The sequence below is a fragment of the Bradyrhizobium sp. AUGA SZCCT0431 genome, assembly GCF_018131065.1.
Taxonomy (GTDB): Bacteria; Pseudomonadota; Alphaproteobacteria; order Rhizobiales; family Xanthobacteraceae; genus Bradyrhizobium.
In genome coordinates, this window is record NZ_JAFCLR010000013.1 from 1 (window position 1) to 57,166 (window position 57,166).

Here is a 57,166-nt window from a genome sequence, read left to right on the forward strand (position 1 = left end):
CCAGCCAGCATGTTGAATCAGAGACGCTCTGATTTGGGAATCCCTAATCGAATCAACCTAACCTCATCCCGCTCTAGTCTAGTTGCTTCGCAACGATTCCTAGGGCCAAGCGTAGAGGGGAAGTGATTTCAAAGGGGCGGTGGATAGGGCATCGATGAGTGACTGACGGATGGCCGGACGGAGGGGGAGCTGCCCTAAATTGATAAGGCGCGGGGCGCCGGCGGGTCGGAGGTGGCGCCGATCGGCTCATCAAGCAGTTCGAGAAGATTTCGCATGGCGTTTCACCAGATCATTCGAGACCGTGTCGATGATCTCATCGGATAGTGCGGGATCTGGCACCACGCGGGAGAGGACAACCGATCCGATCATCTCGGCGAGCGCCGTTATCGCCGCGCTCCGCTTCGCTTTTGCACTGCTTCCTGGCACGAGCTTGGTGAGAAGCCCGATATAGTTACTGACGATGCTGCCGAAGCATTCCCGCAGCGCCGGATCGTCGTGACGTGCCGCGTCGGCAGCCATTGCTGCAAGGCCGCACCCTTGCCCCGGATCATCGCGGTGGTAGTCCGACACGTAATGACGCACGAGGGTCTCCAGCGGATCATCGCTCGCTGCGATACGGCCCGCGATATCCTCGCTCATATCCTCGTAGGCCCGCTTGACCGCCTGAACGATGAGGTCGTCCTTTGACTTGAACTGCCGGTAGAAGCCTCCGGGAGTGAGCCCGGCAGCCTTCATCAAGTCGACCAGCCCGATACCGTCGATCCCACGTTCCCGGAACAGCCTTGCGGCGGTCGCGATCACCCGCTCGCGATTCTGCTCGACCATTTCCTTGCTGACTTTCACGAGCCCTTCCCTTCCGATGGCGACGGCCGAGGCATAACGCCGGCATGACCTCTTTCAGCGGGGCTCGGACCCGGCGTCCAGAAGGCCCTTGACAATGATTATGTACATAATCATAAATAGACTATGATTACGAACATAATCATTAGCGGCGCTAACAAGGGAATTCGAGATGGCACATGCACAATCGCGCGCAGCGGGAGAAAAGGTCGCCCTGATCACGGGCGCTTCGGGGGGAATCGGGCTTGCGGCCGGACTTGCCCTGATCCGCGCGGGATATCGGGTGTTCGGCACCAGCCGTCAGGCCGCGCCCGACGAGGTGCGACAGGGCATTCATATGCTTCGCTGCGATGTCACTGATGATGAGTCCGTCAAGCAACTGATCAAGGACGTCGTTGGGCTTGCAGGCCGGATCGACGTGCTCGTGAACAATGCCGGCCGCAGCTTGATCGGCGCCGCCGAGGAATCGTCTCTCAATCAAGCCCAGAGCCTGTTCGACATCAACGTCTTCGGCATCCTTCGCACCACCGCTGAAGTGCTGCCCATCATGCGCAAGCAGGGCCAGGGCCGGATCATCAACATCAGTTCGGTGGCCGGCTTCCTGCCCGGACCATATACAGCGCTCTACAACGCCACCAAGCACGCCGTCGAAGGCTATTCCGAATCGCTCGATCACGAACTGCGAACATTCGGCATTCGTGTCTCGCTGGTCGAGCCAGTCTTCACCCGCACCGCGCTGGAAGAGAACGGCGACAAGCCCGATCGGATCCTAAACGTCTACGACAAAGGACGCACGGCCATGAACGCGACCTGGCGCAACGGCATCGCGGCCGGCGATCCCGTGGAAGCCGTGGCGGACAAGGTAGTGCAGGCTGCCACCGAAAAAGAGCCGAGCATTCGGTACACGCCCGGAAAGGTGGCGGGCCGTCTCCGCCTGATGCGGCGCTTTGTTCCCGAAAAGACTTTCGAGAAGAGTTTTCGCAAGCAGATGGGCGTGGCTGATTGATCCCTGAAATCGAGAGATCTCCAAGCAAGCAGACATGTCTCTTTCACCGAGGAGCGACCCATGAAGTACTATTTGTGCAAGTACATTCCGCCGCGCGCTGATTTTCTCGCGACCATGACCGCCGATGAGAAAGCATGGATGAAGCAGCACGGCGCGTTCCTGGATGACCTGCTCGAAAAGGGGCAGGTCGTCGCGCATGGCCCCGTCATGGACCCGAGTGGTGGTTATGGCGTGTCGCTCTATCAGATCGCCGATGACCAAGAGATAAAGGCGATCACCTCGGAAGACCCCATCGTGAAGAACGGCGCCGGTCATTATGAGCATCACCCGATGCTTCATCTGAAGGCGCGCGGCTGACCGTGCCGCTCCGACGATTTGTCACCATCGATCCCCGGCAGAGCATCCCGATACTCGAAACTCAATTAGGACAACATCCATGACGACCGCACTCGTTACCGGCGCCTCGAGCGGCATCGGCGCAGTTTACGCACGCCGCTTGGCCGCACGCGGCCACGATCTCGTGCTCGTCGCTCGCGCGACCGACAGGCTCAATACCCTCGCCACCGAACTGCGCAATGCGCATGGCATCGCAGTCGAAGTCATCACGGCCGATCTGACCGACGTCTCCCAGCTCGAACCGGTTCTCCGGCGTCTCCGCTCCGACCCGCCTATCGACATCCTCGTCAATAATGCAGGCGCGGCGTTGATCGGAGATTTCGCGACCGCCGATCCAGTCAAGATGGACGAACTGCTACGGCTGAACGTGGTCGCGCCGACGTTGCTCGCGTCCGCTGTCGTCGTCCGCATGGTTGAACGCGGCAATGGCGCGATCATCAATATCGCGTCGGTGCTGGCTCTACTCCCCGAACATTCCCGGGGCATCTACTCCGCCACCAAGTCTTACCTGATGACGCTGTCGCAAGGCCTTGCTGCCGAAGTCGTGTCGAAGGGCGTCTATGTGCAAGCCGTGCTGCCTGCGGCCACGCGCACCGAGATTTACGAACGAGCTGGTGGCGACGCCAGCAAGGTGCCCAATGTCATGGAGGTTGAAGATCTCGTGGATGCGGCCCTGGTCGGCTTCGATCGTAAGGAATTGGTGACAATTCCGCCGGTGCCCGACGTGGCGGCGTGGGACGCCTTTGAGAAGGCGCGCGGCGTTTTGGCGGCAGGCTTCGGCAACTCCAAGCCCGCCCCGCGTTATCGGGCCTGACGGCGAGGTTGGTCGTCGTCGCTCGCTGATTGGCGCGAGCAAATCGGACATATGCGCGATAAGAGTGGCCATTTCGGAGCGCGCCGCTGGAACACGAGTACTTCCCCCGCTATCCCGGGCCGATTTTGCACGACAACCAGCCTGGACGTGTTATGCGGCGTCGGGTTCGGAGCTATCGGTTCTCTTTCATTGCCAACGTCGAAAGATGACGCTGGCGTTGACGCCTCCGAAGCCGAATCCATTCGAAATCGCATGCTCTATCGTCATGCGCCTGGCCTCACGAGAGACGAGGTCGACGCCTTCCGCGGCCGCGTCACCATTTTCGAGATTGAGAGTGGGCGGCGCGACCTGGTCGCGTAACGCGAGGATCGTGAAGATCGCTTCCGCTCCCCCGGCTGCGCCGAGCAGATGACCAGTCGCCGATTTGGTGGCGCTCACGGCAATTTTACCGTCGCGGCCGAACACGGATTTGATCGCTTCCAGTTCGGAAACGTCGCCAACCGGCGTCGAAGTGGAATGGGCGTTGAGATGCTGGATATCGCCGGGGTTGAGCCCGGCCTGCCTCAAGGCGCCTTCCATCGCGCGGCGCGCGCCATCCCCGTCCTCGGGTCCCGACGTGATGTGGTAGGCATCGGCAGTCGTGCCATAGCCGGCGATTTCGGCGATCGGTTGGGCTCCGCGGCGGAGTGCGTGTTCCAGCTCTTCGATGACGAGGATACCGGCACCTTCACCCATGACGAAGCCGTCGCGGTCGCGGTCGAAGGGGCGGGACGCACGCGCCGGCGTTTCGTTGAAGCCCGTTGAAAGGGCCCGGGCAGCGGCGAAGCCGCCGAGGCTCACGAGATCGATGCAGGCTTCAGAGCCACCGCAAATCGCAACATCCGCTTCGCCGGTTCGAATGAGGCGTGCGGCATCGCCGATCGCCTGCACGCTCGCGGCGCAAGCCGTGACGGGCGTGCCGATGGGACCCTTGAAACCGTAGCGGATGGAGATATGACCGGCCGCGAGATTTGCGAGAAAGGAGGGCACGGTGAAGGGCGAGAGGCGCCTGACCCCGCGCTGATCGGTGGTGCGAACCGCCTCGACGATTGCCGGAAAGCCTCCGATGCCGGATGCGATCACGGTCGCCGTGCGCTCGAGTGAGTGTGCGTCGGAAGGAGTCCATGCCGCTTGTGCGACGGCCTCGGCTGTGGCGACCAGTGCGAACAGGATGAAGCGATCCATCCTCCGCTGGTCCTTGGGAGGCACGACCAGATCGGGATCGAAGCCGCCATCCGGATCGTCGGCCTTTGTCGGCACGATTCCAGCGACCCGCGCGGGCAGGACAGCCGCCCATTCGGGAAGGGCAGCCAGCCCTGAACGGGCCGCGAGCAGGCGGGACCATGCCAGCTCACTGCCGCAACCCAGCGGTGATACCAGTCCCAACCCTGTAACGACGACACGACGCATAATGAGATTACCTTCCAATTCTTGGTCCATCGTCGCTGATGGCAGCTAAGCTGCCATTCGCAGCAGATCGATGATCTCGGCTTCGGTTTTGAAGGGCCGCGGATTGGCCTGTACGAAGCGATGATTGATCGCAATCTTGCTGATCTGATCGAATTTGTCTTCACCGATCCCGACATCAGCGAGGCGGCCAGGTAGTCCAAGTGCTCTTGTGAATGCTGCAAAGGCGTCTGCGGCGTCGCCACCCGGGGCGCCAAGTGCCGTCGCCAAACGCTTCTGCGCCTCCTCGGTGAAGGGTTTGTTGTAGCGCAGAAGGCTCGGCATGATGACAGGTGTGCAGTAGTAGTGGGGAACCTCGAAGGTGCCGCCAAGCACATGGCCAATGCCGTGGCTTGCTCCCATCGGAACGCGTGCCTGGAGGCCATAAGACGCCAGCCATGAGCCGTATTGAGATTGTCGACGCGCCTCCAGATCATCAGGTTGCTGCAAGGTCCGGAGCATTCCCTCGCGCAGAATGCGGATACCTGCCAAGACGACTTCGTCAGCTAACGGGGTGCCGGCGGGTGAGCACAGCGCTTCGATACCGTGATCCATCGAGCGTGTTCCCGATCCCATCCAAAGGTTCGATGGCGTTTGAAGGGTGAGGGCAGGGTCGAGGATAATCGCCAGTGGCATCATTTGGGGATGGAAGAATATCTGCTTCAACTTATGGCGCTCGTCCGTGACGAGTGCTGCTGCATTGTATTCGCCGCCATTCAGCGTGGACGGTATTGCGATCTGTCGGACTGTGGGCGAAAGGAACGGAGAGATGTTTACGCCCGGGCCCATGGGAAATGGATCGAAACCCGCTTCATCGCGGATATCATGTTCCATCGCCATGATGACTATCTTGGCGAGATCGATAGCAGAACCTCCCCCGACAGCCACGATTAGATCAGCTTCTGCGTCATTAGCTTGACGGGCCACCTCGGCAGCTTGCTTGCGCGTCGTATGCTGCGCAATTCCATCAAAGGTCGCCACATGTTTGTCGCCAAGAGCACGACGAATCTTCTCGATCTCATCGGTCTTGGTGTTCAAGGTTCGACTGACGATGAGGAAGATGCGCTTGGCATCCAGTCGCACCGCCTCATCGTTCAAAGCGTCCGCCGCAGCTTTGCCATAAACGACACGATCGATTGCTGGAAAGGTGTGGATCCCGGATTTGCGCATTTCGTGTCCTCCATGAATTTATAGGATTAACTAGCTCTCAAGCGGCCGCGGTTTCGCGAACCTGTTTGGCCGCCGCCTTCAGAAGGGCCTGAGCCAGATCGGGGTCGTTGACGACGCGCGATAGCATCAGCGCACCGACCATCGTCGAGAGAATGGCCATCGCTTTGCCCTTGGGCTTCTCGCCGCTGGTTTCGGCAATCATTCGGCTGAGGATTTCGAGATGGTCTTTGATCCCGGTTTCGAATGACGCTTTCACGTCGCTGCCCTGTCTGGCGGCATCTGAGCCGAGCGCCACGATCGGGCAGCCGTCCATCTTTTCATCGCGATGGTCGGCGCTGAGGTAGAACGCAACCACTGCGCCGAGTGGATCCTTGGGTTTCGCCGCGGTCGCGGCCGACCATCGGAGGGTGGCGCTCTCCAACGCCCGCTTGGACGCCTGAGCCGCCAAGTCCTCCTTTGACGCGAACTGCTTGTAAAAGGCGCCTTGGGTCAGCCCGGCACCCTTCATCAGATCCTTGAGGCCGATGCCGTCAAAGCCGCACTCCCGAAAAAGGCGACTTGCGACATTGATTACAGTTTCGCGGTTTTCCGCTGCCTGGATGCGACTCACGCGCATTGCAAACCTCCAATTTTTTAGATTGCGTTCGAAATCTATATCAGATATAGAGTTCGAGTGCAATCTATTTTGGTGAGGCTGTGCCATGAAAAAAAGACCCATTATCGTGCTGGGAAGCATCCTGATCGCGGTGTTCGGGGTGGCCGGATTCGTTACGCTTTCCATCCGTACGCACGCAGCCTCTGCCGTGAGCGACCCGAGGCAGGAACCACCGATCGTCAGATTGGTGACGGCAGCGCGGGTGGTCGGATCCGAACGCGGCTTCACGGGGATCATCGGGGCGAGGGTGCAGAGCAACCTCGGTTTTCGCGTTGCCGGCAAGATCGTGGAACGGCTCGTGAATGCCGGTGAGCAAGTTAAGGCCGGTCAACCGCTGATGCGGATCGACGAAACCGACCTTCGCCTTGCGGTCACGGCGAAGCGCAACGCCGTTGCCGCAGCGCGCGCATCTTTCGTTCAGACCGAAGCGGATGAACAGCGATACGCCAGGTTGGTGAGCAGCGGATGGGCTTCCCGACAGCGCTACGAGCAAGCGAAGGCCGCGTTGGATACCGCCGCGGCCCAACTGGCCACCGCTGAAGCTGATGCGCGCGTCTCCGAGAATGAGGCGACCTACTCGATCCTGGTAGCGGACGCGGACGGAACGGTGGTCGATACGCTTGGCGAGCCCGGGCAGGTCGTCTCCGCCGGCCAGACAGTCGTTCGGATCGCGAAGGCCGGCCCCCGCGAAGCGGTGGTTGCGCTTCCCGAAACAATCCGGCCAGCGATCGGCTCCGTGGCGGAGGCCAGCGTGTATGGGGCCGACGGGCGGCGCGATATGGCGCATCTGCGGCAGTTGTCGGATGCCGCCGATGCTCAGACCCGCACCTATGAGGCCCGGTATGTGCTCGACGGTGAGGCTGCGGCAGCCCCTCTTGGCGCGACGGTGACCATTCGACTGGCAAGCCAGGCCAGCCAGCCGGAAGTTCAGGTGCCGCTGGGAGCCGTGCTCGACGACGGCCGGAAGACGGGTGTTTGGGTCCTGGACAGCGCAACATCAACCGTCCGCTTTCAGACCATCAAACTTGTTCGGCTGAGCGGCGAAAGCGCGGTGGTCTCTGGATTGAGTTCTGGTGATCCGATTGTTTCTCTCGGCGCTCACCTCCTGCAGGAGGGCGCTCGCGTTAGGACTGCGTCTGAAAGCAGGGGCAACTGATGAGCTTCAATCTTTCCGATCACCGTTGGAGACGTCAAATGGTATACGGTTACATTGTAAAGAAAGAAATCCGAAAGACGTTCGACCACGTCAACAACCATCGCTGGGATGAAGCGGTGAAGGCAGTCGCGCCGTATGTCCATCACCGCGTTTCCGGCGCCCACGCGCTTGGTGGTGAGCGCCACCACAAAGAAGCCCTGCGCCGCTGGTTTGAGCGCCTCGGCCGCGTCCAGCCCACTCTCCATCTCACGGTCAACAATATCTGGGTGAAGGGCTGGCCGTGGAATACCACCGTGTTTGTCCAGTGGGACGGCACCGCAACGCTGCCACACGGCGACGCGTCGTACGTCAACCGTGGTCTCCACGTGTTCACCCTGCGGTGGGGTAGGGTCCATGCACTCGAGGAATTTCAGGATTCACAGGAAGCGGCCCGTGGGCTTGCCGCTCAAGCGGCAGCTGGCCTCAAAGAAGCTGCCGCCGAACCCATCGTAAGTTAGCAGAAGCGCAGTCAGAGGCCCGCGTTCTTTAGGTCAGCGCAGTTCACTCGGCGATCACCTGTCGCAAGACGGCGAACGTCAGGACGAACGTCGTGGAATAGGAGCCGCTAAATGCTGAATTTCAATCTTTCCGCGATCGCCGTTCGCGAACGGGCCGTAACCCTGTTCTTCATTCTCCTGATGGCGGCCGCTGGCGCCTACGCCTTCCTCATGCTCGGGCGGGCGGAGGACCCATCCTTCACCATCAAGACCCTGACGGTCACGACGGTATGGCCAGGCGCGACGGCGCGCGAGATGCAGGACCAGGTCGCCGAACCGTTGGAGAAACGGCTCCAGGAGCTGACCTGGTACGACCGGGTGGAGACGACCACACGGCCAGGCTACGCGTACATGACGGTTACGCTGAAGGACAGCACACCGCCATCCAGCGTGCAGGAGGAGTTCTACCAGGCCCGCAAGAAGCTTGGGGATGAAGCGCGCAAGCTGCCGCCTGGTGTGCTCGGCCCCTTCGTCAACGACGAATATTCGGACGTGAGCTTCGCCCTTTATGCCCTCAAGGCGAAGGGCATGCCGATGCGCGAACTCGCCAGGCAAGCCGAAACCATTCGCCAGGACCTCCTGCACGTGTCCGGCGTCAAGAAGATCAACATCCTCGGCGAACGTCCCCAACAGATATTCATCGAGTTTTCCTACGCTAAATTGGCAACCCTCGGCGTATCGGCACAGGATATCGTTGCCGCCGTGCAGCGGCAGAACACCGTCACACCGGCAGGCTCGATCGACACCAAGGGGCCGCAGGTCTTCATCCGGGTCGACGGCGCTTATGACAGCGTCCAGGCGATCGCCGACACGCCCATCGTCGCTGCGGGGCGGACGCTGAAGCTCGCCGACATCGCCGATGTCCGCCGAGGCTACGAGGACCCTCCCACCTACCTTATCCGGCACCAGGGTGAGCCCTCCATCATGCTCGCGGCGGTCATGCAGGAAGGCTGGGATGGCCTTGCGCTTGGCAAGGCGCTGGAGGAGAGGTCCGCAGCTATCGCCCGGACGCTGCCACTCGGGATGACTCTGGCCAAGGTCAGCGACCAGGCCGTCAACATCACCTCGGCGGTTGACGAATTCATGATGAAATTCGCGATGGCACTCGGCGTGGTGCTGCTGGTTTGCCTGCTCAGCCTCGGCTGGCGCGTCGGCATCGTCGTGGCGGCTGCCGTCCCTCTGACGCTTGCCGTCGTATTCCTCATCATGCTGGAAACCGGCCGGTTCTTCGACCGCATCACGCTCGGCGCCCTGATCCTGGCGCTTGGTCTTCTCGTGGACGACGCCATCATCGCCATCGAGGTGATGGTGGTGAAAATGGAAGAGGGCATGGACCGCATCAAGGCGGCGGCCTATGCGTGGAGCCATACTGCGGCGCCGATGCTGTCCGGTACACTCGTGACGGTCGCCGGATTCCTGCCGGTCGGCTTCGCGCGCTCGACAGCCGGCGAATACGCCGGCAACATCTTTTGGGTCGTGGGATTCGCCCTCATTGTCTCCTGGATCGTCGCGGTGGTCTTCACGCCCTATCTTGGCGTCAAGATGCTTCCGGCGATCAAACCGATCGAAGGCGGTCACCACGCGATCTACGGCACACCGAACTATCGACGCCTGCGAGGGATCATCACCTTCGCCGTGCGCCACAAGTTCGTTACCTGCAGCATCGTCGCTATCGCTTTCGCGCTTTCCGGCGTCGGCATGGGCGCCCTCAAACAGCAGTTCTTCCCGACGTCCGACCGCCCCGAGGTGCTGGTGGAGGTTCGCTTACCGGAAGGCACCAGCATTGAGACGACCACCGCCGCAGTCGAAAAGCTCGAGCACTGGCTGGACCACCAGTCGGAGGCCAAGATCGTCACGAGCTATGTCGGTCAGGGCGCTCCCCGATTCTTCTTCGCGATGGCGCCTGAGCTGCCCGATCCGGCCTTCGCAAAGATCGTCGTGCTTACGCCGGATGAGGGGGCGCGCGAGGCTTTGAAGCATCGACTCCGACAGGCGGTGTCAGATGGGCTTGCGCCTGAGGCTCGCGTGCGCGTCACTCAGCTTGTGTTCGGACCCTACACGCCGTTCCCGGTCGAGTTTCGCGTCATGGGGCCTGACCCCGCGCAATTGTACGCCATCTCTGACAAAGCTCTCGATGTCATGCGTGGCGCTCCCGATGTGCGGCAAGCGAACCGCGATTGGGGTAATCGCACACCCGTGCTCCGCTTCATCCCGGATCAGGATCGACTGAACCTCATCGGCCTCTCGTCGGCGGAGGTGGGCCGGCAGCTGCAGTTCCTCCTCACTGGCATCGCTGTTACGCAGGTCCGTGAGGACATCCGCAATGTCCCCATCGTGGCACGCAGCGCAGGCGGCGAGCGGATGGATCCAACGCGTCTGGCGGATTTCTCACTGACGAGCAGGGACGGCCGCCCGATTCCGCTCGACCAGATCGGCGATGCTCAGGTCCGTCTCGAAGAGCCGATTATGAAGCGCCGCGATCGCACACCCGTCGTCACGATTCGCTCGGACATCAACGAGGCGACCCAGCCTCCAGAGGTCTCCAAGGAGATCAAGGCGGCCCTTGAGCCGCTGATCGCATCCCTTCCGGCCGGCTATCGCATCGAATTGGGCGGCTCGATCGAGGAGGCAACCAAGGCCAATGACGCGTTGGCGACGGTCTTTCCCGCCATGATCGCCGCCATGCTGATCGTCACCATGCTTCAGGTGCGATCCTTCTCGACGATGGCGATGGTCATGCTGACGGCACCGCTTGGCCTCGTCGGCGTCGTACCGATATTGCTCGCCTTTAACCAGCCCTTCGGATTCAACGCCATTCTGGGCCTGATAGGACTGGCGGGCATCCTGATGCGCAATACCCTCATCCTGACCGAACAAATCAAGGAGAACCGCGCTGCCGGCCTTGACGACTATCACGCGGTCATCGAGGCCACCGTGCAACGCACGAGACCGGTGATCCTGACCGCACTTGCCGCCGTGCTGGCCTTCATCCCTCTCACGCACTCCGTCTTCTGGGGATCGATGGCCTATACGCTGATCGGCGGCACGGCGGTCGGCACGGTGCTGATCCTGTTGTTTCTTCCTGCGCTTTATGCCGCGTGGTTTCGGATCAAACCGACTGCAGACGAGATCTATGAAGGTTCTACGAAGGAACCGGAATTGCGAACAGCAATGGCTGCCGAGTAGGGCTCCTGGGGAGGCGCTTTCAAGGTCTCGCCCGATGGGACCAAAGGCGGCTTGCCCACGGTTGCATATTTCTCCAAGGGCGGCGGCATTAGTTTTAAAATGGAATGGTAGGGAAGCTCTTGGGAGAGCAACGGCTCGTCAGCCTTCTGCCTGGCATTCGGCGGGTGAGCGCGCGTGGCTCTCCGCGAGCTAACGGCTTCTAGGGTAGAGAGCCTGTGTAATGCTAGAACTCACACGTTTCTGCGCACGCCAGCGAGGCTTGTCGATGGCTGGCCGACGGATGATGATCTAAGTGCTTGACTAGTTCTAAAAAAGAACTGTACTCTCTCTCCGAGACGACGTGCCGCGGAAAGGTGCGCGTTTGGGAGGATGAGCAATGTTGGTGAACTGGAAGGCCGTTGCGGTTGTGGCTCTGCTTTTGAGCGGCCCGGCATTCGCGGCGGACGAGCCGGGAATCTCTGCTACCGAGATCAAGATCGGTGGCGTCTTTCCCTTCAGCGGACCGGCGTCATCGATCGGCCTCGTGGGCAAGGGAGTTATCGCCTACATCCAGTCGGTCAACGACCGCGGCGGCATCAACGGACGCAAGATCAACTACATTGCGTATGACGATGCCTACAGCCCTCCCAAAGCCGTGGAGCATGTCCGCAAACTTGTTGAGAGCGACGAAGTGTCGTTCATGTTCGGCCAGCTTGGCACTCCCGGCATCTCGGCTACGGCAAAATACCTGCGGTCGAAAGGGGTGCCCAGCATCGCAATTATCAGCGGGTCATCCAAGTTTACGGACGTCGCCAATTACCCGATGACCACGACCGGCCTTGTGAGCTACGACACCGAAGGAAAAATTTACGCCAAATATCTGACGAAGGCGCTGCCGAACGCCAAGTTTGCCATCCTCTATCAGAACGACGACCTGGGCAAAGACTATGTGAACGCTTTCAAGGCGTTTCTCGGAAAGGATTTCGACCGAAAGGTCGTGACCGCTTCCTATGAGGTCACCGAACCGACGGTCGATTCACAGGTGGTTAATCTGAAGAGCTCCGGTGCGGATGCCCTCGTGATCGCCGGCACACCGAAGTTCGCCGCTCAGGCAATACGGCAAGCCTCGGTAATCGGCTGGAAGGCAACCGTCATCATCAATTTCCCATCCGGCTCTGTCGGAGGCACGCTCGCACCCGCCGGTCTCGACAAATCAGTCGGCGTGATCGTCGGCACGACCAACAAGGATATTCTGGATCCGACATGGAAAGATGACCCGGGCATGCAAACCTACCGGGCATTTCTGGACAAGTATTTGCCGGGCGTCGATATCACCAATGGCAGCTATCTGACCGGCTATCAGCAAGGCTTCCTGCTCGAGCAGATTCTAAAGCAATGCGGCAATGATCTGTCCCGCAAGAATATTCTCGCGCAGGCCAAGAACCTCAGGGATTTCGTGGTGCCGACTGTGCTGCCTGGCATCAAGGTCAACACCACCGACACGGTGAACATGATCTGGACACAGATGCGACTGCAGCGATGGACCGGTGCAAGTTGGGAAGGCTTCGGGGAAGTGCTGGATGCCAAGTCCGAGTGAATTCACTGGGCGAGGCGACGGGGGGCGGCAGTTGGCGGGCTGGTGCCAACTGCCGGCTGGTCTGGCCCGAAAGCTCGATTGATCGTTCGCGCGATCCAGGCAGGTAGGTTCCAGCGGACATGGCGTCAGAAGCGACGAATCGTGCCCCCGCGCGCTTGTCGACCATCACAGCGGTTCAGGAGATTGTTTCGATGTCGACGAAGCCACTGACGTTCGCGCCGAGGGAGCTTTCCATAGAGCGTCGAACCGACGGCACGCTCATATTGAGCTCGCCGCTCGAGTTAGGAAAGTGCGACTGGCGTATCACGGATTTTCTTCCGAGCTGGGCTAATTCTGTTCCCGATAGGATTTTTCTTGCGCAACGCAATGCCGAAGGGGGATGGGACGAGATCACCTATCGCGAGGCATGGTCGCAGGTCCAGGCGGTCGGCCAAAGCCTGATCGATATGGGCGCAAAGCCGGCCGACAAGCTGGCGATACTTTCAGGAAACTCGATCGAGAACGCAGTGATCTCGTTTGCCGCGATGTCGATAGGGGTAATCCTAGCGCCGATATCCCCAAACTACACGTTGATGCCCGGAGGCCTGGCTCGTCTCAAAGATATAGCGGAATCGCTGCGCCCGAATTTTGTTTTTGTTCAGAGCGCGCGCGACTTTTCCGCGGGACGTTCTATTCGCGAACTGGCAGCATCGACCTGGATCAGTGTCGATGGGGCGCCGGATACCGTGCCTTTCGGTGCACTGAAATCCCGAACGGGGAGCGAGGGATTTGCGGACGCTTCACTGGCGGTTTCTTGCGACGCTGTCGCAAAGATTCTCTTTACATCCGGTTCGACGGGTTTTCCCAAAGGCGTGCTCAACACCCACCGCATGATGGCAAGCTCCTTGCAAATGGGGAGTCAGCTAGTATCTCCTCCGGACGCGCCGGTGCAGGTCGAGTGGCTGCCCTGGCACCATACGATGGGCAGCAACGTAATCCTTCACGGCATTCTCAAGAATGGCGGTACGCTCTACATCGATGATGGCCGGCCGCTGCCTCAGCTCTTCTACAAGACGGTCGCGAATCTCAAGGAGATTTCGCCTACCGCCATGTTCAACGTACCTGCCGGCTATAATCTCCTATGTGACGCAATCGAGAACGACCTCGATCTTGGCGCCAGCGTGTTCAGGCGGATGGACAGACTGAGCTATGCCGGGGCGGCAATCTCGCAGGGCACGCTTGAAAAGCTCTATCGGCTGACGTCGTCGATCACCGGCCGACGAATTCCGGTCATGTCGGGCTACGGCACCACCGAAACGGCACCAACGATCAGTACGACCCATTGGGCGACGGACCAGCCGGGAGAAATCGGTCTTCCCGCGCCGGGTCTTCAGCTAAAGCTCATTCCTGTTTCCGATACTTACGAGGCAAGGGTCAAGGGACCCAATGTTACACCCGGCTATCTCGGAAGGCCGGATTTGACGGAAAAGGCCTTCGATGAGGAAGGGTTCTATCGCATCGGCGATACCGTCTCGTTTCTGGATCCTCAGAAGCCGGAGCTTGGGTTGCGCTTTACAGGCAGAATTTCGGAGAACTTCAAACTCGCGAATGGCACCTGGGTCTCGATCGGGAATATGCGCGCGGCAATTCTGGCTGCAACTCGGGGCGTATTGCTGGACCTCGTCGTCGCGGGAGAAAATCGTGAAGCGTGCGCGCTGCTCTGCTGGTTGAATCCGGCCGAGGCAGCGCGGATCTCGAAGGCGTCCGATTTGACCTGCGACCCTCTCGTAGTTCAATTCCTGAAAGACCGTTTTCGGGAATACAATGAAACCGTCGGAAGCAGCGAAAGAATTTGTTCGTTCTCCCTACTCAAGGATCCGCCGTCGATGGCGGCAGGCGAGATTACCGACAAGGCCTACGTCAATCAGCGGGCCGTGTTGAGCCACCGATCGTGGTGCGTCGAAAGGCTGTATGCAGAGCCGCCGAGCGAAGACGTGATGGTGATTTGAGCGTGAGCGGCCTGACGGACAATCACGCCGCTTGCTTGCGGGTCTTTGGCTTTGCGGGCTTGTCGCGAGAAATCCGTTCCGAAGGGGCGCGGGCCCCGGGGCCGGGGTGGGTGTGTACCTCCTTGGCCAAAAGCGGCTCGCCGCATTCGGAGCACACCATGACCGGATCGAAGTTCTTGCCGCATTTGCGGTGCTGATGCAGCAACGGCCGCCCGCGTTCGTCGACCATGTGGGTGTCGCCCCAATGGACGAGCGCCATCATGATCGGATAGAGGTCGAGACCCTTCTGCGTCAGGATATACTCGTGGCGTTTGGGCGACTCCTGATATGGAATGCGGCGCAGCACGCCCTGCCGAACCAGCTTTTTCAGCCGCTCGGCGAGCAAATGGCGCGTGATCCCAAGCGCTGACTGAAAGCCCTCGAAGCGGCGCGTACGCAGAAAGCATTCGCGGAGGATCAGAAGCGTCCAACGGTCACCGATCACACCGATGGTTCGAGCCATCGAACACGGCTCTTCCTCAAGTTCATCCCATTTCATTCCAGTTCTCCGGTCGTCCGGCGCCTGTTCCACTCGAATCATCCAGGGAACCGCAAGCCGCCTATACCATTCTAGATAGGTACTCGATTTCAAACAATACCCCGGCGATCAGCCCAAACTAGCAGAATTCCGCATAGATTTGACAGTTCAATTTTAGAACTGTATGAACGAATTGCAGCCGGAGTTCGGCTGGAAGATCACAAAACCTGACCATCACTGCGCTCTACGGGAGGAGCTGACATGCCCCTGAAAGTGGAATTCCTGTTCGATTTCGGCAGCCCGAACGCTTACCTGGCGGAACTGGTCCTTCCGGGAATCGAATGGCGCACCGGCGTGAAATTCGAATATGTCCCGGTTCTGCTCGGCGGCATCTTCAAGGGGACCGGCAACATGTCCCCGTTCGACTCGCTTCGCGGGATCAAGAACAAGCCGGAATACCAGGCGCTCGAGACCCAGCGTTTCATCCGCCGCCATAACATTACGAAATTTCGCCAGAATCCTTTCTTTCCAGTCAACACGCTGATGCTGATGCGTGGCGCCGTCGCGGCTCAGTTCGAAGGCATGTTTGAACCCTATTTCCGCGCCGCCTATCATCATATGTGGGAAGAGCCCAAGAAGATGGATGACCTCGAAACCTTCCGGAACGCATTCATCTCCTCAGGCATCGATATCGACCGGTTGATTGCGCGTGCGCAGCAAGATGACGTCAAGAAGGGGTTGATCGATCGGACCACCGACGCGGTTAACCGCGGAGCATTCGGCTCACCGACTTTCTTCGTTGGAAAGGAAATGTTCTTCGGCAAGGACCAGCTCCGTGACGTCGAGGAGTCGATCGTCGAACAGACCAGTCAACTGGTTTCGAAAACAGCCTAATGTTGGGAATTTAGACCTGCAGAGCCAGGCCGATTGTCCCGGGCCTGCATGAGGAAAACTCAGTCGGCCCCTCAGCGAAATAAACTCAGGGAGAATGCCCATGCCTGGCCCACTTAGCGGTGTTCGAGTCCTGGATTTAACAGGCGTGGTGTCGGGTCCCTACGCGACCATGTTTCTGGCGGATCAGGGCGCCGACGTTCTGAAGATCGAGCCGATTGCCGGCGATATTACGCGGCGCAGCCGCGCCACCATTGACAAGGATGGAGAGTTTTCCGCGCTTTTTATCTCTTCGAACCGCGGCAAGCGCTCACTGTCGATCGACGTCAAGAGCGCGGCCGGCCGAGAGGTTCTCGCCAAGTTGGTCGCGCAGGCGGACGTCCTGGTGCAAAATTTCCGGCCCGGCACCATGGAGCGCCTCGGTCTCGGCGTCGATGAGTTGCGCCAACGTCATCCGCGCTTGATCTATGTCTCGATCAGCGGCGTCGGCGAGACCGGCCCGTATGTGAAGAAGCGCGTCTATGATCCGATCATTCAAGCGTTGTCGGGCTTTGCCGATATCCAGTCGCAGCCGGTAACGAACCGTCCGCAGATGATACGAACTATCGTATGTGACAAGACTACCGCCGTGTTCACCGCGCAGGCGGTGGCAGCGGCGCTCTATGCCCGCGAGAAGACCGGGCAGGGCGATCACATTCAGGTCGCAATGCTGGATGCGATGATTTCGTACCTGTGGCCGGAAGGCATGATGCAGTACACGGTAGTGGGAGCCGAGACCACCGCCGCAGATCCTAACGATCGACCGGATCTCGTGTTCAAGACCAGCGATGGCTACATCACGGCTGGTACCATCTCGGATTCCGAATGGCAGGGGTTTTGCCGGGCTTCCGGCGATCCCGAGCTTGCCAAGGATCCCCGGTTTGCGACGCCATCGGCGCGTTCGGTCAACGCCACGGCGCGCATCAACAAGATGGCGGAGTATATCGGCCAGCACACCACGGCCGAATGGCTGGAGCGCCTGGACGCTGCCGACGTCCCTTGCGCGCCGATCCTGCGGCGAGGCGAAATCATCCACAATGAACAGGTGATTGCGCGCGGTATCATCGCGGAGTTCGATCAGCCGAAGGTCGGGCGGGTACGGCAGCCGAAGCCAGCGGCCCGCTTTGAGATCAATGAGGCCGCGATCGGCGGGCCGGCCCCTCGCGTCGGCGAGCACTCGCGCGACGTGTTGCGGGAATTGGGTTACGACGATAGCGCCATCGACAAGATGGTTGCCGAGCGCAGCGTGCGCGTGGCGGTCTGACGCCAAGCCGTCTTGCGCGCGTGGAGGGCGGTTTCTAAGCTTTCACCGGCGCCGGGGTGATCGGTACCAACGGGGCATTTGCCGCGACGGCGCGCTGAAAGGCCTCCCGTTTCTTGATGCGTTCGAGATAGGGCTGCGCGTTGTCGCAAATGCCAACGCCATAGGCGATAGCCCACTCAAGGCAGGTGGTGAGCAGGATGTCGGCGCTGGTGAACCGCTCGCCCATCAGGAATGGCCGGTCGTCTGCGAGCGCGACTTCGACATGGCGCAGCTGCTGGCGAAAATACTCGCCGGCCTGGGCAACGACCTCGGGCGCAATACCGTAGATCGGACCGAGTGCGTCGGCCCGATGGCGGCGCATCACGTAAAGGCTGGTTGAATCCAGCTCCGCGACGATAAAGAAGCACCACTCCAGCCACGCGGCATACTCACGGGTGGTTTCCGGAATCAGCGAGCGCTCCGTCGTGGAGTACATTCGCGACAGGTAGGCAACGATCGCGGCGCTCTCGCCGATGCAGAAGTCGCCGTCCTGAAGCAGCGGAATCTTCTGGCGCGGATTGAGCTTGGTGTATTCCGCGGTCTTGGTCTCGCCCGTCCGCGGCCCGATCGGTCTTGTCTCGTAGACCAGGCCCAGTTCGTGCATGGCCCAATGCGGGCGAATGGTGCGGCTTGTCCCAACGCCCCACAGGGTCAGGTTTGGTGTCGCGTTCATATTACCACTTCTCCACGGACGGACGGAGATCGAGCTCGTGGGTCCAGCCATCCCTGCTTTGCTGGTGGGTGAACCAATAGGCGTCAGCGATGGAAGACGTCTTGGTCAGGCTATCCGCGGGAATGTCGCTTGCCTCGATCCCTTTTGCTGCTTTCATGCGCTGGTGAATTGCCTCGCTGTCGACGCCGGCGTCGATCAGGAGATGCACGACATGAATGTTCTTCGGTCCGAGCTCGCGCGCCATCGCCTGGGCCACTGCTCGAAGTCCGAACTTCGCTGATGAGAATGCCGCAAACCCCTGGCCGCCACGCACACTGGCGGTCGCCCCCGTAAAGAAAATGGTGCCATGTCCGCGCGGGAGCATCACGCGCGCGGCCTCACGTCCGACCAAGAAGCCGCCGTAGCAGGCCAGTTCCCAGGCCTTGAAGAACAGTTTCTCGGTCGTCTCCAGCAATGGCTTGTTGACGTTCGATCCCGCGTTGAAGAGGCAAACCTCGATGGGCCCGAACTCCTTCTCGATCCGCGCGAATATGCCCTGGACCTCTGCTTCCTGACGGGCATCGACACTGAACGCGTGAACGTTATGTCCCGCAGCCCTGAGCTCGCTCACGAGCCCCTGCGACTTGGACGCATCACGCCTGCAGATGCAAACCGTATAGCCGCCGCTTGCAAAACGCCGGGCGACGGCCGCTCCGATCGCGTCGCCTGCGCCCACAAGTATCGCTACCCCGCGGCTCTCCGCCATTTCGTTTCTCCCATTAAGTTCTTATTTGATACTTTAATCGTAGCTGCGGGCCGGTACATTGTAAACGACGCGTTTCAGAAACGAGCGCGTCAAATTAGGGCAGGTTAGTTGCCCCTTCGGACCGCGTAAAGTGAGAACGATGAATTAGTGATTGACGAGTTCTAAAAAAGAACGTTAGGTTAACCGCGAATATGCCGCGTTGCAAAAGCAGGCATGCTTTGGTCGGGAGGTCGGTCGTGGTGCAGCTTTCAGATGCGATCAATCTCGATGAGGTTGCTGTCGGCTTGCCGCGTCGAATCCATGAAGTCACGGCAAGGCAGGTTGCCAAGGCCGCCGACCGGATCGCGCTGGTCGAAGACGGAGCATGCTGGAGCTACCGCGAACTGGAGCAGCGCGTCAGCGAGATCGCCGCCGTCCTTTCGACGCTGGGAATCAGAGCCGGCGACCGGATGGTCATTGTCAGCGAAAACTGTATCGCACTGGCCGCGTTGCTGCTGGCGACGAGCCGGCTCGACGCCTGGGCGATCGTCGCCAACCCGCGATCGTCCGCACGCGAACTGGATCAGATCCGCGACCATAGCGGCGCCCGCCGGATGTTTTTCACATCAGGTATTTCGAAGGAGGCCGCTGCTCACGCTTCGCGCTATGGAGCCGGGAATCAGCGAATAGGCCCACTGCTGGAGGTTGGTGTTGGTCCGCTCAACGAAAGCGCAATCGTCGAGCCGGTAGAGGCCGATCCCGGAAAACAAGTCGCGGTGCTGATCTACACCTCGGGAACGACGGGGGCGCCGAAGGGCGTGATGCTCTCGCATGACAACCTCCTGATCAGCGCCAAGACCACCGCGTCGATTCGCAAAATGAATGAAGACGACAAGATCTATCTCGTCTTGCCGATCTCCCATATCGTCGGCATCTCGCTCCTGATCATGACATTGATGACCGGCGGCACGGTGCGGATGGTCAGCAAATACGATCCTGCCGCAACGGCCAGGGCGATCGCGGAGGAGGGCGTTACCATCCTCAACGGCGTGCCCGCCACCTATCAGCGCCTGCTGGAGTACAAGAGCGTGTCGGGTGTGGAGCAACTCGCCCGAGGATCGTTACGCCTGATCGGCGTCGCCGGCGCGCCCCTCGATTTGAATCTGAAGTTGCGTGTGGAAAAAGAGTTCGGCCTTCCGCTGCTCAATGGCTACGGGATCACCGAATGTTCGCCGGGGATATCGGGCGTGCGCTTCGATGCACCACGTGCCGACCAGGCAGTAGGCACACTGCTGCCGGGAGTAGAGGCGCGGGTCAGAACGCTCGACGGAATTCCGACGGCAAGAGGTGAGGTCGGAGAGCTGCATGTCCGCGGGCGCAACGTGATGCTCGGCTACTATCGTGCCCCCGACCTTACCGCCAAGGCAATCGACAGCGAGGGTTGGTTCAACACCGGCGATCTGGCGCGCTATGACGGCGATTGCCTGTACATTGTCGGCCGCACCAAGGAAATGATCATCCGTTCGGGTTTCAACGTCTATCCCGCCGAGGTCGAAGCGGTCCTCAGTTCACATAAGGACGTCGTGCAATGCGCCGTGGTCGGCCGTACCGCCGACGGCAATGAAGAAATTGTCGGGTTTGTGCAACTGCTGCCGGGGTCACGTGTGACGCCGGACGATCTGATGAGTTTCATCCGATTTCAACTCACCTCATACAAGCGGCCGTCCAAAATCATCATCCTCGATGCGTTGCCGGCCACCTCAACTGGCAAGATACTCAAGCACAAGCTCGCGGAGTCCTTGCGTGGCGAGGGCGATGAAAGCCCTCCGGAGCGGGCGGCCGAATTTCGCAGACAACATGTCTAACCTGACCGGGAGAACACCCTTGCAAAAGAGAAACGCGACCGTGGCCGTGATCGGTGCTGGCGACTTTATCGGCAGTGAAATTGCAAAGAAGTTCGCCTCGGAGGGCTTTACGGTGTTCGCCGGGCGGCGCAACGGTGCCAAGCTCGAACCGTTAGTCAAGGAGATCGAGAAGGCCGGCGGCGAAATTCACGCGCGCTCGCTGGACGCACGCAAGGAGGAAGAAATCATTTCCTTCCTCGGCGACGCGGACAAGCACGCACCGCTTGAGGTTTGCATCTTCAATATTGGCGCCAACGTCAACTATCCGATTCTGGACACGACCGAACGTGTATTCCGCAAGGTCTGGGAAATGGCCTGCTATTCCGGCTTTCTCGCCGGCCGCGAGGCCGCGCGGCTGATGCTACCCCGCGGCAAAGGCAATATCTTCTTTACCGGTGCGACAGCGAGCCTTCGCGGCGGGACGGGATATGCCGCCTTCGCCAGCGCGAAGTTCGGCCTGCGGGCCGTTGCACAGGCGACCGCGCGTGAGTTGGGCCCAAAGAACATCCACGTGGCGCATCTCATTATCGACTCCGGTGTCGACACCGAATGGGTGCGGCAGCGGAGGATCGAGGCGCTTGGCCCGAACGCGCTGGATGATCCTGATCTGCTAATGCCACCATCGTCGGTAGCGGAGTCCTACTGGCTGCTCTATCAGCAGCCAAAAAGCGCCTGGACGTTTGAACTGGAGATTCGTCCGTTCGGCGAGAAGTGGTAGCGGGAGCCTCTCACAATGGAACTCAATCTTTCCAGTGAGGAGGCTGCGTTTCGTAACGAGGTGCGCGCTTTCATCGCGGAGAATTATCCCGCGGAAATGCGCGTTCCCAATCCCGAAACCGACCTTTCCAAGGAACAGATGCTGCTCTGGCACCGTATCCTCCACCGGAAGGGATGGATCGCGCCGCTCTGGCCCAAGGAGCATGGCGGGCCGGGCTGGTCGATCACGCAGCGCTTTATCTTCGAGCAGGAGACGTCACGTGCCGGGACGCTGCCGCCACTCGCGTTCAGCGTAACCATGGTCGGCCCGGTCATCTACACGTTCGGCAACGACGCGCAGAAACAGAAGTTTCTGCCGCGAATCCTCTCTGGTGAGGATTGGTGGTGCCAGGGCTATTCAGAGCCGGGATCGGGCTCCGACCTCGCGTCGGTCCGCACCAAGGCTGTGCGGGACGGCGATCACTACATTGTCAACGGACACAAGACCTGGACGACACTGGCCCAGCATGCCGACTGGATATTCTGCCTGGTGCGGACTGATCCTTCGGCAAAGCCTCAGGCCGGCATCTCCTTCCTGCTGATCGACATGAAATCGCCCGGCGTCACCGTGCGGCCCATCATCACCATCGACGGATCGCACGAGGTGAACGACGTTTTCCTCGAGGACGTGCGCGTCCCCGTCGAGAATTTGATCGGCGAGGAAAACAAGGGCTGGACCTACGCGAAGTTTCTGCTTGGCAACGAGCGTACCAGCATGGCCGGGATCGGCCGCTCGACGCGTTATCTTGCGCGCCTCAAGCATATTGTGAAGACCGAGATCGGCGAAGACGATCCGACTTTCGGGGAGTTCGTCAAGGACATCGCGCGCGTCGAGCTCGATGTGCTCGCGTTGGAGGCAACCGAACTGCGAATCGTCGCGCAGATGTCGCGTGGCATCGATCCGGGGCCGGCCGCCTCACTGTTCAAGATCAGAGGCACCGAAATATTCCAGCGCATCACGGATCTAACGCATCAGGCCATCGGTAACTATGGCCTGGCAATTCGCGAGCACCCGGCGAACTCCAACCACTTCATGCCAGGGCCGGATTACGGGCACACCGCGACTGAGAAATATCTGAACTCCCGAAAACTCAGTATCTACGGGGGATCGAATGAAATCCAGCGCAACATCATCGCGAAAGCAGTTCTCGGTCTCTGACCACATCGCACGAGGCATCGGATGGATATCCAGTTGACGGAAGAACAGGAATTGCTCCGTTCCAGCATTCAACGCTTCCTGCGCGAGCAGTATGACTTCGACGAGCGTCGAAAAATTGTTGCGACGGATGAAGGCTGGAGCCGCAAGCACTGGAGCGCCTTTGCCGAGCTTGGGTTGTGCGCGGCACCGTTTCAGGAAAGTTCCGGTGGTCTTGGTGGCGGATCGCTTGCGACAATGATCGTGATGCAGGAGTTCGGCCGCAACCTGGTCGTCGAACCGTACCTTGAGACCGTTGTTCTCGCTGGCGGCCTGATCGAAGACGCCGGTTCACCGGAGCAGCGCGAGGCGTTCTTGCCGAAGATTATGGATGGCAGCGCCATATGGACGCTGGCCTGGGCGGAAGGGCGATCACGCTACGATTTTGACAACGTCACGACGACGGCGCGACGCCAGGGGGACAACTTTGTCCTGAGCGGAACAAAGGCCGCGGTGATTGGTGCACCGTGGGCCGACAAACTGATCGTCTCGGCGCGGACGTCCGGTGGACCGCGCGATCGCGCCGGCGTAAGCCTGTTCGTCGTTGATCGCCATTCGGCCAATCTCCACTTGCAAAGCTTCAAAACGGTCGATGGCCGGCGCGCTGCCGAGCTCACGCTGATGGACGTCAACGTTCCGGCCGACCAATTGCTTGGTACCGAAGGCGAAGGCGTCGTGGCGCTCGAAGCGTGCCGCGACCGCGCTATCGCGGCGCTCTGCGCGGAAGCCGTCGGCGCGATGTCGGTGCTGAATTCGGCGACGCTTGAATACAGCAAAGCGCGCAAGCAGTTCGGGGTTGCCCTTGGGACGTTTCAGGTGTTGCAGCACCGCATGGTCGACATGTTCATCGCGCTCGAAGAGTCGATTTCGCTCACGCAACATTTGAATCTCAGCCTTGCAGCCCGGGAGCCAAATGGATCGAAGCTGGCGTCGGGCGCGAAGTCGAAGGTTGGCAACGCCGCCCGCTTCGTCGCAGAGCAGGCCGTGCAGCTACATGGCGGCATGGGGATGAGCGACGAATTGAACGTCGGCCACTATTTCAAGCGAATAAACTCCATCAACATCCAGTTTGGCGATCCTGCCTATCATCTGATGCGGTACGCGCAGCAGAGCTAGTCCTTCCAACGCAGCAAATCGACTACCGCACCCGACCAGAGGTAAACAATGACCGAAGCCGTAATCGTCTCGACTGCTCGCACCCCCATTGGCAAGGCCTACAAGGGTGCGCTCAACAATACCGAAGGCGCGACCTTGCTGGGTCATGCTATTTCCGCTGCATTGTCACGCGCCAAGATCGAGGGCGCCGAAGTTGAGGATGTCGTGATGGGTTGCGCCATGCAGCAGGGCACTACCGGCACCAATATCGCTCGAAAGGCGCTGCTACGCGCCGGACTTCCGGTGAGCGTGGCCGGGACCACCATCGATCGCCAATGCGCGTCCGGCCTTCAGGCGATTGCCCTGGCTGCGCGGTCCGTGATTTTCGACGGTCTGGAAGTCGCTATCGGCGGCGGTGGCGAGTCGATAAGCCTGGTGCAAAACAACCAGATGAATACGTTTCATGCTGTCGACCCGGAACTGCTCGCCATGAAGGGAGACGCTTACATGGCGATGCTGGATACGGCCGAGATCGTGGCCAAGCGCTACGACATCTCGCGCGAACGCCAGGACGAGTACAGCCTTGAAAGCCAGCGCCGGACGGCCGCGGCGCAACAGGGCGGCCGCTTCAACGACGAACTCGCACCAATCAAGACAACAATGGCAGTCACCGACAAGATGACCAGTGCCGTGTCATATCGGGAAGTGACGCTGTCGGCTGACGAGGGGCCGCGTCCCGATACCACCGCGGAGGCTCTCGCAGGCGTCAAGCCGGCCAAGGGGCCGGGCTTCACCATCACGGGTGGTAACGCGAGCCAGCTTTCCGACGGCGCAAGTGCTGCTGTCATCATGAGCGACAAGCTGGCGGCGCAGAAGGGACTAAAGCCGCTCGGGATCTTCCGCGGGTTTGTCGCGGCAGGCTGCGAGCCGGACGAGATGGGAGTGGGGCCGGTTTACGCCGTGCCCCGACTCCTCAAGCGTCACGGACTCAAGATCAACGATATCGACCTCTGGGAATTGAACGAGGCCTTCGCGGTGCAGGTGATCTATTGCCGCGACAAGCTCGGGATCGATCCGGAAAAGCTCAACGTCAATGGCGGCTCGATCGCGGTTGGCCATCCCTACGGCATGACCGGAGCCCGGCTGACCGGCCACGCCTTGATCGAAGGCCGCCGGCGCAAGGCCAAATACGCCGTCGTCACCATGTGCGTGGGCGGCGGCATGGGCGCTGCGGGACTTCTCGAGATCGTTCATTGAGCAAAAAGCGCGATAGATAAGCAGGAGCTCCTTGTGAAGACAGCAATTACTGAATTGTTCGGCATCGAACACCCCATCATCCAGGGCGGGATGCATTTTGTGGGCTTTGCTGAAATGGCAGCGGCCGTGTCCAATGCTGGCGGCCTCGGTCTCATCACTGGATTGACGCAAAGAACGCCTGAACTTCTCGCAAAGGAGATCGCTCGCTGTCACGAAATGACCGATAAGCCATTCGGGGTGAATCTGACCTTTCTGCCAACGTTCAGCGCACCTCCCTATCCGGAATACATTGCAGCCATCAGGGAAGGCGGCATCAGGATCGTCGAAACCGCAGGGCGTAGCCCCGAGCAGTACATGCCTGCCTTGAAGGCGGCAGGCATCAAGGTCATCCACAAATGCACTTCGGTTCGCCACTCGCTGAAAGCCGAGCAGATCGGCTGCGACGCCGTTAGCGTCGACGGGTTCGAATGTGGCGGCCATCCCGGCGAAGACGACATGCCCAACATGATTCTGCTGCCGCGTGCAGCCGACGAACTGAAGATACCGTTCGTTGCCTCCGGCGGTATGGCGGACGCGCGCAGCCTGGTCGCGGCGCTGGCGATGGGCGCCGCCGGCATGAACATGGGAACGCGTTTTATCGCTACCAAGGAAGCGCCGGTCCACCAGAACGTCAAGGATGCGCTGGTGAAGGCAACGGAACTCGACACCCGTCTGGTGATGCGCGGGCTCCGGAATACCGAGCGCGTTTTGAACAACAAGGGCGTTGAGCAGTTGCTCGAAATCGAACGAGCCAAGGGCAAGCAACTCAAGATCGAGGATATCCACGATCAGGTGGCGGGTGTTTATCCCAAGGTGATGATCGACGGCGACATGGACGCTGGCGCCTGGAGTTGCGGCATGGTCGCGGGCCTCATTCACGACATTCCCACGGTCAAAGAACTGATCGACCGCATCATGGTGGATGCCGAACGTATTATCCGTCAGCGTCTGACTGGCTTCCTTGATGATGCCAGGAAGAGGCCGGCTGCCGCTCTGGCGATCGCCTGAGCTTTCCGAGCGAAATATAGCTGTCGGGGGAATTCATGGATCTGACCGACTTCCACTATTACGAGCCGTCGAAGGGTCACGGGCTCAGACATAATCCATTCAACGCGATTGTCGCGCCGCGTCCGATTGGCTGGATTTCGTCGAGCAATGCGGCTGGTCAACTGAACCTCGCTCCATACAGCTTCTTCAACGCGTTCCTCTACGACCCTCCGATAATCGGGTTCTCGTCAATTTCGTGGAAGGACACTGTCAAGAACGTCAGCGAGACCCGCGAATTCGTCTGGAATCTGGTTACGATGGATCTTGGCGAGCGCATGAACGTGACGGCGACGCCGCTCGATCACGGCGTGAGCGAGTTCGAAGCCGCAGGGCTGACGGCAATACCCGGGCGCCACGTCGCTGTACCGCGGGTAGGCGAGAGCAGGGCTGCTATGGAATGCAAGGTCGTCGACGTCTCTCAGCTGTCGAATGCGCGCGGTGAGAAGGTCGAAGGATGGTTCGTGCTCGGCGAGGTCGTGGCAGTATACATCGACAAGTCCTTGATTGAGGACGGTGTATACAACACGGCCCTTGCGCGTCCCATACTGCGCGCCGGCCGTGGTGGAGATTACCTCGAGGTCAGGACGGAGAACATGTTCGAGATGAAGCGGCCGCCTGGCAGCAGCAAACCGGAGTTCCATGGCACCTAATGGGGAGCAGGTGACCTCAGGCCCCACGCGTACAAACCGAGAGCCAGCAGTGAAAACGCGCTCAACACGACGCCGAGCGCGAACATTGCTTCATGCGACACCGTTGCAGCGAGCCATACACCGATTGCTGCGTTCATCATCTGCCAGAAACCCAGTAGCGCCGAGGCGGCGCCGGCCTTCTCCCCGAATGGAGAGAGCGCCCGCGCGGTGACCAGTGGACTGACAACGCCCATGCCGAGGAGAAAAACGCACATCGCGCCCAGGAACGGCAAGAACGTCGGGCTGATCATCGAGATGAGCAGGATTGCAATGCTGCTGGCGGCCGTTGCCCATAGTCCTGCCCGGATCGGGCGATCGAGCCCGTAGCGTGGTGCCAATTTCGTCGCCAGCATGCCCGCGGCGAATACGATAAAGACGGTGCCGGCGAAGAAGAGGCCGAGCTGGATCGGCGTGAAGTGCATCGCTTCAATGAATAGGCGCGGTGCGGCCGAAAACATGGAGAACAAGGCGCCTATGATCAGGCTCGCGGTTGCAGCCGGGATAGCGAAGCGACGATCACCAATCAGGCCGACATATGTCCTGGCGATGGCGACCAGATTGAGCGGAGTGCGGATTGAATTGTGGGTTTCGCCGAGGATGATGGCGTAGGCAATGGCGCCAGCTGCGGCAAAGGCCGCGACAAGAGCGAATTCGGAACGCCAGCCAAAACTGTGATCGAGTGCGCCGCCAAGCAGCGGCGAGAATCCTGGGGCTGCGGACATCACGATCATGATTAGGGCCATCGCGCGCGCCAGTGCCGGCCCATTGAACATGTCGCGGGCGATGGCGCGAGACAACACTGACGTCGCACAAGCGCCTGCAGCCTGCACGGCGCGGCCGGCCAAAAGATTAGGTAGATCTGTTGCCAAACCGCACCAGACGCTGCCGCCGAAGAACACGGCAAATCCGATCAGGACTGGCCAGCGTCTGCCGTAGCGATCCGAGAGCGGTCCGACCAAAAGCTGGCCTATCCCAAACACCGCAAGAAAGACGGTAATGGCGGATGTGACCGCCGCGCTGGTGACATTCAATGAGATCGCAATTTGTGGCAGCGACGGTAGCAAGATGTTGGTCGCGAGCGTTCCCATGGCGGCCAGGACGGAAAGGACCGCGATCGCCAGGCCGCTGGAGACGGGAACATCCCGCGGCACGCTCTTGGTCGTTTCGCACTGGTCAGTCATGGGAACTTTCGCGCTGGTTACAAGGCGGCGAGTGACGCGGTTCGCACCCCTGCTAAGCCCTTCTTTGTCGAATCGGCCGTGCTATCTGCGGACGACGCGCTCGATCGCGATGGCGGTGGCTTCACCGCCACCGATGCAAAGGGCTGCAACGCCGCGTTTGAGGTTCTGCGCCTCCAGCGCATGCAGCAGCGTCACGATCAGGCGCGCGCCGGTGGCGCCAATGGGATGACCGAGCGCGCAAGCGCCGCCGTTGACATTCAGCTTCTCGCGGGGGATGCCGAGATCTTTCTGCGCCGCCATCGCCACCACGGCAAAGGCCTCGTTGATCTCGAACAGATCGACATCGCCGACGCTCCAGCCGACCTTGTCCAGCAGCTTGCGAATGGCCGGGATCGGCGCGGTGGTGAACCATTGCGGTTCCTGGCTGTGGGTGGCGTGGCCCTTGATCTCGGCCAGTACGGGGAGGCCGTCGCGATCCGCGAGCGAGCGCTTTGCAAGAATGAGCGCCGCAGCGCCGTCGGCATTGGCGGAGGAGGCAGCCGGCGTGATGGTGCCATTGGCGCGGAACGCGGCTTTCAGCCCGGGGATCTTGGCGGGGTCCACTTTCAGCGGATGTTCGTCGTTGGCGACGATCCGCGGCCCGGTCTTTTCGGTTAGCGTGATCGGCACGATCTCGGCCTTGAACGCGCCGCCTTCGACCGCCTTGCGCGCGCGGGTAAGCGTCTCGATCGCGTAAGCGTCCTGATCCTTGCGGGTGAACTGATAGGCTTCCGCGGTGGCCTCACCGAAATCGCCCATCGAGCGGCCGGTCTCATAGGCGTCCTCCAGCCCGTCCATCATCATGTGATCGATGATCCGGTCATGGCCGGCGCGGTAACCGCCGCGTGCCTTGGCCAGCAGATAGGGCGCATTGCTCATGCTCTCCATGCCGCCCGACAGTACGATCGAGGCCGAGCCCGCATTGATGATGTCGTGGGCCAGCATGGTCGCCTTCATGCCGGAGCCGCAGACCTTGTTGACGGTGGTGGCGCCGGTGGCATCCGGCAGTTTGGCGCCGCGGGCGGCCTGGCGTGCCGGCGCCTGGCCTTGTCCGGCCGGCAAGACGTTGCCCATGAAAACCTCATCGATCCGCTCGGGCGCCAGCTTGGCCCGTTCCAGCGCCGCGCCGATCACGTGGGAGCCGAGCTTGTGGGCGCTGAGAGGCGACAACTCGCCCATGAAGCGGCCGAGCGGCGTGCGGGCGGCAGAAAGGATGACGACGGGGTCGGAAGCGGTGGCCATGGCGAACTCTCCTGTTGATAGGTGTTGTTATATGACGATAGTCATATAAGATAGCCAGCATTGCAATGAAATGTTGCCGTGAACTTCAAGGAAGCGCGGTTCCAGAATTGCTTCGAGGGGATGGGGACGGGTTGTGCAGCCGATCACCTTAGGACCTTGCACGGAGTGGCGATGCGATACGTAGAAGACCACAGGCGTCAAACCCACGATCGGATCGTTGAAAATGCCTCCTATGGTTTGCGCCAAAAGGGCGCGGAAGGGCTCAGTGTTGTCGACTTAATGAAACTCGCGGGTCTCACGCACGGCGGTTTCTATAACCATTTCGATTCGCGTGCCGCGCTTGTCAGCGAGGCGATCGCCTTTGCAATGGACCAAACGACTGAGCGATGGAAAAAACTGGCGAACGGGAAAACCAGCAGGGAACGCTTCGAGGCGTTGATCGCCGATTATCTTAGTCTCAGGCATCGCGACAACCCTAAACAGGGTTGCGCGCTTCCAACCCTGGCCGTCGATGTCGCGCGATCGAGCCCGAGCGAGCAGCAGGCCCTGGCTTCCAAACTGGAGAGGATGATCGATGCCCTTGTCGAGGTGCTTCCCGGTGAGCCACTTGGACAGGCCCGCCAAATCGCGACAGGCGCTATCGCAACCATGGTGGGATCGATCGTGCTGTCGCGTGCCGTCGGCGCGGGGAAACTTTCCGACCGCATCCTCGATGCCGGACGCAAGACCGCAGGCGGTCGGATTCGGAAGCCCCAGCGAAGAACCATAAAGGCGATGCGCTGCAAAAAATCATAACGTAAGGGAGATCACCATGACGGCCGGCAAATGGCTCAAGACAGCCTGCAACCTGTGCTACATCAATTGCGGGATTGAAGTCTTGGTGAATGACGGGCGCCTCGAGAAAGTGCGGGGCGACCGTTCGAGCCCGAAATCACAGGGCTATCTGTGCAACAAGGCGACCCGGATTCCATATTATGCGCATCACCGGGATCGGCTCACGACCCCGCTGCGTCGTCGCGCCGACGGCGGCTTTGATGCAATCGAGTGGGACGTGGCGATCGCAGAAATCGCGGAGCGGCTGCGAGACATCGTCGACAGGTATGGTGGCAAGAGTATCGCCCTTTACGGCGGTGGCGGGCAGGGCAACCACGCCGGCGGCGCCTACGCCAGCGGATTGTTACGCGCGCTGGGTTCGCGCAGCGTCTTCAATGCCCTTTCGCAGGAAAAAACCGGCGACTTCTGGGTCAATGGCCACATGTTCGGCAGCCAGACCTGCCACACCGCCGAAGACGTCCATCATTGCGATCTCCTGCTTGTCATCGGTGCAAATCCCTGGATCGCGCATGGCTTCCCCAATGCGCGCGATCATCTCAATCAAATCCGCAAGGATCCCGCACGCAAGCTGATCGTCATTGATCCCAGGCGAACGGAAACCGCCGAGATGGCGGATCTGCATCTCGCGGTTCGTCCCGGTGCCGACACGTTTCTCCTAGGCGCACTGCTGGCCACGCTTGTCCGGTCCGACCGGATCGATCATGCCTTCATTGAGGAGCACACGATTGGCTCCGCGGAAGTGAGGCAGGCGCTATTAGATATCCCCGTTGAAGGATGGGCTGCCGCTGCCGATATTTCGATCGTGGACCTGGAGCGTTGCGCCGCGATGATCGCAGCGGCGAAGGCCATGGTGGTTCGGGTCGAGCTTGGCATCCAGCAAGGCATCAACTCGACGCTCAACTCCTACCTCGAAAAGCTTCTAATCATGCTTTCCGGGAATTTCGGCCGTAAAGGTACCAACCAATTGCATAGCTGGCTTCAACCGCTATGGGGTAATTCTCCGAACCAGACATTCGCGCCGACCGGCGACGCGATTATTGGGGGCCTGTTGCCGCCCAACATTTTCCCCGAAGCGGTGCTCAACGACCATCCCGACCGGTTGCGATGCGCCTGGATCGACAGTTCCAATCCCGCCAACACGGCCGCAAACACCGGGGCCGTGGAACGCGCGCTGCGCTCGCTCGACCTATGCGTGGTGGTCGACGTTGCGATGACCGAAACCGCACAGCTCGCGCATTACGTTCTCCCGGCGTCCTCACAGTTCGAGAAAACTGAATTCACCCTGTTCAACTTCGAATTTCCGACGAACTATTTTCATGTTCGTGCCGGGGTATTGCCGCCGCTTGCAGGCACCTTGCCGGAGCCTGAGATCTACACGCGGCTTGCCATCGCCCTTGGGCTTCTACCAGGTGACAATGTGCTCGCGCCCCTGCGGGAGGCGGCGCGGCGTTCGCGAGCCGAGTTCGCCGTCGCCTTTCGTGCTTTCATCGCGGAGAACCCTTCGATCGGCGCAGTTCCCGCCCTGGTACTCTACCATACGCTGGGACAGACGCTTCCGGATGGCACGGCGGCTGCAGCTCCCTTGTGGAGCGCGGCGCTGGCTTGCGCGAAGCGATCGCCGCAAGCGGTGCGGCGGGCGATCGGCGCATCGGACGAGGTGGCGGATCAGCAGCTCGGCGATCTCCTGTTCGACACTATCGTAGCCACCCGGCAAGGCACTGCCGTTACCCGGCACGACTATGATGAGGTCTGGTCATTGATCAGCCATTCGGACCGCAAGGTTCGGCTGGTGGTCCCGCAGATGCTGGAATGGCTGGCACGGCTCGATCCGCAAGCAGCGGGCGCGCCAAAGGAGTTTCCGTTCATGCTGGCGGCGGGTGGCCGCCGCATGTTCAACGCCAACCAGATCTTTCGCGATCCCGCGTGGCGGCGCGAGGATCCGGACGGCGCCATGTTGATCAATTCGAGCGATTTGAGCGAGTTGGGCGCAGAGGATGGTGACTGGATCGCCGTCGAGTCGGTGGTCGGACGGCTCGTCGTCCGTTGCAAGGTCGATGACGCCATGCGGAATGGCCAGTTGGCGCTGCCGCACGGCTACGGTCAGGCATACCCGACGTTGGACGGTGAGCGCCTGATCAACGGGCCGCGCATCAATCTGCTCACCGAGAGCGGCAACCGCGATCCCATTGCGGGCACGCCCTACCACAAGAACGTAGCGGTTCGCCTGGCCCTGGTGCCCGCGCACGAGGCTGCCACCTATCAGTCGCAGTCCGAGCGAATTCATGTGAGAGCGGCCGGACAATAGCTCGAAGGGAGCGTTAAATGACCGAGAAACCAATCGCGATCGTGACCGGGGTAGGGCCGGGCACTGGAGCTGCCATCGTCAAGCGGTTCTCTGCAGGCGGATTCCGTATCATAGCGCTTGCCCGCTCAGCGGAGCTCACCAATCGCCTTGCGCAAGAGCTTCCCGACGTACACGCGGTGACCTGCGACGTGTCCGACGAGAGCCAGGTGCGTACCGTCGTCAATGACGTAAAGCGCCGTTTTGGAGCGGCCGAGGTTCTCATCCACAACGCGGTCGGAGGAGGCTGGGGAAGCTTTCGCGAGATCGATCCGAAGATGCTGAAGGGAAATTTCGAGGTCAACGTGATGGGCTTGTTGTACCTGGCCCGCGAAGTGGCTCCTGACATGATCGATCGAGGCAAGGGCGCGATCCTGGTGACCGGAAACACGTCTTCGATCCGCGGCAAGGCCAATTTCGCCGGCTTCGCTCCGACAAAGGCGGCGCAGCGTATATTGGCCGAGTCGATCGCGCGTGACATGGGGCCTCTCGGCGTCCACGTCGCCTATGTTCTCATCGACGCTGTGATCGACACGCCCCGGATGCGCGCGCGGATGAGCGACAAACCGGATGAATTCTTCATCAAGCCTGCTGCCATCGCCGACGAACTGTACCATCTCTACGGTCAGGACCGATCGGCATGGTCATTCCTCGCGGAACTGCGGCCATTCCGCGAAAATTGGTGACAGAAACGCGGTTACAGCTGGGTAACGCGCTTACTCATTCAAGAGCGCCGTAGACGCTGGACCTGAAAGGTCAGAACCATGACTAATGAGTCAATCTCGATTGATACAGGGACGGACGAACTGCTGTGCGCGATCCGGGATCGCGTTGCCGTGATCACCTTAAATCGACCCGAGGCGCGAAATTCGCTGTCCGACCATCTGACGCCGGCGTTGCGCCGGATGATCAAACGCAACGGTGACGATCCGGACGTCGGCGCATTGCTGATTACCGGTGCAGGCAGCGCTTTCTGTTCGGGCGGCGACGTTAAGGGGATGGGCGGCAGTTCGGCCGCACCCGCCATGTCATTCAGCGACAAGGTTGCGCGATTGCGGGAACGTCAGCGAACGCTGACCGGCGTGCTTGTTTCGGTGCGTAAACCCACCATCGCGGCCCTGCCGGGACCGGCGGCTGGCGCTGGGCTTGCGATCGCGCTCGCCTGCGACATTCGTATCGCGGCCGAATCCACCATCATGACGACTGGTTATGCCAGGATTGCGCTCACCGGCGATTACGGCATTTCGTGGTTGTTGACCCGGCTGGCCGGGACGGCGCGTGCCCGTGAACTGATTTTCCTGTCCGAACGGATCGATGCACGTCGCTGCGAAGCACTGGGGTTGGTAAATCGCGTGGTGCCTGATGTTGACCTGCAGAGCGAAGCATTTGGGATCGCGAGAACGTTGGCGAACGGTCCGGGGAGTGCGTTTGCCTCCATCAAGGATAATCTCGACCTTGCTTTGTCGGCCGACTTCCTGACGTCATTGGATCACGAAGCCGAGAGGATGGTCGCTGCTGCGAGTCCCCGCAGCACGCCGAAGCCGTACGGGCCTTCATCGAGAAACGCGTTCCCAATTACAGGTGAGACTAAGCGGTTGAAGTCACTCCTCGGCCGATTTGTTTTCCGGGGATGGTCCCGCAATATCGGCCACCACGGCAGCAATCAGCGATTCCGCCAGCGGCGTATCCGCAATCACGCGAGACAATATGACAGCGCCGATCATTTCCGAGAGGATAGCAGCGGAATGTCTGCTGCCCGCGGCTCTCGGGGTCGCGGATGACAGTCTTGTTATCAGGTCGAGATAGCCTTGAATCGCCGTGACGAAGACAGCGCGGAGAGCGGGATCGTCGCTCCGCGCGGCGTCCACGGCCAATGCCGGCAGAATGCACCCGGAACCTGGATCGTCGCGATGGGCCGATGACACATAGCGTTCGATAAGTTCGCGAAACGGATCTTTGGGCTGTTGGGCCAGTCCATCCTTCAGCAACGCTGTCGTGTCCGCGATTGCACGTTCGCTGGCCTTGACCGCCAGATCATCCTTTGAAGCGAAGTTGCGATAGAAGCCGCCATGGGTCAGCCCGGCAGCTTTCATGATGTCGGCAACGCCGATCCCGTCGAAACCATGCTCGCGCAGCAGGCGCGCCGCAGTCTCGATGATCTGCTCGCGGTTCTCCAGCGCCTTTTCGCGCGACACCCTCATCGTTTTCTCACTCCGTTGGTCGCAGGACCTGCGTCTGCTGGTCTTGGCCACGGCCGAGCGATCTCAGATTCGCAAAAACTCCGCTTGACATTTTTCATGACGATCATCATCTAACAATTAAGATGACGATCGTCATCAAAAAAGTGAAACGAACGACCGCTGCCAGATCCTGAAAGCGGACTGTTTCACAGCTGAGAGGTAAAATAATGCCGGGTTTGAGAGCGCTGGAGCGCAAGAAGGCAGCGTTCCTCACCGGCGCGTCGAGTTGCATCGGCAAGGCCGCGCGGCAGGTCGCATTCGCCCGGCGTCCTCGCGCGCTGTTCGGCAAGATTCTGCGATCGCAATTCGGGCTGGCGTAATCAGCGCATGTATTGGCGCGCACATAGAGAGCCGGGCCGTCCGGCCGATTATCCGTCCCATCTTGGAGTTTTCGGTCCGAGCCGGACAATGGAGAAGACCATGTCAAGTTCTGTTACTTACCTCGGACGGGGAGCGCGCTACATAGATGCACCCACGCTCTCGATAAATGTCGGGGGGACACCTTTCGTCTACCGTGACATCGGTCCCCGGAGCGGCGTGCCGCTCATTCTTCTCAATCATTGGGGCGCGGTTCTGGACAATTTCGATCCACGAATTGTCGACGGCCTCGCCAGCAAGCATCGCGTGATCGCGACCAATTACCGAGGTATCGGCGCGTCGGGCGGAACAGCGCCTGTGACCATCGATGAAATGGCGCGGGATGCGATTGCCCTAATCCGCGCGCTGGGCTTCGAGAAAGTCGATCTGCTCGGCTTTTCCCTCGGCGGATTTGTGGCGCAGGATATCACGTTGAAGGCACCAGACCTGGTGCGAAAGCTCATTTTGACCGGCACGGGGCCGGCGGGCGGCGAAGGTATCGACAAGGTGTGGCCGGTATCCTGGCCTTTGATGATCAAAGGCTTCCTGACGCTGCGAGACCCGAAATTCTATCTGTTCTTCACGTCCACGGCCAATGGCCGCCAAGCGGCGGCCGCTTTCCTGAAACGACTGAAAGAGCGCAAGGCAGGCCGGGACAAGGGACCTACGCCCGGCGCATTCTTGCGGCAGGTCAAAGCGATCACTGCTTGGGGCCGACAGGCGCCTCAAGATCTCGGGAGCATTCGGATCCCGGTCCTGATCGCGAATGGTGACCACGATATCATGGTGCCGACCGCAAACAGCATCGATATGGCGCGCCGTATCCCGGGCGCACAACTGGTTATCTACGAAGATGCCGGTCACGGCGGGATTTTTCAGAACCACGCCGATTTCGTGCCGAAGGCGCTGTCCTTCCTCGGCGCCTGACGCCGCGACAATATTTCAAACTGGAGAAGACCCTATGAAGGCGTTCGTTGTCGACAAATACAAAAAGAACGGCGCTCTGCGCTTGACCAAAGTACCGGAGCCGGAGGTGCGGGACGATGATGTCATGGTTCGAGTTCACGCAACCGGTGTGAACCTTCTGGACTCCAAGGTGAGAAACGGAGAGTTCAAACTCTTCCTGCCGTATCGTCCGCCTTTCGTTCTGGGCCACGACGTTGCCGGGATCGTCACCCGCGTTGGCCCCAACGTCAGGCGGTTCAAGGCGGGCGACGAGGTCTATGCACGGCCGCGCGATCATCGGGTCGGAACATTCGCGGAATTCATTGCCATGAATGAGGCCGACGTGGCGCTAAAGCCCAAAAACCTCAGCATGGAAGAAGCCGCCTCCATTCCGCTGGTGGGACTGACCGCCTGGCAGGTGCTGGTGGAGGTGGCCAAGCTGAAGCCCGGGCAGAAGGTCTTCATTCAGGCCGGCTCCGGTGGTGTGGGGACTTTTGCCATCCAACTCGCCAAGCATCTCGACGCGACAGTTGCGACGACGACGAGCACGAAAAATGTCGAGCTGGTCAAGAGTCTCGGCGCGGACGTTGTCATCGACTACAAGACGCAGGATTTCGAGAAGGTTTTGTCGGGTTACGATCTGGTCCTGCACAGCCAGGACGCCAAGGCGCTTGAAAAATCCCTGCGCGTGCTCAAGCCGGGTGGCCTCCTCGTTTCGATTTCGGGGCCGCCGGATCCCGAATTCGCCAAGGAACTGGGGTTGAACCTGTTCCTGAAGCTCGTGATACGCCTCCTGAGCCGTGGTGCGCGGAAACAAGCCAAAAGTCTGGGTGTGCGCTTCTCATTCCTGTTCATGCGTGCGCAGGGACAGCAGTTGGGCGAGATCACTTCCCTGATTGAATCCGGCGTGATCCGTCCGGTCGTGGATAAGGTGTTCCCATTCGAGAAGACCGGAGATGCGCTGGCCTACGTCGAGACCGGGCGCGCAAAGGGCAAGGTCGTCATTGCAGTGAAACAATAGGTCCCGTATTGACGCGGCCACGCATCGGAGGAAGTAACATGACTCAATTCAATGGTGACACTCAAACTTCCGTACAGGACATTGCACTCATTGTCGGCGGCGGTCCGGGCATCAGCTCAAGTTGCGCCAGGCTGTTCGCGGAGAACGGCATGCGTGTCTGCGTCGCAGCCAGGAATCCCGAAAAGGCGGTCCTTGAGACCCTCGAGAAGACGCATGGCGTGCGTCGATGCGCCTGCGATGCCAGCGACCCGGCGGCTGTGGCACAGCTGTTCGGGAGCGTCGTCCAAGACGTCGGAACGCCGAGGCTTGTCGTGCATAACATCGATGGCCGGGTTCCCGGCATCTTTCGCAAGAGCGTTATCGAAGCCGACCCGGTCATGGCGCTTGAGACGCTTCGAAACTCGGCGTTCTCTGCGTTTCTGGTCGGTCAACAGGCAGCTCGGCTCATGCTCGGAAACGAACCCGACGCCAACGGCGCGAGAGGAACGATCATCTTCACGAACGCCAGCGCGGCGCTCAAGGGCTTCCCGTCAAGCGGTGCCTTTGCAATGGCGTGTCACGCCAAGTCCGGACTCGCGCAAAGCATGGCAAGAGAACTGATGCCGCAGGGTATCCACGTCGCGAATGTGCCGATCGACGCCGCGATCGGCTGGACCCAGGAAGACGGGACCCGCGCGCATCGGCTGGCGGGAACAACTGTCGACGACAACATGGCCGACCCCGTCCATATCGCGAAAACCTATCTTCAGCTTCATCAACAGCATCGGTCGACCTGGGCGTTCGAAGTCGTGCTCCGGCCGTGGGCCGAGAAATGGTGAACCGCATTGGCTTCGGTGCGGACCTACGTAGCGACTGACCATTGCCTTTCGAGTTGACGTGGCTCTCGCCGATATCGAGCGAGGGTCCGTCAACAAGAAGGTGGAGGTCGCCGCTTGACGAGGTTTCCGCGGCCCCGGAAGCTATCATTCGCGTCCGGGGCCGGTCTCAATCGATGCCGAGTTTGGCTTTTTATTCCTGACGCTCCCAAACCTGCGAACGACCCAGCATTGACACGCCAATGTAGCCGCGCACGTTGAGCTTCTTGCCGCCGTCGGTCAGTTGGATCTTGCTGCTGTAGACCTTGCCATTGTCCGGATCCAGGATTTTGCCACCGGTATATTCAGCGCCGTCCTTCTTCAGGCCACTCAGGATTACCAAGCCGATTACCGGTACATTCTTGAGCGCGCCCTCGCATTTTTCGCATTTCGGGTTCCGGTCTTCGGACGGAGCGGGAAATACCTTTTCAATCTTGCCCTGCAGGGTGCCATTCGATTCCGTGACGCGGATGAGCGCTCTCGGTTTGCCGCTGACGTCATCGACATTTTTCCACAAGCCGACAGGTGAGGTATTATCCGCCCAGGTCCCGGAGGACATGAGTCCAGCAGCCAAGGTGAGCGCGAGGGCGCCCGATCGTTTCAAAAAACGCATAATGGTCTCCGCGAGGGTTTTGCTGTCGTGTTGCCGTGCGGTCCGATGTTCATCGAGGCGTCGCCAAGCAAGTCCGGTCGCACGATAGCTAGGCATTGACGTCGACGACCGTGCGGCCCTGCACCTTCCCGGCGAACATTTGGCGCACCACATCGGGGACCTCTGCGAGGCCGACCACCTGCATCGTTCGGGCGAGCTTGTTCACGTCCAGATCGCGGGCCAAACGCGACCATGCCTCGAGTCGCGCCTCCTGAGGGGTATTCACCGAGTCGATGCCCGCCAGGGTGACGTTGCGCAGGATGAACGGCAGAACCGTGCCGGGAAGATCGACGCCCTGAGCCAGTCCGCAGGCCGTCACCACGCCGCGGTACTGCGTCTGCGCCAGCACGTTCACCAGGGTATGACTGCCGACGGAGTCGACAGCGCCAGCCCAACGCTCGCGCGCGATTGGCGCTCCAGGCTCCGAAAGCGTTCGTCGATCGATGACGTCAGCCGCGCCGAGACTCCGCAGATAATCGGCTTCCTCAAGACGTCCCGTCGATGCGACGACGCGATAGCCGAGATCGGCGAGGAGGGCGATCGCGATCGAGCCGACGCCGCCGTTGGCACCGGTTACGAGGATGTCGCCACGCTGCGGTGTGATGCCGCCATGTTCGAGGGCGAGCACCGACAGCATCGCGGTGTAACCGGCCGTACCGATCGCCATGGCGTCTTTTGTCGAAAATGGCGCCGGAATCTTGATCAGCCATTCGCCTTTCAGCCGCGCCTTCTGGGCATATCCACCATGATGGGTCTGACTTAACCCCCAGCTGTTGGCGACGACGCGGTCTCCGACTGCGATGCCGGGATAAGAGGATGCCTCCACTGTTCCAGCAAGATCGATGCCGGGAATGAGGGGGAACTGGCGAATGACCTCCGTGCGCCCGCTAATGGCCAGCGCATCCTTGTAGTTCACGGTCGAATAATCGACGGCGACCGTAACGTCGCCAGGCATGAGATCTTGCTCGTTCATTTCGACCACGCTGGTCGTAATCTTTCCATCAGTCTTTGCTGCCAGCAGTGCCTTGAACGTCATCGCCATATCCTGGGTCGGTGTTGCGTTGTCCACGGACCTAGGGTCGCGCCTCTTTTCCGCAAGAAGGCACAATTAAAGCGGGTACTATCATTTATGGACGTACCGACGGTCAAAGCGGGGAGCCGGGCCCTGGCGGATATGACAGCGGGCCTGACATGGCGACGTAGCGCCCGGAAGCGCGGGCAGGAAACCGGCTATGCCGAGGCATAACCGTGCGGTCGCTCTGGCGCGCTGTCAGCGAGTTCCTTGCCGTGATCACGCCGTCGTCCTAGAGGAGGCTACGAGCATCTATTGTATTAGGGTCGTCATGTGATATAAATCCTGACGTCGGTTCAATGGCATCGACGGCAACATCCAAAGACGTCAACCGAGCGAGTGTGACCGGAGCTAGGCCCCGCCGAATCCGAATTCGTGTCCTGCATGCCGCAGAACGCTTGATATTGGCAGATACGACCATTTATGGAGGTGTCTATGCGTCCAAGACGGTTTGACGCGAAGAGCGGATGTGCGGTCGGAGTGACACTGTCCGTCATCGGCGGCATGTGGAAGCCACTGATCCTGTTTCATCTCTTCGCCGGCAAGAAGCGGTTCATGGAACTGTCCCGAGCCATCCCTAACGCCACGCAGAGGATACTGACCCTTCAATTGCGCGAGTTGGAGGCCGATGGCGTGATCGTGCGCCATGCCTATCCGCAAATTCCTCCGAAGGTGGAATATGAAATCTCCGCCTTCGGCCAGAGCCTCGGGCCTGTACTGCTTTCGCTTCGGGGTTGGGGCAAGCAATATGGAGGTTCAATCGAAGGCGTCCCTCAGTGGCACCAGGCGCTTGAAGATCGCCAGCAAAACGCATGCTCCCTGTAACGTAGGTTGAGTGATGCGTGCGGACTTTGTGCTGCGGATACCTGAGCAGTCGAGACGTTTCACCGTACGGCACCCAATGAGCTGGCGTCGTACAGCGAGTTGCCAACTTCAGCCAGCGTTCACTTAGCGATTGATGCCGCAGTGGCATAGCAATGACGCGATTATTCTAACGAGCGATGCCTGTGCCAAACTTCTCCAACCTGCGCACGCGAAGCGAGCATTCGCGTGGGATCAGTTGACTCTAACGATCTATGAATATCGCGACTGCGCATGCCAACGAGCAACGCTCTTCCCTAAGTTAGTCTTATCCCACTGATTTCTCCGAATAATCTGCGTCTCAACTATTCAATTCCAAATGGGAATTGATCGTGCGAGATCGAAGTCATTCCCCTTCCAAAACGGTATATAGCCATCCATCTTGACAGTTCTATTTTAGAACTATTTACTCGGGCGGCCGATGGAAGTGAAGGAGCGGACTTGCCCGTTTGAAGGGGAGGTCACGCAGCACCCCCGAAAACAAGGCGCGAGGAGGATGGCATGAGGAGCGTGGACGATATCACTGCGGCCGAATTGCTCGATGGGCTGCCTTCAAGAGTGCACGAGGTGTACGCGCCGTTCGTGCGGGACATCCCGGATCATCCGGCGTTCGTGGAAGGGGCGCGTTCGTGGAGCTACCGGCAGTTCTCGGAAGCTGTCGACGCTGCGGCGAAGGATCTCACCGATTTGGGGATCAGGCCCGGCGATCGGGTGATGATAGCGAGCGAGAACAGCGTGGCCCTAGGGGCGATGCTCTTCGCGGCGAGCAAGCTAGATGCATGGGGCATTGCGGTTAATCCTCGCCTGTCGGCCAGGGAAATCGACCTGATCGGGACGCACAGCGGCGCCAGGCGCGTGCTGTTCAACGCGGCGCTTTCGAAGGAAGCCGCCGATCACGCCAGCCGTGTCGGCACCAAAATAGACGCTGTGGGACCGTTCGGCGGAATCGGTATTGGTCCTCTCAATGCGGATGCGCAAGCGGAACCCGTCGAGAAGGATGGCGCGCGCCAGGTCGCAGGCCTTCTCTACACGTCGGGCACGACCGGTGCTCCGAAGGGAGTCATGCTGAGCCACCGCAACCTGCTCTTTACCGCAAGGACTTCGGGAATTCTTCGCCGAAGCGGTCCGGCGGATCGCATCTACGGCGTGCTGCCGATGTCCCACATCGTCGGGTATTCGATCCTGCTGATCGCCACGCTGATGCACGGCGCTACCTTGTACGTTGTGGCCAAGGCCGATCCCGCTGCGCTGGCCCATGCCATAGCCGAGGAGGGGATTACGAGCCTGTTCGGTGTTCCCGCTACATATCAGCGTCTGCTGGAACACAAGGCGGTCAAGGGCATCCAACGGTTAGAGCGAGGCAAGCTGCGGACCATAGCCGTCGCCGGCGCTCCGCTCGACCTCGATCTGAAGAAGCGGATCGAGGACGAATTCGGAATCCCGCTATTGAACAATTACGGCATAACCGAATGTTCGCCGGGCCTGTCGGGTGTCCGTTCAGAACACCCTGTCTCGGATGAGTCAGTCGGCCCCTTTCTTCCCGGTATCGAGCACCGGATCGTGGACAGGCAGGGCAAGAAGGTGGCGACCGGCGACGTGGGCGAATTGCACGTCCGGGGCCCGAACGTGATGCTCGGCTACTATCGCGCACCCGAGCAGACGGCCGCGGCGATCGACGACCAGGGATGGTTCAACACAGGGGATCTGGCCCGGGTGAACGGCAAGGGGCATCTCTACATCGCCGGCCGAACCAAAGAACTCATTATCCGCTCCGGCTTCAACGTTTATCCCGCCGAGGTGGAGGCGGTGCTGAACGCGCACGATCAGGTCGTCCAATCAGCGGTGGTGGGACGGCCGGTTGATGGCAACGAGGAGGTCGTCGCGTTCGTCCAGCTTCTCCCCGGCGCCAGTGTCAGCGCCGAAGACCTGAAGGCGTACACAGCCCAACAGCTCACTTCGTACAAGCGTCCGACTGAATTGATCGTGCTCGACGCTCTGCCTTCAGCCTCCACCGGCAAGATACTCAAACACAAGCTGCGAGAGATGGCGATCGAGCGGGCGGTCGGGATGGCGTCCGAAGCCGCAGCCGCGGGCTGAGTGATGCACTGCAAGGAATGGGACGAAGCCGCACCAGGGGTCGGTCGCCGAGGCCGCACGGAAATTCAACGATTGATGAGCGACGTAACCCGTCGCCGCGCAAGGGAGAAGTCGATGTTCAGGAAGTCTATACTGGCAGCCGCGATCGGCGCGACGATTGTTGGCGCGCCCGCGCGTGCAGAAACACCCGGCGTTACGAGCGCCGAAGTGAAAGTGGGGGCTACGTTCCCGTTTAGCGGTCCCGCGTCGCCGCTCAGCAATACCGGGAAGGGTCTGATCGCTTACATCAATTCGATCAACGAGCGCGGTGGCATCAACGGCCGCAAGATCAATCTCATCACCTACGACGATGCTTACAGTCCTCCCAAGACGGTGGAGCAGACCAGGAAGCTCGTCGAAAGCGATGAAGTGGCCTTCCTGTTCGGCCCGCTCGGTACACCCGGCATCGGCGCCACCATCAAGTACGTCAACGCGAAAAAAGTGCCGCATCTGTTCGTGGTGAGCGGAGTCACCAAATTCACGAACTTCGCTGAATTTCCGATGACCACCACGGGGTTGCCCAGCTATGACACGGAAGGGCGAATCTACGCGAAATACGTCACCCAGGCCCGGCCGGACGCAAAGATAGCGATCCTGTATCAGAACGACGATTTGGGTAAGGACTTCCTCAATGCATTCAAAGGCTATCTGAAAGACGACTTCGACAAGAAAGTTGTGTCGTCTTCCTATGAAGTGACCGAGCCGACGATCGATTCCCACGTGGTGAAGTTGAAATCGTCTGGCGCAGAGGTGTTCCTGGTCGCCGGCACGCCGAAGTTCGCCGCGCAGGCTATCAAGAAGGCCGATGAGGTCAATTGGAAGCCTCTGTTCCTGATCAACTTCGTTTCAAGCTCGGTTTCTTCAACCATCGTTCCCGCGGGACCGGAAAAGGCTGTGGGCATCGTGGCGGCAACGATCACCAAGGATCCGAACGACAAGAAGTGGGCCGACGACCCCGGCATCAAATGGTACCGTGAACATTTCGCGAAATACCTGCCGGGCGCGGACATCGGTGATGCCAATTATCTGTTCGGTACGCAGCAGGGACAGATCCTGGAGCAAGTGCTCAAGCAGTGCGGAGACGATCTTTCGCGTGAGAACATTGTCAAGCAATCGCGGAGCATCCGCGGGCTGTCACTCCCCACTCTCATACCCGGTGTTACGATCAACACGGGCCCGGAAAGCAGTATGGCGTACACGCAGCTGCAGCTGCAGCGCTGGAACGGCAGCACGTGGGATCAATTCGGCAAGGTTCTCAGCGCCGAGGAAAAATGAGCTTGCCTCTTGAACGAGCAATGTGGGTAATCGGAGCCCGCAAAGCTACTAACTGAACCAGGGAGCGCAAATGTCCAGCGACGCACTTTTCCGGCCTTTCAAGCTGAAGGGGCTGAACTTGCCGAACCGGGTGGTGATGGCGCCGATGACGCGCTCATTCTCTCCGGGCGGTATTCCGACCGAAGACGTCGCGCGGTACTACCGCCGCCGTGCCGAAGGAGCGGTCGGGTTCATCATATCGGAGGGGACGGGCGTGGATCGTCCGGCATCCCTGAACGATCCGAATGTTCCCCGCTTTCATGGCGAGAAGGAGCTGGCGGGGTGGCGGCGTGTGGTCGACGAGGTGCACGCCGCGGGCGGCCTGATGGCGCCGCAGCTATGGCATGTCGGCGCCGTTCGCACGCGCGCCCAGAATTGGTCTCCTCCCGGCGCCTACGACAGTCCGTCCGGCCTGTCGCGACCGGAGAAGCAGTTCGGCGAGCCGATGAGCGAGGAGGACATCGCGGACGCCATTCGCGCTTTCGCCGACGCGGCGCTTGCGGCAAAGCGCCTGGGGTTCGATGCCGTCGAATTGCACGGCGCGCACGGCTATCTGATCGATCAGTTCTTTTGGGAGGGTACCAATCGCCGTGAGGATACTTACGGAGGCAAGGACCTGCCCGGCCGGGCCCGGTTTGCCGCTGATATCGTCCACGCCGTGCGCAAATCGGTCGGAACGGATTTTCCGATATTGCTCCGGATCAGCCAGTGGAAGCAGCAGGACTATGAAGTGAAGCTGGCCGATACGCCTCGCGCATTGGAAGCCTGGCTCAAACCTCTGGTCGACGCGGGAGTTGATATTTTGCATTGCTCGCAACGGCGCTTCTGGGAGCCGGAGTTCGATGGCTCCGATTTGAATTTCGCCGGATGGGCCAAGAAGGTGACGGGAGTGCCGACGATTACGGTTGGGTCGGTCGGCCTGACCGGCGAATTCATTGCCGCATACGGCGGAGAAAGCTCCCGTCCGGCATCCCTCGACGAGTTAATCCGCCGCCTTGATCGCGAGGAGTTCGATCTCGTCGCGGTGGGCCGGGCAATACTTCAGGATCCGCAGTGGCTGCTCAAGGTGCGTGACGGCCGGACGGAAGAACTGATGGCTTTCGAACGGACCGCGTTCGCGGCGCTGAGCTGAGTTGAGCGATGAAAGGTTTCACGGCGGGGCAGATCGCCACTGAATAACGGTTATCCAAATCTTTTGTAGCTAGTGTTTAGGCGACTGTTCAAAGCTGCTGGCAAGCAATAGTCGGCTGCAACCAGCCGACGGGGAAAGCCTGCGTGTCGTTGCGCAGTCGCCTGGAAGCCATTCGGAGACTTGCAAATGAATGAGACGAAAACCCAGGTTGGCCAGATCCGGACCGAGGTGCACGGGCATGTGTTCAAGATCATCATCGACAATGTGGCGAAGAAGAACTCCTTTAGCCCGCAGATGATGGCGCAGATGTCGGACGCGATGACGCTTCTCGACCGAACGGACGATTACTGGGTAGGGGTACTCTGCGCCGAAGGCCCTGATTTCACGGCCGGGCTGGATATGCCGAAATTCTTCGGACCAAAGGCCGAGAATACCGAGATCAAGCCCGGCAACATCGATGCCTTCGCGCTGAAAAGCCGGTGCCGCAAACCGATTGTGACGGCAGTGCAGGGGATCTGTTTCACGATCGGCATCGAAATGATGCTGGCTGGCGATATTGTCGTTGCGGCCGATGACGCCCGGTTCTGCCAGATGGAGTCAAAGCGCGGGATCGCGCCACTTGGTGGTGCGCACTTCCGGTATTTGACGCGGGCTGGCTGGGGAGATGCGATGTATCACCTATTCCTGTGCGACGAGTTCAGCGCAGCGCGGGCTTACAAGATCGGATTTGTCCAGGAGGTCGTTGCTCCTGGCCAACAGATTGCCCGCGCAATGGAGATTGCGGATCTGATCGCCCGGAACGCTCCGATCGGAATTCAGGTAACCAAGGAGGCCGCGTTGAAATACATCGAGGCCGGTGAAAAAGCTGCGATCGAGTACATCCCGAAGATCAAGGATCGCGTCTTCAGCAGCGAAGACATCAAGGAAGGCATCCAGTCTTTCGTGGAACGTCGCTCGGCAGTGTTCCGCGGGAAATAGAGATCCCGCGGAACCCCACATTACCGTGCAGCGGAACTTCGCCCACAAGGGGATTTGACTATGGGAAGCATCAAGAAGGCATTCGATCTCACCGGCAAGAATGCCCTTGTTACAGGTGGCTCGCGTGGCCTTGGGCTGCAGATCGCCGAGGCGCTAGGCGAGCAAGGGGCTCGAGTCTTGATTTCGTCTCGCAAGGCGCCAGATCTGGAAAAGGCACAGGCGCATCTTGCCGGTCTCGGCATCAAGGCGGAATGGATCGCAGCGGATAATTCCAGGGACGAGGACGTCAAGCGGCTCGCAGACGAAACGATCAAGAAGCTCGGCCGGGTGGACATTCTGGTGAACAACGCGGGCGCAACCTGGGGCGCGCCGACCGAGGATCACCCGATCGAAGCGTGGGACAAGGTGATGAATCTGAACATCCGCTCGCTGTTCCTGCTCAGCCAGCAGGTCGCGAAGCACTCGATGATTCCCAACAAGTATGGCCGCATTATCAACCTTGCTTCGATCGCGGGCCTGTTCGGAAGTTCCGGGGATATGCAGATGGTCGCCTACAATACGAGCAAGGGCGCGGTGGTTAATTTCACGCGGGCTCTGGCGGGTAGTTGGGGACGCTACGGAATTACGGCCAATGCTCTGGCGCCCGGCTTCTTTCCGTCGAGGATGACGAGGGGCACGATCGAAGCTGTCGGGGTCGAAAAGCTCGCCGCCGGCGCGCCGCTGCGCCGCATCGGTGACGAGGACGATCTGAAAGGCGCCGCGGTTCTCTTCGCCAGCGACGCGGGCAAGCACATCATCGGTCAGACCCTTGCCGTCGATGGCGGTCTGACTTCGGTGATATCGGGCTAGGGAACCACCAGCGACAGCGTCTCGGCAGCCAGGGCCGGCGTTTGGCTGCGTGCCATGTGACGAGAAGTCTTCGCCTGATGCGTGGTAAGCGAACGGCCGCTCGTGGCGCTGAGCAGCCGTTCGCGAGATGGCCAGTATTGGGGGCTTGGCTGAGAGGCCTGAACGACCGCCGCGAGAAATGAGTTTGCATCAGCTTGACCGGTTCAATTGCCGCGAAAATTCGGCCGTCGTTTGGCGACGAAGGCGGAAATTCCTTCCTGCGCGTCGTCGGTGTTGCTGGCGATGACGATCGAATCCTTTTCGGCGTCGAGCTGATCAGACAGTCCCGTCTCGAACGACTGGCGCAGCATCCGGCGGACGGCGCCGAAGGCGCGCGTCGGACCGGCGGCGAGTTTCGCGGCGAGGGAGGCGGCTTCGCTGTCCACCTCATGGTCCGGCGCTAGGCGCGTCACCAATCCGAAGGCGAGGGCTTCCTGCGCGGTGAGGCGGCGGTTGAGCAGGAACAGCTCCTGCGCGCGCCGCATCCCGACCATGCGTGGCAGGAACCAGGTGTTGCCGCCATCGGCGGTCAGGCCGAGCGCCCCATAGCCCAGCGCAAACCGGGCGTCGTCAGCTGCAACGACGATGTCGGCGACGTAGAGCAGGCCCAGTCCGCCGCCACCGGTGCCGCCGCGCACCGCAGCGACGACGGGCGCGTCGATGCTGGTCAGCCGTTCGATCGCGAGATGATAGCTGTCGATCATGCGGCGCAGCCGGTTCGGCAATTGCTCGCGCGCCGTTCCCGCAAACAGGCCGAGGTCGCCGCCGACCGTAAAGTTCGGCGCGTTGCCGGCGATCAGGACGGCGCGGACGTCTGCTCTTTCCGCAATCTGTGTTGCAGCTTCGGCGAGGTCGGCGGCCATGCGCTCGTCAATCGCATTGCCCTTGTCCGGACGGTTCAGCCGCAAAGTCGCAACGCCGCCCTCGAAATCGAGCAGCACCGTTCGTAACGGTCCTGCGGCGTCGTGCCAGCGAGCGGTGTCGGTGAATTGCTCGAGCGACTTGATACGCCCCTGATCGAACGCAATCAGATGGGCAAAGGCCGCATCCAGCACAGCACCGCCTTGCTTGCCGCGGCCACGATAGCGGCCGGTCACCAAGAGACGGCCATCGGCGAGATCGAGAAACCGTTCCGGCTCGGCGCGGGCCTCGAAATGCCGGGCGATGGCACCCCAGCCGTTGCGCCGCATCGCCGCGGGACCTGAATGATCGCCACCGATGCCGAACGGCATGCCCTCGGCGGTGCGGCCGGTGAAGTCCGGATGCAGCAAGGCATCGAGCTGTGCGCGGTCGCCGGCGGCAAGGGCGGAGTAGAGCGCGCGGGCGAGACCGGTGGGGGTGACTTCGTCCATCCCGATGATCCTCCTTGCAAATTCGCCGTTTTGGCGCACGGACGGGAAAATTCCCTTGAAGCGGCCAAACGCCGGTGCTATTATTCGAACGGTCAGTCGGATTATTTTTAGCTCAAGCCGCAGGGCTCCGCAAGAGAGCCCGGGCCAGCCGCGAAAGATACAATGGGAGATGCAGCGATGAACGTCGTGCCGCGCGCGTCGCAATGGGGCGAATTGATCCGCCCCGACAGGGTGCACGGCTCGCTCTACAGCGATCCTGCGATCTTCGAAGCCGAGTTGCAGAACATCTGGTACCGCACCTGGATCTATGTCGGGCACGAGAGCGAGGTCCCGAAGGCCAACGACTACGTGGTCAAGTCGATCGGTCCGCAATCTGTCATCATGACCCGCGACGAGCAGGGCAAGATCAATCTGCTGCTCAATCGCTGTTCGCATCGCGGCAACCAGGTCTGCTCCTACGACAAGGGCAATGCGCGCTCCTTCACATGCCCTTTCCATTCCTGGACCTTTGCCAATGACGGTCGCCTGGTCGGCTACGCCTTTCCCGACGGCTATGAAGGCCAGGACAAGTCAAAACTTGCGCTCGGCCGCGTCACGCGCGTGCAATCCTATCGCGGTTTCGTGTTCGGCTCGTTCGCCGCCGAAGGTCCGACTTTGGAAGAGCATCTCGGCGGTGCGGCCGAGACCATCGACCGGCTGGTGCGCTTCTCGCCGGAAGGCGAGGTCGAGGTCACGGCCGGTTTCCTCAAGCACCGCGTCAAGGCCAACTGGAAGTTCATCCTGGAAAACGAATGCGATGGTTATCACCCGGCCTTCGTGCATTCCTCGATCTTCGGTGTCGCCGACAGCGCGATCGGCAAGCTCTATGGCGGCGCCTCCACCGCGGTGACGCGGGACTATGGCAACGGCCATACCGAGATCGACCTGCGGCCCGAATTCCGCAAGCGCGACGCGCCGATGAGCTGGTTCGGCACCACGGAAGCGCGGTTATCGGATTACACGGCGCGGATGAAAGCCGCCTATGGTGACCAGAAAGCGCGCGAGATCATGATCGACGGCACGCCGCATGTAATGATCTTCCCGAACCTGTTCATCGCCGAAATCCAGATGTTCGTGATCCAGCCACTCGCGGTCGACGACAGCGTGCAGCATGTCACCGCGCTGCAGTTCAAGGGCGCGCCCGACATGAACCGCCGTCTGCGCCAGCAAACCATGGGCTCGGTCGGCCCGGCCGGGCTGTTGCTGGCAGACGATTCGGAAATGTACGAGCGCTGCCATCGCGGCGTGCTGGCGCGCAACCCCGAATGGATTTTCCTCGGCCGCGGCGAGAAGCGCGAACGCCAGGACGAACTCGGCTTCAAGGTCGGTCACGTCACCGATGAAATCCCGTCGCGCGGCATCTGGCGTCATTATCGCAGCCTGATGGAGGCGGTGTGATGCTGTCGCGCGAAAGCAGCACCACGCTGATATCAGCCGTAACCGCCTTCATCTACAAGGAGGCGCGGCTGCAGGATGAGCACCAATACGAAGCCTGGGAAGCGTTGTGGACCGATGACGGCGTCTACTGGGTGCCGGCCAATGGTGACGACATCGATCCCGAAAAGGAAATGTCGATCATCTACGACAACCGTTCGCGCATCTCGCTCCGCATCAAGCAATTGCTGACGGGAAAACGCCACACCCAGACGCCGCAATCGCGGCTGCGGCGGCTTGTCTCCAACATCGAACTGCTGGACGAGCAGCCCGGCGGCGATATCTCGGTCGCCAGCAACAGTATGGTGTTTGAATCCAGCCTGCGCGACGACACCATCTGGGCCGCGCGCAACGAGTACCGGCTGCGCTATGTCGATGGCGAACTGCGGATGGCGTACAAGAAGGTGATCCTGGTCAACAACGAGAAAGCGCTGTTCACGCTCTCGTTCCTCATCTAGCCGGCCAAAGGCGGAAATTTGCCATGATCGATAAAGGTCCTGTTCTGCTCGACATCGCCGACGGCATCGCGCGGCTGCGCCTGAACCGCCCGGACGCCGCCAACGGTATGAGCGCCGAGCTTCTGAGCGCGCTGTGCGACGCCATCATGGTCTGCCACGGCCAGCCGAACCTGCGTGTGCTGCTGCTGAGCGGCGAGGGGACAAATTTTTGCGCGGGCGGTGACATCAGGGCGTTTGCGTCGAAGGGCGAGAAGCTGCCTGACTATATCAGGCAGGCCACGGCCTATCTGCAGAACGCGGTGACGGGGCTGCTGCGGCTGGAGGCGCCGGTGATTACCTCGGTGCAGGGCTTTGCCGCCGGTGGCGGCGGTTTTGGGCTCGTCTGCGCCTCCGATATTGTCATCGCGGGCGAATCCGCGAAATTCCTGGCGGGTGCGACCCGTGTCGCGATGGCGCCCGACGCCGGTGTTTCCGTCACGCTGTCGCGGCTGGTCGGGCTGCGCCGCGCCATGTCGATCCTCCTGACAAATCCGGTGATATCGGCGCCCGAGGCGCTCTCCATGGGCATCGTCACCAAGGTCGTTCCGGATGCTGAATTGGCCGAGGCGTCGATGGCCATGGCGCGGGAATTGGCTGAGGGCGCGCCAAAGGCGCTGGCCGCGACCAAGCGGCTGGTCTGGGCCGGGACCGGCACCAGCATCGAGCAATGCCTGTCCGAGGAAGCGCGCACCGTGTCCGAATTGTCCGGGATGGCCGACGCGCGGGAAGGGCTCGCCGCCGTCATCGAGCGGCGCAAACCCATCTTTACGGGACGCTAGCCGTGCCGGCCGCTGGCACGCGCGCGTTCGGGCGGCTCGACGGCCGCCGCGCCTTCGTCTCGGGGGGTGCGCAGGGCATTGGCGCGGCAATCGTTCGAAGTTTTACCGATGCCGGCGCGTACGTCGTGATCGCTGATCTCGATCTCGCCAAAGCATCAGATCTCGCCGGGCAGCTCGGGGCGACCGCGGCCCGCCTCGATGTCGGCGACACCGCGATGGTGCAGGCGATCATGTCGCAGCACGGGCCGTTCGATATCGTCGTCAACAATGCCGGCGTCGACCAGCATGCGTTCTTCACCGACACCACGCCGGAAGATTGGATGAAACTGCTCGCCGTCAATCTGGTCTCGGCTTTTGCATGCACCCACGCCGCGTTGCCGGCGATGCAGTCCGCCGGCTTTGGGCGCATCATCAACATCACCTCGGAAGCCGCGCGGCTAGGCTCCAAAGGTGGAGCGGTCTATTCCGCCGCCAAGGGTGGCGTGATCGCCTTCACCAAGAGCATTGCCCGCGAGAACGCCCACTTTGGAATTACCGCCAATTCCATCGCGCCGGGGCCGATCCGAACACCGATGCTGGAAGCGGCCGTCGCCCAGGGCGGCGACAAGATCTTGCGCGCCATGACCGACGCCACGCTGCTGCGGCGGCTCGGCGAGCCCGAAGAAGTCGCTGCTGCCGTCTTGTTCCTGGCTTCCGACCAGGCGGCCTATATCACCGGAGAAACCATCGGCGTATCCGGCGGCATGGGATTGGGCGGCTGATATGGCGCGCGCAGGCGACGACATCGCAACGGCACCGATCGATCTTGCGATCGCGCGCATTCGCGCCGTCTATCGCAGCTGGAATCGCGATACGTCAGTGGCCCGGATGCGCAGCGATTGGGATGCGGCCTTCGGCGGCAGTACCGCTCCCGTGACCTGCGAACGCGTCTCCGCCGATGGCGTCGATGGCGAATGGATATCGCCGGCCAATACGCCGCTGGATAAGGCCATTCTCTATTTCCACGGCGGCGGCTTTCGCCTCGGCTCGGTGGAATCGCACAGCGACCTGATCGCACAAATCGCACTCGCCAGCGGCTGCCGCGTGCTCGCCATCAACTATCGCCTTGCACCGGAACATCCTTTTCCGGCTGCGCTGGATGATGCGCTGTCGGCCTATGGCTGGATGCTGGGGCAGGGGTTGCAGCACGGCAATATCGCCTTCGCCGGGGATTCCGCCGGTGGCAATCTCGTGCTGTCGGCCATGCTGGCCTTGCGCGAACGCTCCCTTCCGCTGCCGGTAGCGGCGGTGCTGATGTCGCCATGGACCGATCTGGCGGCGACCGGCGCGAGTTATGTCAGCCGGGCGGAAGCCGACCCGATCCATCAGCGTTCGATGATCCTGGCGCTCGCAAAGAATTATCTGGGCGGGCAGGGCGACCCCTACGATCCCTTGGTATCACCGCTCTATGCCGACCTAGCGGGCTTGCCACCGCTATTGATCCAGGTCGGCGATCGCGAAACCGTGCTGGACGATTCAGTCATGTTTGCCGATTTGGCGCGCGCCGCCGGCGTCGACGTCAGTCTGGAGGTTTGGGACGGCATGATCCACGTCTTCCAGATGTTCGGCGCGGAGCTTCCTGAGGCGCATCAGGCCATCGCATCGATCGCCGGTTTTCTCAACCGGCACCTTCACATCAAGGCCGAGAGGGCATCATCATGAACGTCAGGCCCGCCGATCCGCGCAGCCACTCCGACAGCGAATTCCATTTCTCGGAGCAGCCGCAACTGTCCGAAGAGCTGCGGATGCTGCGTGAGCAGGTCCGCCGCTTTGTCGAGAAGGAGGTGGTGCCGCATGGTGAGCAGTGGGAGCGCGACGGCAAGATCCCGCGCGAGATCTACCGCCGCATGGGCGCGCTCGGCTTCCTCGGCATGCGCCACGCCGCCGAATATGGCGGCACCGACATGGGCCCGTTGGCGTCGATGGTGTGGGCGGAGGAGCTCGGGCGCTCGACCTTCGGCGGTTTCACCTCGTCGGTGCTGGTTCATACCGATATGTCGGCGGTCCATATCACGCTGCGCGGCACACCTGAGCAGAAACAGAAATATCTGCCCGCGATCATCCGCGGCGAGACCATCTGCTCGATCGCGGTGACCGAACCCGATGCGGGCTCCGATGTCGCCGGGTTGAAAACGCGGGCCCGCCGCGATGGCGATTCATGGGTGATCAACGGCTCAAAAATGTTCATCACCAATGCGGTCTATGGCGACATCCTGATCGTCGCCGCGCGAACCGATCCGAATGCAAAGGGCAGCCGCGGCATCTCGCTGTTCATCGTCGAGCGGACGACGCCGGGCATCTCGGTGACAAAACTCGACAAGCATGGCTGGCTTTGCTCCGACACCGCCGAGATCGCCTTCCAGGACGTCCGTATCCCCGCCGCAAATCTGCTCGGCGAGGAGAATCGCGGCTTCTACGGCATCATGGAAACCTTCGAGAACGAGCGGATCTGCATCGGCGGCATCTGCGCCGGCGAATCCGCCAAGGCGATCGAACTCACCACCAATTATGTGAAGACCCGGCAGGCGTTCGGCGGTCCGCTGTGGAACCAGCAGGCGGTCAGGCTCAAGCTCGCCTCGCTCGCGACCAAGGCCGCGGCCGCCCGGGCGCTGGCCTATCACGCGGCGGAGCTGGTGGAGGCCGGCATACCGTGCCCCCGCGAAGTCTCGATGGTCAAGGCGCTGTCGCCGGAAGTGCTGCACGAGGTCGTGCATGGCTGCCTGCAACTGCACGGCGGCACCGGCTTCATGCGGGGCACGCCGATCGAGCGGATGGTGCGCGATGCAAGGGTGCTGACGATTGGTGGCGGGGCGACCGAGGTGATGCTGGAGGAAGTCGCGAAGCGGATGTGAGGCGGTATCGAGCGGGCTTCTTCTTCCCTTCTCCCCTTGTGGGAGAAGGTGGCGCAAAGCGCCGGATGAGGGGTCTCTATCCTCAAGCTCGATTCTTACCGTGAGGAGAGAACCCCTCACCCGTCTTCGCTTCGCGAAGCCACCCTCTCCCACAAGGGGAGAGGGTGCCACTGCTGTCGCCGCCAACCTGACTCTCAATTCACCGGCTTGAAGCTCAGCGTCGAGAACTCGGACTGCATGATCTGCAGCTTCTGGTTCGAGAAGCGGACGCCGGGGCCGAAGCTGATCGGCGCCATGATGCCGGTCTCGACGTTCTTGGTCTTTTCCAGTTCGGTGATGGTGCAGGCCCAGGTCGGCTGCTTGCCGCAGCGGTCGATCGCGGCAATCAGGACCTTGGCGGCGGCATAGCCGGTCATGGAATAGCGGTTGATGCCTTTCATTTCCGCTTCCGGCAGCAGTCCCTTGGCCTTCTCGAGGAAGGCCTTGCCGGCAGCGCCTGCGAACGGCTCGACATAGTCGACGGCGTAGATGCCGTCACCGGCCGGTCCCATCAGCTTCAGCACCGGCTCGACCCGTCCGGGCCAGAAGATGCCGACCACCGGCTTGATGCTGAGCTTCTCCAGCTCCTTCATCATCGCGATGTTCTCACCTATGATGCCGCCGGCCAGAAACACTTCGGCGCCGGAATCCTTCAGCTGCAGCATATCCGATGAGAAGTCCTGCTGCCCCTTCTTGTAGTTGCCGCTGTAGACCACGTTGAGCTTCCTGGCCTTGACCACGGTATCGAAGCCGTCACGCACGGTGATGCCGTAATCGTCGTCCTGCGTGATCAGGCCCCATTTTTTGCCGGGGTTCTTCTCGGCGAGATAATTGACGAGATGGATGATGCCTTCCTCGTAGGACTGCCCGACCACGAATACGTTCTTGCGCGGCGGCTCCCAGAGGAATTTGACCGGCGCCACGTCGATCACGGTGGGGATACCGGCTTTCTCCAATAGCGGCATCACGGCGATGGACTGGCCGGAGCCGGAGATGCCGAGCAGGGCAAACGCCTTGTCGACGTCGATCACCTTCTTGACGCCCTGGATGGTGCGGGCGGTGACGTAGCCGTCGTCTTCCAGCACATATTTGATCTTGCGGCCATTGATGCCGCCGGCGGCATTGGCTTCCGCGATCGCGATCTTGTGGCCGATCGATGCGGCGACGCCAAGCAGTGCCGGCGGGCCGGTCAGGGGTTCGACGTCGCCGATCACGATCTCGGTGTCGGTGATACCGGGGTCGGCGGCCAGCGCCGGGGCGGTCGAGAGATACGCGCCCGCGAGCAACAGCGACGCGATCGCCAGATATTTGATCATTGTTTCCTCCTCCTGTTCGATTTCTTTTGGTTAGTAACGAAGCGGCCAGTTCACCCACATCCGCCGGATGTCGTGCCAGGCGCCGACCAGGCCGCGCGGCTGGAAGCGCAGGAACAGGATGATGACGAGGCCGTAGAGCATGCTCTTGAGCTCCTGCGCGCCGGTCGTGAACGTTGCGTCGATGTGGGCGCTGAACAGGCTGAAGACGAACCGCGTGGCTTCCGGCAGCAGCCCGATCAGGATGGTGCCGAGCACGGCGCCGAGCGCGGAGCCCAGCCCGCCGACGATCAGGATCGCCAGCGCCTCGATCGAGAGCAGGAACGGAAAGCCCTCGACGCTGACGAAGGACAGGTAAATGCCGTACAGCGCACCGGAGAGACCGGTGATGAAGGCCGAGGTGACGAAGGCGAACAGCTTGTAGGCGTGCAGATTGATGCCCATGACGCGGGCGGCGGTGTCGTTGTCGCGGATCGCGACAAAGGCGCGGCCGACGCGGCTGCGGCGGATGTTGAGCGTGGCAAACAGCGTGAGAACGGCAAAGCCGAGGCAAAGCCAGGTAAAGGCGGCGTCGCTGTCGAAGCTGAGGCCGAAAATCTCCGGCCGCTGCACCGAAATGCCACGAGCGCCGTTGGTCAACCACCGCGCTTCCAGGATCACGGTGTTGATGATGAAGGAGAACGCCAGCGTGGTGATCGCGAGATAAAGCCCCTTCAGCCGCAGCGACGGCGCGCCGACGATGAGGCTGGCGAGCGCCGGCACCACGCCGGCGCCGAGGAAGCCGACCAGCGGGTGCATCTGATATTTCGAAACCAGGATCGCGTAGGCGTAGGCGCCGGTGACGAGGAAGCCGACATGGCCGAGCGAGATCAGGCCGGTATAACCGGTCAGGATGTTGAGGCCGAGCGCGCCGACCACCGTGATCAGGATGATCATCAGGAACGACAGCGCATAGGAGTTCAGCAGGAAGGGTGCTGCGATCAGCGCGGCGACCAGCAGCGCCGACCACAGCCATACCGGCGGGGAGTCGACGAGGGTAACGAGTTCGCCGTAGGTCTGCTTGAAATCACCGGTGCGCATCCTAGACCCTCTCGATGTCGCGTTCGCCGAAGATGCCGAACGGGCGGATCATCAGCACCACGATGATCATCGCAAAGCCCGCGACTTCCTTCATGCCGGAGCCGAGATAGCCGCCGGCGAGATTCTCGGTGATGCCGATCAGGAGGCCGCCGAGGCCGGATCCAAGCACGGCGTCGAGGCCGCCCAGGATGGTGGCCGGAAACGCCTTCAGCCCGAGCTGGAACATCGCCGGCGACAGGTCGTAGGACAGCGCAAAGAACACGCCGCCGATCCCGGCGATCACGGAGGAGGCCGCCCAGGCCAGCGCGTGGACTTTGGTGGCGCTGATGCCCATCAGCAGTGCGGTCCGATCGTCGGCGGCCACCGCGCGCATCGCGACGCCGATCTTGCTGTAGCGGAAGAACGCCCAGATTGCCGCCAGCAGCGCCAGAAGCGTGACGATGACCGCAATCTGGCCCGTGCGCACGCCGATCGTACCGATCCGCACGATGGTGCGTCCGAAGCCGACATCGAGGCCGTGCGGATAGGCATCCCAGATGAAGTTGATCGACGAGCGCAGGATGACGGCGAGGCCGATGGTCACCATTACGGTGGCGAAGACCGGCTCGCCCAGCATCGGCCGCATCACCACGCGCTCGATGATAAGGCCGAGCACGACGGCGGCAAGGATGGCGCCGAGCGCCACCACGAACACATTGCCGCTGACCGTGGTCGAGAT

Annotated in this window: 53 protein-coding genes and 1 pseudogene (1 of these 54 cut by a window edge); 38 read left to right on the forward strand and 16 right to left on the reverse strand. The window is 60.9% G+C overall.

The window, feature by feature from the left end:
* Window positions 1-249: 249 nt before the first annotated feature.
* Window positions 250-843, reverse strand: coding sequence for a TetR/AcrR family transcriptional regulator (locus tag JQ567_RS14535; protein WP_212439459.1), 594 nt, complete (start codon window positions 841-843; stop codon window positions 250-252).
* Window positions 844-1,012: 169 nt separating this feature from the next.
* On the opposite strand from JQ567_RS14535, the gene JQ567_RS14540 reads away from it, so the two are divergent.
* From JQ567_RS14540 to JQ567_RS14550, 3 genes are all read left to right on the forward strand, one after another.
* On the forward strand, window positions 1,013-1,846 hold the full coding sequence (locus JQ567_RS14540) for an oxidoreductase (protein WP_212439460.1): 834 nt from the start codon (window positions 1,013-1,015) through the stop codon (window positions 1,844-1,846).
* Window positions 1,847-1,906: 60 nt separating this feature from the next.
* Window positions 1,907-2,203 (forward strand): YciI family protein, encoded by a 297-nt coding sequence (locus JQ567_RS14545; RefSeq protein WP_212423377.1) that lies wholly within the window; start codon window positions 1,907-1,909, stop codon window positions 2,201-2,203.
* Window positions 2,204-2,282: 79 nt separating this feature from the next.
* On the forward strand, window positions 2,283-3,056 hold the full coding sequence (locus JQ567_RS14550) for an SDR family oxidoreductase (RefSeq protein WP_212439461.1): 774 nt from the start codon (window positions 2,283-2,285) through the stop codon (window positions 3,054-3,056).
* A gap of 186 nt (window positions 3,057-3,242) precedes the next feature.
* Here the strand turns inward: JQ567_RS14550 and fabF are convergent, their stop codons facing one another.
* The 3 genes from fabF to JQ567_RS14565 are packed head-to-tail and all read right to left on the reverse strand — an operon-like array spanning window position 3,243 to window position 6,327.
* Window positions 3,243-4,505 carry a beta-ketoacyl-ACP synthase II gene (gene fabF / locus JQ567_RS14555; protein WP_212439462.1) on the reverse strand — a complete coding sequence of 421 codons (1,263 nt, stop codon included), beginning with the start codon at window positions 4,503-4,505 and terminating at the stop codon, window positions 3,243-3,245.
* A gap of 45 nt (window positions 4,506-4,550) precedes the next feature.
* Window positions 4,551-5,711 (reverse strand): iron-containing alcohol dehydrogenase, encoded by a 1,161-nt coding sequence (locus tag JQ567_RS14560; protein WP_212439463.1) that lies wholly within the window; start codon window positions 5,709-5,711, stop codon window positions 4,551-4,553.
* A gap of 37 nt (window positions 5,712-5,748) precedes the next feature.
* Complete coding sequence (locus JQ567_RS14565) at window positions 5,749-6,327, reverse strand: TetR/AcrR family transcriptional regulator (RefSeq protein WP_192735085.1); 579 nt, start codon at window positions 6,325-6,327, stop codon at window positions 5,749-5,751.
* Window positions 6,328-6,412: 85 nt separating this feature from the next.
* On the opposite strand from JQ567_RS14565, the gene JQ567_RS14570 reads away from it, so the two are divergent.
* The 5 genes from JQ567_RS14570 (at window position 6,413) to JQ567_RS14590 (ending at window position 14,808) form a co-directional block, all read left to right on the forward strand.
* On the forward strand, window positions 6,413-7,522 hold the full coding sequence (locus JQ567_RS14570) for an efflux RND transporter periplasmic adaptor subunit (RefSeq protein ID WP_212439464.1): 1,110 nt from the start codon (window positions 6,413-6,415) through the stop codon (window positions 7,520-7,522).
* A gap of 38 nt (window positions 7,523-7,560) precedes the next feature.
* Complete coding sequence (locus JQ567_RS14575; RefSeq protein WP_212439603.1) at window positions 7,561-8,019, forward strand: nuclear transport factor 2 family protein; 459 nt, start codon at window positions 7,561-7,563, stop codon at window positions 8,017-8,019.
* A gap of 114 nt (window positions 8,020-8,133) precedes the next feature.
* Entirely contained in the window at window positions 8,134-11,244 is a 3,111-nt protein-coding gene (locus JQ567_RS14580) for an efflux RND transporter permease subunit (protein WP_212439604.1), read from the forward strand.
* Between the two features lie 376 nt (window positions 11,245-11,620).
* Entirely contained in the window at window positions 11,621-12,820 is a 1,200-nt protein-coding gene (locus tag JQ567_RS14585; protein WP_212439465.1) for an ABC transporter substrate-binding protein, read from the forward strand.
* A 119-nt stretch (window positions 12,821-12,939) separates the two neighbouring features.
* Window positions 12,940-14,808: an AMP-binding protein gene (locus tag JQ567_RS14590; RefSeq protein ID WP_212439466.1), complete on the forward strand. Its 1,869-nt coding sequence runs from the start codon at window positions 12,940-12,942 to the stop codon at window positions 14,806-14,808.
* A gap of 22 nt (window positions 14,809-14,830) precedes the next feature.
* Here the strand turns inward: JQ567_RS14590 and JQ567_RS14595 are convergent, their stop codons facing one another.
* Window positions 14,831-15,346 carry a helix-turn-helix domain-containing protein gene (locus JQ567_RS14595; protein WP_212439467.1) on the reverse strand — a complete coding sequence of 172 codons (516 nt, stop codon included), beginning with the start codon at window positions 15,344-15,346 and terminating at the stop codon, window positions 14,831-14,833.
* Between the two features lie 240 nt (window positions 15,347-15,586).
* Here JQ567_RS14595 and JQ567_RS14600 point away from each other — a divergent pair, with 240 nt between their 5' ends.
* Entirely contained in the window at window positions 15,587-16,219 is a 633-nt protein-coding gene (locus JQ567_RS14600; protein WP_212439468.1) for a 2-hydroxychromene-2-carboxylate isomerase, read from the forward strand.
* Window positions 16,220-16,319: 100 nt separating this feature from the next.
* Entirely contained in the window at window positions 16,320-17,519 is a 1,200-nt protein-coding gene (locus tag JQ567_RS14605) for a CaiB/BaiF CoA-transferase family protein (RefSeq protein ID WP_212439469.1), read from the forward strand.
* A gap of 34 nt (window positions 17,520-17,553) precedes the next feature.
* Here the strand turns inward: JQ567_RS14605 and JQ567_RS14610 are convergent, their stop codons facing one another.
* Both JQ567_RS14610 and JQ567_RS14615 read right to left on the reverse strand, forming a co-directional pair.
* Window positions 17,554-18,231 carry a glutathione S-transferase family protein gene (locus tag JQ567_RS14610; RefSeq protein WP_212439470.1) on the reverse strand — a complete coding sequence of 226 codons (678 nt, stop codon included), beginning with the start codon at window positions 18,229-18,231 and terminating at the stop codon, window positions 17,554-17,556.
* 1 nt (window position 18,232) lies between these two features.
* A complete protein-coding gene (locus JQ567_RS14615; RefSeq protein ID WP_212439471.1) occupies window positions 18,233-18,976 on the reverse strand; it encodes an SDR family NAD(P)-dependent oxidoreductase in 744 nt (247 codons plus the stop codon).
* Between the two features lie 191 nt (window positions 18,977-19,167).
* Between JQ567_RS14615 and JQ567_RS14620 the strand changes: the two genes are divergently transcribed.
* From JQ567_RS14620 to JQ567_RS14650, 7 genes are read left to right on the forward strand one after another with little or no spacing between them, the layout of a single operon-like run.
* Window positions 19,168-20,820 carry a class I adenylate-forming enzyme family protein gene (locus JQ567_RS14620; RefSeq protein WP_212439472.1) on the forward strand — a complete coding sequence of 551 codons (1,653 nt, stop codon included), beginning with the start codon at window positions 19,168-19,170 and terminating at the stop codon, window positions 20,818-20,820.
* A 19-nt stretch (window positions 20,821-20,839) separates the two neighbouring features.
* The gene (locus JQ567_RS14625) at window positions 20,840-21,577 is read left to right on the forward strand and encodes an SDR family oxidoreductase (RefSeq protein ID WP_192735242.1); all 738 of its coding nucleotides are present in this window, start codon (window positions 20,840-20,842) and stop codon (window positions 21,575-21,577) included.
* Window positions 21,578-21,592: 15 nt separating this feature from the next.
* A complete protein-coding gene (locus JQ567_RS14630) occupies window positions 21,593-22,774 on the forward strand; it encodes an acyl-CoA dehydrogenase family protein (protein ID WP_212439473.1) in 1,182 nt (393 codons plus the stop codon).
* A 21-nt stretch (window positions 22,775-22,795) separates the two neighbouring features.
* Window positions 22,796-23,926, forward strand: coding sequence for an acyl-CoA dehydrogenase family protein (locus JQ567_RS14635; protein ID WP_212439474.1), 1,131 nt, complete (start codon window positions 22,796-22,798; stop codon window positions 23,924-23,926).
* Between the two features lie 48 nt (window positions 23,927-23,974).
* Window positions 23,975-25,162, forward strand: a complete 1,188-nt coding sequence (locus JQ567_RS14640; protein ID WP_212439475.1) for an acetyl-CoA C-acyltransferase — start codon at window positions 23,975-23,977, stop codon at window positions 25,160-25,162.
* Window positions 25,163-25,195: 33 nt separating this feature from the next.
* A complete protein-coding gene (locus tag JQ567_RS14645) occupies window positions 25,196-26,209 on the forward strand; it encodes a nitronate monooxygenase family protein (protein WP_212439476.1) in 1,014 nt (337 codons plus the stop codon).
* Window positions 26,210-26,244: 35 nt separating this feature from the next.
* Window positions 26,245-26,898, forward strand: a complete 654-nt coding sequence (locus JQ567_RS14650; protein ID WP_212439477.1) for a flavin reductase family protein — start codon at window positions 26,245-26,247, stop codon at window positions 26,896-26,898.
* On the opposite strand, the gene JQ567_RS14655 is transcribed toward JQ567_RS14650, so the two are convergent.
* Both JQ567_RS14655 and JQ567_RS14660 read right to left on the reverse strand, forming a co-directional pair.
* The gene (locus JQ567_RS14655; protein WP_212439478.1) at window positions 26,895-28,118 is read right to left on the reverse strand and encodes a multidrug effflux MFS transporter; all 1,224 of its coding nucleotides are present in this window, start codon (window positions 28,116-28,118) and stop codon (window positions 26,895-26,897) included. The two genes, JQ567_RS14650 and JQ567_RS14655, sit on opposite strands and share 4 nt — an antisense overlap.
* Before the next feature lie 81 nt (window positions 28,119-28,199).
* Window positions 28,200-29,399 (reverse strand): acetyl-CoA C-acyltransferase, encoded by a 1,200-nt coding sequence (locus JQ567_RS14660; RefSeq protein ID WP_212439479.1) that lies wholly within the window; start codon window positions 29,397-29,399, stop codon window positions 28,200-28,202.
* 78 nt (window positions 29,400-29,477) lie between these two features.
* Here JQ567_RS14660 and JQ567_RS14665 point away from each other — a divergent pair, with 78 nt between their 5' ends.
* From JQ567_RS14665 to JQ567_RS14680, 4 genes and pseudogenes are all read left to right on the forward strand, one after another.
* Window positions 29,478-30,194, forward strand: a complete 717-nt coding sequence (locus JQ567_RS14665) for a TetR/AcrR family transcriptional regulator (protein ID WP_312017400.1) — start codon at window positions 29,478-29,480, stop codon at window positions 30,192-30,194.
* Between the two features lie 16 nt (window positions 30,195-30,210).
* Complete coding sequence (locus JQ567_RS14670; protein WP_212439480.1) at window positions 30,211-32,538, forward strand: molybdopterin-dependent oxidoreductase; 2,328 nt, start codon at window positions 30,211-30,213, stop codon at window positions 32,536-32,538.
* A 17-nt stretch (window positions 32,539-32,555) separates the two neighbouring features.
* Window positions 32,556-33,260 (forward strand): SDR family NAD(P)-dependent oxidoreductase, encoded by a 705-nt coding sequence (locus JQ567_RS14675; RefSeq protein WP_212439481.1) that lies wholly within the window; start codon window positions 32,556-32,558, stop codon window positions 33,258-33,260.
* A 78-nt stretch (window positions 33,261-33,338) separates the two neighbouring features.
* A pseudogene (locus tag JQ567_RS14680) lies at window positions 33,339-34,159 on the forward strand (enoyl-CoA hydratase-related protein).
* 16 nt (window positions 34,160-34,175) lie between these two features.
* Here JQ567_RS14680 and JQ567_RS14685 read toward each other — a convergent pair.
* Window positions 34,176-34,751 carry a TetR/AcrR family transcriptional regulator gene (locus JQ567_RS14685; protein ID WP_409363602.1) on the reverse strand — a complete coding sequence of 192 codons (576 nt, stop codon included), beginning with the start codon at window positions 34,749-34,751 and terminating at the stop codon, window positions 34,176-34,178.
* Between JQ567_RS14685 and JQ567_RS39055 the strand changes: the two genes are divergently transcribed.
* The 5 genes from JQ567_RS39055 (at window position 34,644) to JQ567_RS14705 (ending at window position 37,955) form a co-directional block, all read left to right on the forward strand.
* On the forward strand, window positions 34,644-34,889 hold the full coding sequence (locus tag JQ567_RS39055; protein ID WP_409363604.1) for a hypothetical protein: 246 nt from the start codon (window positions 34,644-34,646) through the stop codon (window positions 34,887-34,889). The two genes, JQ567_RS14685 and JQ567_RS39055, sit on opposite strands and share 108 nt — an antisense overlap.
* A gap of 92 nt (window positions 34,890-34,981) precedes the next feature.
* Window positions 34,982-35,134 (forward strand): hypothetical protein, encoded by a 153-nt coding sequence (locus JQ567_RS38155; protein ID WP_249165470.1) that lies wholly within the window; start codon window positions 34,982-34,984, stop codon window positions 35,132-35,134.
* Window positions 35,135-35,234: 100 nt separating this feature from the next.
* Entirely contained in the window at window positions 35,235-36,098 is an 864-nt protein-coding gene (locus JQ567_RS14695; RefSeq protein ID WP_212439606.1) for an alpha/beta fold hydrolase, read from the forward strand.
* 34 nt (window positions 36,099-36,132) lie between these two features.
* A complete protein-coding gene (locus tag JQ567_RS14700) occupies window positions 36,133-37,137 on the forward strand; it encodes an NADP-dependent oxidoreductase (RefSeq protein WP_212439483.1) in 1,005 nt (334 codons plus the stop codon).
* A 38-nt stretch (window positions 37,138-37,175) separates the two neighbouring features.
* Window positions 37,176-37,955 carry an SDR family oxidoreductase gene (locus JQ567_RS14705; protein ID WP_212439484.1) on the forward strand — a complete coding sequence of 260 codons (780 nt, stop codon included), beginning with the start codon at window positions 37,176-37,178 and terminating at the stop codon, window positions 37,953-37,955.
* 190 nt (window positions 37,956-38,145) lie between these two features.
* Here the strand turns inward: JQ567_RS14705 and JQ567_RS14710 are convergent, their stop codons facing one another.
* Together JQ567_RS14710 and JQ567_RS14715 are read right to left on the reverse strand one after the other, a co-directional pair.
* Complete coding sequence (locus JQ567_RS14710; RefSeq protein ID WP_212439485.1) at window positions 38,146-38,604, reverse strand: DUF2147 domain-containing protein; 459 nt, start codon at window positions 38,602-38,604, stop codon at window positions 38,146-38,148.
* An 88-nt stretch (window positions 38,605-38,692) separates the two neighbouring features.
* The gene (locus JQ567_RS14715) at window positions 38,693-39,679 is read right to left on the reverse strand and encodes an MDR family oxidoreductase (protein ID WP_212439607.1); all 987 of its coding nucleotides are present in this window, start codon (window positions 39,677-39,679) and stop codon (window positions 38,693-38,695) included.
* A gap of 516 nt (window positions 39,680-40,195) precedes the next feature.
* Between JQ567_RS14715 and JQ567_RS14720 the strand changes: the two genes are divergently transcribed.
* The 6 genes from JQ567_RS14720 (at window position 40,196) to JQ567_RS14745 (ending at window position 46,985) form a co-directional block, all read left to right on the forward strand.
* Window positions 40,196-40,540: a helix-turn-helix domain-containing protein gene (locus JQ567_RS14720; RefSeq protein ID WP_312017401.1), complete on the forward strand. Its 345-nt coding sequence runs from the start codon at window positions 40,196-40,198 to the stop codon at window positions 40,538-40,540.
* Window positions 40,541-41,077: 537 nt separating this feature from the next.
* Window positions 41,078-42,673: a class I adenylate-forming enzyme family protein gene (locus JQ567_RS14725; protein ID WP_212439487.1), complete on the forward strand. Its 1,596-nt coding sequence runs from the start codon at window positions 41,078-41,080 to the stop codon at window positions 42,671-42,673.
* A gap of 114 nt (window positions 42,674-42,787) precedes the next feature.
* Complete coding sequence (locus tag JQ567_RS14730) at window positions 42,788-43,987, forward strand: ABC transporter substrate-binding protein (protein ID WP_212439608.1); 1,200 nt, start codon at window positions 42,788-42,790, stop codon at window positions 43,985-43,987.
* A gap of 70 nt (window positions 43,988-44,057) precedes the next feature.
* On the forward strand, window positions 44,058-45,158 hold the full coding sequence (locus JQ567_RS14735; protein ID WP_212439488.1) for an NADH:flavin oxidoreductase: 1,101 nt from the start codon (window positions 44,058-44,060) through the stop codon (window positions 45,156-45,158).
* A gap of 186 nt (window positions 45,159-45,344) precedes the next feature.
* Entirely contained in the window at window positions 45,345-46,136 is a 792-nt protein-coding gene (locus JQ567_RS14740; protein ID WP_212439489.1) for a crotonase/enoyl-CoA hydratase family protein, read from the forward strand.
* A 60-nt stretch (window positions 46,137-46,196) separates the two neighbouring features.
* Window positions 46,197-46,985 (forward strand): SDR family oxidoreductase, encoded by a 789-nt coding sequence (locus JQ567_RS14745; RefSeq protein ID WP_212439490.1) that lies wholly within the window; start codon window positions 46,197-46,199, stop codon window positions 46,983-46,985.
* Between the two features lie 203 nt (window positions 46,986-47,188).
* On the opposite strand, the gene JQ567_RS14750 is transcribed toward JQ567_RS14745, so the two are convergent.
* Entirely contained in the window at window positions 47,189-48,376 is a 1,188-nt protein-coding gene (locus tag JQ567_RS14750) for an enoyl-CoA hydratase-related protein (protein ID WP_212439491.1), read from the reverse strand.
* Between the two features lie 177 nt (window positions 48,377-48,553).
* On the opposite strand from JQ567_RS14750, the gene JQ567_RS14755 reads away from it, so the two are divergent.
* The 6 genes from JQ567_RS14755 to JQ567_RS14780 are packed head-to-tail and all read left to right on the forward strand — an operon-like array spanning window position 48,554 to window position 54,016.
* Window positions 48,554-49,813 carry a Rieske 2Fe-2S domain-containing protein gene (locus JQ567_RS14755; RefSeq protein WP_212439492.1) on the forward strand — a complete coding sequence of 420 codons (1,260 nt, stop codon included), beginning with the start codon at window positions 48,554-48,556 and terminating at the stop codon, window positions 49,811-49,813.
* Complete coding sequence (locus JQ567_RS14760) at window positions 49,813-50,307, forward strand: aromatic-ring-hydroxylating dioxygenase subunit beta (protein WP_212439493.1); 495 nt, start codon at window positions 49,813-49,815, stop codon at window positions 50,305-50,307. Before JQ567_RS14755 ends, JQ567_RS14760 begins: the two co-directional genes overlap by 1 nt.
* 23 nt (window positions 50,308-50,330) lie before the next feature.
* Entirely contained in the window at window positions 50,331-51,125 is a 795-nt protein-coding gene (locus JQ567_RS14765; RefSeq protein ID WP_212439494.1) for an enoyl-CoA hydratase/isomerase family protein, read from the forward strand.
* Window positions 51,126-51,127: 2 nt separating this feature from the next.
* Window positions 51,128-51,886: an SDR family oxidoreductase gene (locus JQ567_RS14770; protein WP_312017402.1), complete on the forward strand. Its 759-nt coding sequence runs from the start codon at window positions 51,128-51,130 to the stop codon at window positions 51,884-51,886.
* Window position 51,887: 1 nt separating this feature from the next.
* Window positions 51,888-52,826 carry an alpha/beta hydrolase gene (locus JQ567_RS14775; RefSeq protein WP_212439496.1) on the forward strand — a complete coding sequence of 313 codons (939 nt, stop codon included), beginning with the start codon at window positions 51,888-51,890 and terminating at the stop codon, window positions 52,824-52,826.
* Window positions 52,823-54,016 carry an acyl-CoA dehydrogenase family protein gene (locus tag JQ567_RS14780; RefSeq protein WP_212439497.1) on the forward strand — a complete coding sequence of 398 codons (1,194 nt, stop codon included), beginning with the start codon at window positions 52,823-52,825 and terminating at the stop codon, window positions 54,014-54,016. The genes JQ567_RS14775 and JQ567_RS14780 overlap by 4 nt, the downstream gene beginning before the upstream one ends.
* Window positions 54,017-54,210: 194 nt before the next feature.
* On the opposite strand, the gene JQ567_RS14785 is transcribed toward JQ567_RS14780, so the two are convergent.
* The 3 genes in view from JQ567_RS14785 to JQ567_RS14795 are tightly spaced (at most 30 nt apart) and all read right to left on the reverse strand, a layout consistent with a single transcriptional unit that may run on beyond the window.
* Window positions 54,211-55,371 (reverse strand): ABC transporter substrate-binding protein, encoded by a 1,161-nt coding sequence (locus JQ567_RS14785; RefSeq protein WP_212439498.1) that lies wholly within the window; start codon window positions 55,369-55,371, stop codon window positions 54,211-54,213.
* Between the two features lie 30 nt (window positions 55,372-55,401).
* Window positions 55,402-56,448 carry a branched-chain amino acid ABC transporter permease gene (locus JQ567_RS14790; RefSeq protein WP_212439499.1) on the reverse strand — a complete coding sequence of 349 codons (1,047 nt, stop codon included), beginning with the start codon at window positions 56,446-56,448 and terminating at the stop codon, window positions 55,402-55,404.
* Window position 56,449: 1 nt separating this feature from the next.
* Window positions 56,450-57,166, reverse strand: the 3' portion of a protein-coding gene (locus tag JQ567_RS14795; RefSeq protein WP_212439500.1) for a branched-chain amino acid ABC transporter permease. It continues 156 nt past the right edge of the window; 717 of the gene's 873 nt are visible here — the last part of the coding sequence; the start codon falls outside the window, past its right edge; the stop codon is at window positions 56,450-56,452.

Coding starts and splice junctions, on each gene's coding strand:
- JQ567_RS14540 (WP_212439460.1), top strand. CDS start 1,013: ATGGCACATGCACAATCGCGCGCAGCGGGAGAAAAGGTCGCCCTGATC.
- JQ567_RS14545 (WP_212423377.1), top strand. CDS start 1,907: ATGAAGTACTATTTGTGCAAGTACATTCCGCCGCGCGCTGATTTTCTC.
- JQ567_RS14550 (WP_212439461.1), top strand. CDS start 2,283: ATGACGACCGCACTCGTTACCGGCGCCTCGAGCGGCATCGGCGCAGTT.
- fabF (WP_212439462.1), bottom strand. CDS start 4,505: ATGCGTCGTGTCGTCGTTACAGGGTTGGGACTGGTATCACCGCTGGGT.
- JQ567_RS14560 (WP_212439463.1), bottom strand. CDS start 5,711: ATGCGCAAATCCGGGATCCACACCTTTCCAGCAATCGATCGTGTCGTT.
- JQ567_RS14565 (WP_192735085.1), bottom strand. CDS start 6,327: ATGCGCGTGAGTCGCATCCAGGCAGCGGAAAACCGCGAAACTGTAATC.
- JQ567_RS14570 (WP_212439464.1), top strand. CDS start 6,413: ATGAAAAAAAGACCCATTATCGTGCTGGGAAGCATCCTGATCGCGGTG.
- JQ567_RS14575 (WP_212439603.1), top strand. CDS start 7,561: ATGGTATACGGTTACATTGTAAAGAAAGAAATCCGAAAGACGTTCGAC.
- JQ567_RS14585 (WP_212439465.1), top strand. CDS start 11,621: ATGTTGGTGAACTGGAAGGCCGTTGCGGTTGTGGCTCTGCTTTTGAGC.
- JQ567_RS14590 (WP_212439466.1), top strand. CDS start 12,940: ATGGCGTCAGAAGCGACGAATCGTGCCCCCGCGCGCTTGTCGACCATC.
- JQ567_RS14595 (WP_212439467.1), bottom strand. CDS start 15,346: ATGAAATGGGATGAACTTGAGGAAGAGCCGTGTTCGATGGCTCGAACC.
- JQ567_RS14600 (WP_212439468.1), top strand. CDS start 15,587: ATGCCCCTGAAAGTGGAATTCCTGTTCGATTTCGGCAGCCCGAACGCT.
- JQ567_RS14605 (WP_212439469.1), top strand. CDS start 16,320: ATGCCTGGCCCACTTAGCGGTGTTCGAGTCCTGGATTTAACAGGCGTG.
- JQ567_RS14610 (WP_212439470.1), bottom strand. CDS start 18,231: ATGAACGCGACACCAAACCTGACCCTGTGGGGCGTTGGGACAAGCCGC.
- JQ567_RS14615 (WP_212439471.1), bottom strand. CDS start 18,976: ATGGCGGAGAGCCGCGGGGTAGCGATACTTGTGGGCGCAGGCGACGCG.
- JQ567_RS14620 (WP_212439472.1), top strand. CDS start 19,168: ATGCCGCGTTGCAAAAGCAGGCATGCTTTGGTCGGGAGGTCGGTCGTG.
- JQ567_RS14630 (WP_212439473.1), top strand. CDS start 21,593: ATGGAACTCAATCTTTCCAGTGAGGAGGCTGCGTTTCGTAACGAGGTG.
- JQ567_RS14635 (WP_212439474.1), top strand. CDS start 22,796: ATGGATATCCAGTTGACGGAAGAACAGGAATTGCTCCGTTCCAGCATT.
- JQ567_RS14640 (WP_212439475.1), top strand. CDS start 23,975: ATGACCGAAGCCGTAATCGTCTCGACTGCTCGCACCCCCATTGGCAAG.
- JQ567_RS14650 (WP_212439477.1), top strand. CDS start 26,245: ATGGATCTGACCGACTTCCACTATTACGAGCCGTCGAAGGGTCACGGG.
- JQ567_RS14655 (WP_212439478.1), bottom strand. CDS start 28,118: ATGACTGACCAGTGCGAAACGACCAAGAGCGTGCCGCGGGATGTTCCC.
- JQ567_RS14660 (WP_212439479.1), bottom strand. CDS start 29,399: ATGGCCACCGCTTCCGACCCCGTCGTCATCCTTTCTGCCGCCCGCACG.
- JQ567_RS14670 (WP_212439480.1), top strand. CDS start 30,211: ATGACGGCCGGCAAATGGCTCAAGACAGCCTGCAACCTGTGCTACATC.
- JQ567_RS14675 (WP_212439481.1), top strand. CDS start 32,556: ATGACCGAGAAACCAATCGCGATCGTGACCGGGGTAGGGCCGGGCACT.
- JQ567_RS39055 (WP_409363604.1), top strand. CDS start 34,644: ATGGGTCAGCCCGGCAGCTTTCATGATGTCGGCAACGCCGATCCCGTC.
- JQ567_RS38155 (WP_249165470.1), top strand. CDS start 34,982: ATGCCGGGTTTGAGAGCGCTGGAGCGCAAGAAGGCAGCGTTCCTCACC.
- JQ567_RS14695 (WP_212439606.1), top strand. CDS start 35,235: ATGTCAAGTTCTGTTACTTACCTCGGACGGGGAGCGCGCTACATAGAT.
- JQ567_RS14700 (WP_212439483.1), top strand. CDS start 36,133: ATGAAGGCGTTCGTTGTCGACAAATACAAAAAGAACGGCGCTCTGCGC.
- JQ567_RS14705 (WP_212439484.1), top strand. CDS start 37,176: ATGACTCAATTCAATGGTGACACTCAAACTTCCGTACAGGACATTGCA.
- JQ567_RS14710 (WP_212439485.1), bottom strand. CDS start 38,604: ATGCGTTTTTTGAAACGATCGGGCGCCCTCGCGCTCACCTTGGCTGCT.
- JQ567_RS14715 (WP_212439607.1), bottom strand. CDS start 39,679: ATGACGTTCAAGGCACTGCTGGCAGCAAAGACTGATGGAAAGATTACG.
- JQ567_RS14725 (WP_212439487.1), top strand. CDS start 41,078: ATGAGGAGCGTGGACGATATCACTGCGGCCGAATTGCTCGATGGGCTG.
- JQ567_RS14730 (WP_212439608.1), top strand. CDS start 42,788: ATGTTCAGGAAGTCTATACTGGCAGCCGCGATCGGCGCGACGATTGTT.
- JQ567_RS14735 (WP_212439488.1), top strand. CDS start 44,058: ATGTCCAGCGACGCACTTTTCCGGCCTTTCAAGCTGAAGGGGCTGAAC.
- JQ567_RS14740 (WP_212439489.1), top strand. CDS start 45,345: ATGAATGAGACGAAAACCCAGGTTGGCCAGATCCGGACCGAGGTGCAC.
- JQ567_RS14745 (WP_212439490.1), top strand. CDS start 46,197: ATGGGAAGCATCAAGAAGGCATTCGATCTCACCGGCAAGAATGCCCTT.
- JQ567_RS14750 (WP_212439491.1), bottom strand. CDS start 48,376: ATGGACGAAGTCACCCCCACCGGTCTCGCCCGCGCGCTCTACTCCGCC.
- JQ567_RS14755 (WP_212439492.1), top strand. CDS start 48,554: ATGAACGTCGTGCCGCGCGCGTCGCAATGGGGCGAATTGATCCGCCCC.
- JQ567_RS14760 (WP_212439493.1), top strand. CDS start 49,813: ATGCTGTCGCGCGAAAGCAGCACCACGCTGATATCAGCCGTAACCGCC.
- JQ567_RS14765 (WP_212439494.1), top strand. CDS start 50,331: ATGATCGATAAAGGTCCTGTTCTGCTCGACATCGCCGACGGCATCGCG.
- JQ567_RS14775 (WP_212439496.1), top strand. CDS start 51,888: ATGGCGCGCGCAGGCGACGACATCGCAACGGCACCGATCGATCTTGCG.
- JQ567_RS14780 (WP_212439497.1), top strand. CDS start 52,823: ATGAACGTCAGGCCCGCCGATCCGCGCAGCCACTCCGACAGCGAATTC.
- JQ567_RS14785 (WP_212439498.1), bottom strand. CDS start 55,371: ATGATCAAATATCTGGCGATCGCGTCGCTGTTGCTCGCGGGCGCGTAT.
- JQ567_RS14790 (WP_212439499.1), bottom strand. CDS start 56,448: ATGCGCACCGGTGATTTCAAGCAGACCTACGGCGAACTCGTTACCCTC.